This window comes from Shewanella sp. 2_MG-2023 (assembly GCF_030548905.1).
GTDB classification, from domain to species: Bacteria; Pseudomonadota; Gammaproteobacteria; order Enterobacterales; family Shewanellaceae; genus Shewanella; species Shewanella electrodiphila.
The window spans coordinates 1-57671 of sequence record NZ_JAUOSO010000005.1 but is presented as its reverse complement, the minus strand read 5'-3'; the positions used below and the strand labels follow the sequence as shown (position 1 = coordinate 57671).

The window sequence follows — 57671 nt, the reverse complement described above, 5'->3', positions numbered from 1 at the left end:
TCTTCTTCGTTTGAAATTGCAAAGTAGTAGTCATTACCTTTAATCGTTTCAATACGAATGACGGTACCAATGTCGTCATGGCCCATCACGTTAACTGACTTAACTTCGCCACGCGCATTCAATGATGCTTCAGTTGACTCGTTAAAGTAACCGTGGGTTTCAAGTACCGAGGCAAACACATGGTTTTTGCCTGATTGACGCATAATTAACGCAGGCTCGCTACGCATATTAAAGTCAGGATCATTGGCACCTGTGCGCGCAAAAATCACTTCACTGTGCTCAACTGCGCTAGTAACTAAACTGTAGTAGCTGCTGTCATGTAACCAGGTCACTAATGCGCTTGCTTCAACTTTACCTGAACCGACATTCCACAAGTGCTCATAACCATTGTCTTTGCCTAATGGACGTAGTTTGCTTTCCACGTCGTAGTCAAAGTCAGTTCTAATGATTTGACCACTATAATGAACCGGCAAATCGTATTGGTGCTCAGCATCAGCTTCAATCAAGTAAACATCAATGACTAATGGTTTTTCAAACTCTTCGAGCTCAGCCAATATCACACTACGTTGCATGGTAATGCCGTCGTAATAATCGCTGATAACGCCACTCATGCCTTGCAATGCTGGGTTATCCGCAACAAAGAAGTGCTTTTGGCCAAACTTAGATTCAGCTGTGGCAGTATCAAAGTTGTTTTGGGTTTTCTGGTCAACTGTCACTGTGTTGTGCGCAACGGTCTGCTTACAATATGATTTGTTCTCTGGGATATAACGGCCGCCAAATTTTGGCTCAACGTTAACCCAACGGCCAAAGCCGTAGTCGTTTAACACTTCATGACCGCGATTAAATACACTTAAATGTAAACCGTCATAATGGCCATGATCCAGCGCCGAGTGATATTGATGATCACTGCCGTGCTGGCCAAACCAAATCAGTGCCATAGTGTCATCATCTTTCGCATCACGATGACGTAAAATACTCACGCCACCTTTTTCGCCTTCTGGGCCATCAGTAACGAATAAACTGCCCCAGTTAAACGGCTTGATATCGTCAGCGTTAGCCACTGCCGTAGACAAGGTTTGTCCTGAAGAGTGAACCCACACATCTTGCTGATGATTCGCCATACCGAGTAAGGTTTCAGTTTGCTCGTAACGATGGAAACATACAGATGTTGCCATGATCACGCCTTCATCGTTAATCGAAATCGTTTTCGATGAATCGTTTAATGCAGGTAAAGAACCGTCTGGGAATGCGGTTTTAAATACTGCATAAGACGTGGTTTTAATCACTGAGTCATTGAACTGGTAAATGCCAATATCAGGCTGACGACGTTCAATCGCTTCTGCAAACAAGTAAATTGGACGCAGTGAGAAGCGGTGATAATAAGGCCCTTCCATGTAATAGCCATCAGGCGAGAACAATTGGTCTAATTGCGCTAAGAAACCACCGCTAACTTTATCAAGCTTTAAGCCATATAACGCTTTATCCACTGATTCTTGGTCATTAATGGCATAACCACAAATACCTACAGCAGCCACAGCCCATAGGCCATGATTATGAACGATGTCGAAGTCATGAGCGTAAGTCACCACAAACATTTCGATCATTTGCTTCAAAAGATCATCTTCAATTAAGCGTTTTTGATCGTCAGTTAATGTGTGGTAAATACAGCTATACGCGCAAGATGCGTAAAGCATCCACATATTTTCGTTTAACGTCTGGTGGAACAGCTTACCCGGTGGGTTAGAATCTTTACTGACGTTGCTTTCAAGTGTTGGGTACACGGTCGCGTATGCTGTGAGCATATCAACAATGTAATCACGGTATTTAGTGTCTTCAGTGATTAAGAACAAACGGCCAGCAAGATCCATATGGATATAGTTTTGCTTATGACGGTTATGCTCATAACCACCACCTTCACCATGGCCTGGCACTTCAATGCCCACTTCGGCCATATAGCTGTCTGTTTGTTTAATATCACGGCTCAATGCATTGCCAAGAAGCGTATCTTGACCCAGCTCTTTACGTAGCTCAATTGCTTCATCAAAGCTGATTAATAATGGCTGATAACTCATGTTACTTCTCCTGCACTGTCGCTTGGCTTGATACAGCGTAAAACCCTGTCCAAGTATAAGTTTGACCGTTGATATCTAGATGATGCTCAGTGGTTCTAGTCGCATCAGCTTGGTTGCTGATCATCACTGTAACGACACTGTTAGCGGTTTCAATCTCTACGACTGATCCCACTTCATTGTGGTCAACAACCTTAATATTTTTCACTTGGCCACGAGCACTAACTGATTGCTCAAACTCTTCGTTGAAATAACCGTGAGTTTCTAATACCGAAGCAAATAACGTGTTGCTACCTTTGCTGCGTAGCGTAAACGCTGGCTCGCTGCGTAAATTAAAGCTTGGGTCATTTGCCCCTGTGCGGGTAAAGATGACTTGATCATTGTCGTTAGAGCTTGTGCCTAACCAAGTGTAATAATTATGGTTTTGCAACCAGCTAACCAATGCAGTGTCATTTACTTTGCCATCTGCAACGTGCCATAAATGCTGGTAACCATCTTTATCACCAAGGGTGTCGAGTTCTTGATGAGTGGTGTAATCGAAGTTAGTACGGATAATCTGGCCATCATATTGATGTGAGTAATCATACTGATGTTCACCTTCACCCGTTACGCGATAAAGATCTAATAAAAGCGGGGCTTCAAGTTCTTCAATGTTCAACATAAATACGCTGCGCTGCATGTCGAAACCATCGTAATGGTCATTGGCAAATGCGCTCATGCCTTTAATGTTGTCGCTGTCGATAGCGAAGAAGTGAGGGATACCATGAACCCCATCTGCGCGCTTAACGTCAAAGTAGTTTTGGCAAGTTTCGTCAATCGTGACCAGGTTATGGGCTATCGTTTGGCGAGCATAAGATTTGTTTTCGTCTAAGTAACGGCCACCAAATTTAGGCTCAACGTTAACCCAGCGACCAAAACCGTATTCACGTAATACTTCTTGGCCACGGTTAAAGTAAGTAATACCTAAAGTATCGAAGTTGCCATGACCCATACCGTGTTGGCCGTAATTCATCACCAACTGGAATACATCTTGTTTTTTATCCTGCATACGGATAAAACCTTGTGCGCCACTTTGGCCTTCAGCGCCTTCGTTAAGCTCTACACTCGGCCAGAATGGCATGCCAATTTCACGTTCTTGGGTCGCTTGTTCAAATGCTTGCGATAATGCTAAGCCACATGGGTGCATCCACACAGCATCTTGAATTTTCGCCATGCCTAATAAATTGTCGTCAAGCCCGTAATGTTTGCTATAAACACTGACTGCCACTTGAACGCCCATATCGGTAATCCCCATGGTACGAGAAGCATCATTCAATGCTGGGAATTCACCATTAGGATAAGCCGTTGATAATAACGCCTGCACTGTGTTGCCAATCACGCCGTCTTTGTAGCTGTAAATATCCACTTCTGGCATATGACGATGTAATACTTCAGCAAACACACAAGTTGGGCGAATAGCGTAGCGATGGTAGTAAGGGCCTTCCATATAGTAGCCCGATGGCGCAAACAATTGTGATATTTGCGCTAAGAATCCACCGGTGTCATCACGGTCTAAACCATATACAGCGTGCTCTAGGTATTCACGCTTACCAATGGCTAAGCCACATATCCCCACTGCGGCTACAGCCCATATGCCATGATTATGAATGCGGTCAAAATCATGGGCATATTTTACAGTGAACATATCTAGCATAGGTTCAAAAATGCGTTCTTTGATACGTTCTTGTTGAGCTTGAGTCATTTCAGAAACGACACAAGAATAAGCAATACTGGTGTAGAACAACCAGCAATGCTCGTTAAGAATTTGATGAAATAAACGACCTGTTGGATTGGTATTCTTTTGAACATGAAAATCAAAAGTAAGGTATTTATCTGCGTATTGCTCTAAAACTTCAATAACAAAATCAGCGTACTTTTGCTGTTTAGTGATCAAAAATAAACGACCGGCCAAATTCATGTAAGTGTAGTTCTGCTTATGACGGTTGTGCTCATAGCCACCTGCTTCACCATGCCCAGGAATATCTATAGGCAGTTGCATAAATGCATCGACGTCTTTCTGGTTAGCCGCGATGGTCTTTCCCATCAAGCTTGAACGACCTACTTCTTTACTTAACAGCGAAATCTCGGCTTCAGTAAGCAATATTGGTTGCGTTGCCATAGGTTTTGTCACCTTTTTACAGTCATGAAATTTAAGAGCTGCACATAAAGTAATACAATATGCGTCATAGATATATCTAATCCTATCAGAAAAATGAACTTGATCACATTCGCAATCAAATGGCCATATTCAAGCTATACAGCGTTTTACGGATAAATATCTTATAATTCGCCCAATAAAGAATAGTTGATTTAGCTCACACAAATAAAAACATATTGTATTACAAATCAAAAGTAAGCATTATGATAACTAAATATTGATGATTAGCAATATTTAAAACGCTTCGGAGAAACACAATGAATATATTTTTTAAAGCAGATGAGCATCCATGGGAAGAAGTCGGTGAAGGGATTAAGCGTAAAATTGTAGGCTTCACGGATGATTTAATGGTGGTTCACCTTTGCTTTGGAAAAGGTGCTATTGGTACCCCGCACACTCACGAAATTCATGATCAAATTGGTTATGTAGTGAAAGGTAGCTTTGAAGCTCAAATTAATGGTGAGAAAAAAATTCTTAATGCGGGTGATGCATTTATTGCGCGTAAACATTTTGAGCACGGCGTAGTAGCACTAGAAGAAGACAGTATTCTGGTCGATGTTTTCTCGCCTTCAAGAGAAGACTTCCTTAAGTAACTTAACCTCTAAATAGGCACTGGAATATGAAAAATCAAAAAATTGCGATTATTGGCGAATGCATGGTTGAGCTAAGGCCATCAGGCGAATTGCTGGCGCAAAACTTTGGTGGAGACACGTTAAATACCGCTTTGTATTTAGCGCGCCTTACCCAAGGTGCCAATTTAGCGACCCATTATGTTACTGCGTTAGGTCATGACCCTTTTAGTACTTCCATGAAAGACACTTGGCAGGCTGAAGGCATCAATACTGATTATGTATTGCATGTTGAAAACAAGCAGCCAGGTCTTTATTACATTGAAACTGATGATTGCGGCGAACGCTCTTTTTATTACTGGCGTAATGATGCCGCTGCGAAGTACTTATTTGAGCAAGCTGACAGCAAAAAGCTGGCAGCGTCTTTGATCGATTTTGATTATCTGTATTTAAGTGGTATTTCACTGGCTATTTTAACCAGTGAAAGCCGTAAAACTTTATTCAGTGTGCTTGAGCAATTTAAAGAAGCAGGCGGCAAGGTTATTTTTGACAATAATTACCGTCCACAGCTTTGGCAAGATAAAGCTCAAGCTATAGCAAGTTACAAAACAATGTTGTCATTCACTGACATTGCTTGTTTAACCTTTGAAGATGAACAAGCGCTATATGGTGACACTGATGTTGAACAATGTATTGAGCGCACCTCAAACCTTGGCGTATCTGAAATCGTTGTCAAACTGGGCAGTGAGCCTTGCTTGGTGATCACCCCAGATTCAAGGATCAGTGTTGCGGCGACGTTTGTAGAAAACGTAGTTGATACTACTGCAGCTGGCGACTCTTTTAGCGCAGGATACCTTGCGAAAAGATTAACCGGTGGCACGACAGAACAAGCAGCCAAAGCAGGTCACTTACTTGCTGGCACTGTCATCCAACATGCAGGTGCGATTATACATCCAGATGCTATGCCTAGTTTGGGCTAAATTTGAGCCTGATTTAAGCCTATTAAATAATGAGTAAGAAGTGAGAAATACTGTGCCGACATTAAACGAACAACTATCACAATTAAAAGTTATCCCTGTTATCGCAATTGAAAATGCTGATGACGCTGTACCACTCGGAAAAGCGCTGGTCGAAAACGGCATGAACTGTGCCGAAGTGACTTACAGAACTGCTTGTGCATCACAAGCTATCCGTAATATGCGTGAAGCTTTTCCAGATATGTTGATTGGTGCTGGAACTATCTTAACCCCTGAGCAAGTTGATGATGCTATCGATTCAGGTGTGGACTTCATCGTTAGTCCTGGTTTTAATCCAAAAGTCGTGCAGTACTGCTTAGATAAAAACATTCCCATCATTCCTGGTGTGAATAGCCCAAGTTTGGTTGAACAAGCGATGGAAATGGGCCTTAAGACTGTTAAGTTCTTCCCAGCAGAACCATCTGGCGGGATCCCAATGCTTAAAGCATTAACGGCTGTTTACCCAGTGTCATTCATGCCTACTGGTGGCGTAAGTTTATCGAATGTCGATCAATATTTAGCGATTCCAGCGGTACTAGCTTGTGGTGGTACTTGGATGTTACCGCCGAAAATGATTGCTGCAGGTCAATGGGAAGAAATTGGTCGTTTAGTTAAAGAAGCAGTGGCTCACGTAGCCTAATATGAGTAAAAATTAACAATAAAAACAATGCTGTTCCCTCAGCGCTAGCCTGATTCATCAGCAGACAACTCAACACTGATTGTTCTATTTGCATGCTAGGGTCTGTTGACCTTTGCCGGTTAATTTTTGTTCGAAATAAAAGCGCTTTAATCGAGGCGGATGAGTTGATGCCTAGTCATCTAAGCAAAATTCATCCAACAAAGAGTAAAACGCTTTTAGTCGACCCCCTTGGGCAGCGTTTGTTGGCCATTTTTACTGCGTTATCGACTTTTTATGTAGAATAACTACACTACAAAGTCTCTGCCTTGTATAAATGGCCAACAACTCGCTGCAAAAACAACCTTGAAAGGTCAACAGACCCTAGATCATCAGTGTTTTTTTATGCCTGTAAATTAGCTCACAAGTCAGTTGATACTAATCAATTGGCTCTGATCAATTGATGCTAATCGAATGTTCAAAAAAGCCATCGATGAAAACCGATGGCTTAATGATTTGTGAGTTGATACCTTTATCATCAATTCACACTTACTACTAGCTACTAGCTACTAGCTATAAATGCTCCTCAGCAAATTCAGCCAAGCGTGAGCGCACCACGCCATTTAGGTAAATATTGGCACTACCATCAAAGTCTTTAAAGCGTTCCACAATGTAGGTCAGCCCTGAAGTCACCGCAGTCAAATAGGTTGAGTCAATTTGCGATAAATTACCACAGCACACTAACTTAGTGCCCTCGCCCATTCGGGTGATCATGGTTTTAATTTGTGATGCCGTCAGATTTTGACATTCATCTAAAATGACCACTGAGTCCTGAATCGAGCGGCCCCGCATAAAGTTAATCGACTTAAACTGCACGTTGGCCTTTTCCATAATGTAGTTCATGCTGCCAGTCGGGTTAACATCATTTTTGTGTAGTACTTCGAGGGTATCGGTAATCGCTGCCAGCCACGGCGCCATTTTCTCTTCTTCTGTGCCAGGTAAAAAACCAATAGACTCGGCAATTTCAGGCGTGTTACGAGTGACAATAACCTTCTCGTATTGTTTTTTCTCAACCACTAACTCAAGTGCTGCAGCCATGGCAATTAAGGTTTTACCGCAACCAGCGGGCCCTGTAAGAATAACTAAATCAATTTCAGGATCGAGTAAGGCATTAAGCGCCATACCTTGATAAATATTCTTTGGTTTAATCCCCCACGCCTGCAAATGCTCAAGTCGGTCACGACCATAATCAATAATATTAAGGTGGGTTTCGGTGCGACTTGCGACCTTGCCGCAAAATTCAGTGGCTTCATCAATTAAATATTGGTTTTTATAAAATGGCTCGTTACCCACTTCTGAAATATTCACTTGGTGAACGGTTTTTCCGGCGACGCGATCTGTAGAAACCTTGTCAACATTGCCCCAGAAATCACCTTCAAATTGATAAAACCCTTTGGCAAGAAAGCGAATGTCGTCAATTAATTGATCGGTTCGATAATCTTCAACCCTTTCAATGCCCGCACCCTTGGCTTTTAGGCGCATGTTGATGTCTTTGGTGACTAACACGACTTGACGGGGTGAGTGAGTTTTTTGCAGATGCAGAGCGGTGTTAATGATGCGGTTATCGTTGTTATCACCGGGCAGATCGCCTGCTGTAAAATCGATTTGATGGTCTGGGAAAATGGATAAACTGCCTGAAACGTCTAAATGACCTTCGCGAGCAGGGAGTGATACACCGTTAAGGATTTGTTCTGGTGAGGTCTTTCCTCCGAGGATATCCTCTAATGCCCTAATGGCGACTCGCGCATCACGACTGATGTCGTGCTTTCTGTCCTTAATATTGTCTAACTCTTCTAACACTGTCATTGGGATGATTACATCATGTTCCTTAAACGAATATATCGCTAAAGGTTCATGCAGTAACACATTGGTATCCAGTACAAACAACTTTCTGTCGTTATGTTCCATGGCGCCTCCAGAGTGCTCAATGCAAAGGGGTAACTAAGGGATTAATCCAATTTAAACTCCTGATATTAAAAATATAATAAACTTACAGCGATAGATAATCTCTATCAGTGCACAATTAAACTATGCCAGCAAATCTATTAACTCTCAATAGTTAATCGGATGTTTACTAGGTCAGTTTAGGGGAATAAAGATGTCATTTAGATGACAATAATGTGGCAAATTCAGACTTAGCTAAATAAAATTGTCGATCATGAATATTTAAATCGCTGCTAGAATTTAAATCTAGCAGCGTTTGTTATAACATACGCGCCCTTTGTTTTAATCAGCCCCGAATGAGAGTAAAAAATGCCGTTTGCTTTAGGTCAACGCTGGATTAGTGATACCGAGTCAGAACTTGGTTTAGGTACTGTTGTCGCCGTCGAAGGACGCATGGTCACTGTACTGTTTGCTGCCGCCGATGAAAACCGTCTGTTTTCACGCGATGAAGCCCCATTAACTCGTGTAATTTTTAATCCAGGTGACTCAATTGAAAGCCATGAAGGCTGGAAACTTACCGTCAATGAAGTCGAAGAAAAAGATGGTTTAGTGACCTACATCGGCATTCACAGTGAAACGAATGAAAGTGTTCGTTTACGTGAAACTCTGCTGAACCACAATATTCGTTTTAACAAACCTCAAGATCGTTTATTTGCAGGTCAAATTGACCGTTTAGAGCGTTTTGGTATTCGTTACCAAAGTCAGCTATTGCGTCATAAATTGGCTACCTCTGACTTACTTGGCCAGCAAGGTCCACGTGTAGGTTTAATTCCACACCAACAGTGGATTGCCCATGAAGTGGGTCGTCGTTATGCGCCTCGCGTATTACTGGCTGATGAAGTCGGTTTAGGTAAAACCATTGAAGCAGGTTTAATCATTCATCAACAGCTGCTCACTGGCCGTGCTGAACGTATCTTGGTTATCGTACCTGATACTTTACGTCATCAGTGGTTAGTCGAAATGCTGCGTCGCTTTAATTTGAAGTTCTCAATTTTCGACGAAGACCGTTGTGTAGAGGCTTATGCTGATAACGACAATCCATTTTATACTGAACAATTAGTCATTTGTTCGCTTGAGCTGTTGCGTAAAAAACGCCGCTTAGAACAAGCTATTGATGCTGATTGGGATTTAATGGTCGTTGATGAAGCGCATCACCTTGAGTGGAGCGAAACAGCGCCGAGCCGTGCATATCAAATTGTTGAAGCATTAAGTGAAGAAGTCCCAGGTGTGTTACTTCTTACTGCAACTCCTGATCAACTTGGTCATCAAAGCCATTTTGCACGTCTACGTTTACTAGACCCTGATCGTTTCTACGATTATGAAGCCTTTCTTGAAGAAGAAAAAAGCTACCAAAGTGTGGCAGAGGCCGCCGAAGCTCTCACTGCCAACACCAAGCTTGCAGACAGCGCCATTAACAGCTTAACTGAGCTGCTGAGCGAAAAAGACATTATGCCTAGCATTAATGTTATTCAGGCTGAAGATGTGGCTGATGACGTTAAACAAGCTGCTCGTGATGAGTTATTGCAAGAGCTACTTGATCGCCATGGTACTGGCCGAATTCTTTATCGAAATAGCCGCGCATCAGTCAGTGGTTTCCCTAAACGATTCTTTAATCCACATCCATTAGCCATGCCGCAAGAATATGTTACTGCTGAGCGTGTGAATGCGATGATGGGTTCTAAAAAATCACCGCAAGATCAAGCCAAGCAGTCCCTAAGCCCAGAAAAGCTTTACCAAGCTTTTGAAAGTGAAAGTGCCAGTTGGTGGAAATTTGATCCCCGCGTGGATTGGTTAATCGACTTTTTAAAAGAGCACCGCAGTAAAAAAGTATTGATTATTGCGAGCCAAGCAGAAACCGCTTTAAGCCTTGAAGAAGCATTACGTACCCGCGAAGGTATTCAAGCAACGGTATTCCATGAAGGTATGTCGATCATCGAGCGCGATAAAGCTGGCGCCTACTTTGCTCAAGAAGAAGGCGGTGCGCAGGCACTGATTTGTTCTGAAATTGGCTCAGAAGGACGTAACTTCCAGTTCGCAAGTCACCTTGTGTTGTTTGACTTGCCGCTAAACCCTGACTTACTTGAACAGCGTATTGGTCGATTAGATCGTATTGGTCAACAAAACGATATTCAAATTCACTTGCCGTACCTACAAGATACCGCGCAAGAGCGCTTAATGAATTGGTACCATCAAGGGCTTAACTCGTTCGAGTTAACCTGCCCTAGTGGCCACATTCTTTACTCTGAATTCGCTGACGAATTAACAGCGGTGCTGAACGATGCCGACCCAGAGTTAATGACTCAATTACTGAATCACACACAAACTCGTTACCAAGAGCTTAAGCAAGCGATGGAACAAGGCCGTGATAAGTTATTAGAAATTAACTCTCATGGTGGTGAGCAGTCAAAGAAACTCGTTGAACGTTTAGCTGAACGCGACTCTGATACTCATTTAATCGGCTCTGTGATCCGTTTATGGGACATTATCGGTGTCGATCAAGAAGATCGCGGCGAGAACTCTATCGTACTGCGCCCAAGTGAACACATGCTGTTCCCATCTTACCCAGGCTTACCTGAAGATGGTGTGTCTGTCACGTTTGACCGTGAAACAGCATTGTCTCGTGATGATATTGCGTTTATCTCGCAAGAGCATCCGCTAGTACAAACGGCATTAGATTTAATCACAGACTCTGAAACCGGTACCACCAGTGTGGCAGTGCTTAAAAACAAAGCCTTACCTGCTGGCACCTTGTTCTTAGAATTGATTTACATGGCTGATGTCAGTGCCCCTAAATCATCGCAGTTATACCGTTATATGCCGCCAACACCAATCCGCGTGTTGCTGGATAAAAATGGTCTTAACCTGTCTGATAAAGTGGATTATGCAAGCTTTGATAAGCAGCTTAGTGCAGTTAATCGTCATATTGCCAGTAAACTTGTCAATGCATCTCAACCAATTTTGCATCCATTACTGGCCAAAGGTGAAGAGCAAGCTCAAGCGGCTTTAGCTGAATTAGTTGAACAAGCTCGTGACAAGATGACGCTGCAATTAAACGGTGAATTAACACGTTTAGAAGCACTTAAAGCGGTTAACCCTAACATTCGTGATTCTGAGTTAGACTATATCCGTAATCAAATGGCTGAGCTCAATAGCTACATTGATGACAGTCAATTCCAGCTAGATGCTATTAGAATGGTATTAGTTAGCCACGTATAATACACTGCTAACATAACGCTAAAAGCCCTGAACTTCTTATTAGTACGGGGCTTTTTTGTATATGCCTTTCAAAAAACTGTATAAGTAATCGTAATGAAATTAATCCGACGCGCTCACTACCGCACAATATTTTTCTCAAGTTTACTCGCGCTAACGAGCTTGTTTTCATTAAATGCGCTCAGTAACGACCTTTTTAATAGCACACTGTTAAGTGCGAGTTTGTTATCTGACAGCGTATTCATACCGATTAGTGACGCCGAAAAGCAACAGATTACCGTTCAAGATCAAACAATCGAAGTATTGGTTAAGCCATGGCAAGGTAAGAAACAGCACGGTGCTGTTTTTCTTGTGGGGCCAACCGACACTCACGCCAGCGGACGTGGCATTATTCGTTATTTACGCCAACAAATTCCATCAAAAGGCTGGGCAAGTATCAGTATTAAACCCACTGAAGGCCTGTATCGCCCTAATTTTGCCACTTCAGCTGACCAAGTCACCAAAGCGGGTGAGAAACAGCTTGAACTTAATGCCTATCAAATAACACCAAAGTACAGCTCCAGCCAATTATTAGAACTTAGAAATTTCCAACAGAATGTTATCAATGAATGTTTGGCTCAACTTGAGGCAATTGGAGAACAATTTCCAGGAAAGCGAATTATCATTGCCGCTGATGACAGTGCAGGGATGGTGATTAATTTGCTCCATCAAGACAAACTGCAGCAACCAGACTTATTGGTTGTGATTAATCCTTACCGAGAATTTGAACAATTAATCGATGAGCAAAGCCGTGATTTATCTATACCATTACAATTAGCTGAACTGGATTTCCCAATTCTTGATTTACAATCAGAGAATGGCAACATCGAGTCTATCGCTGAAACACAAGCACGCAAACAGTCCAATCAAATGAAAACAAGTCATCGATATCGTCAGTACTTATTACAGCTTGATCTCAACAATCAAGGTGGGTGGGATGAAGCGTTAGAACATATTGAAGGGTTTGCTCGAAAAATGGTTGGTCGGTAAACCTACCAACCCATTTTACGATAATGAGTTAGCTCGCTTACCAACCGGATTGACGGTCCTGATAAGGTTTTGCTGATTTTTTAATTTCTCGATGACCTGCAATACTGCGGTTTTTGCCGACCAATAAACGGATTTGGCTTAAAGACTCTCGGCTTAGCAAACTACGTAATGTACCAGACCAGTTTTTGTTAATACTCAATTTGACTGCAGCATTCGTATCTGGCGAGCGTTGCATTAACTTGTCAGCGAACAATTGCGCTTGTTGATGTGGGTCGTCATACACTTCAGTGACTAATCCGTACTCGAGTGCTTTATCTGCAGTGATAATGTCAGCGGTATACGTCAGTTGTAGCGCTTTATCTTTTGGCATAATTTGTCTTAAGCCTGCAAGACCTGCCATATCAGGCAATAATCCCCATTTAGACTCCATTATCGACAGTTGCGCATCTTTACTCGCAAACCTAAAATCAGCGCCTAACGCTATCTGCACGCCACCGCCATAACAAAAACCTTCAATAACAGCGATAACAGGAATGGGTAACTGTTGCCAGCCAAGAGAGACTCTCTGTGCCAAATTAGCATTACCAGGTAGCCACTTGAATAATAATTTCAGCGCAGGCATCACAGATTTCGACACACTTTTCACGTCCAAGCCAGAACTAAAGTTTCCTTCTGCACCCGATAAAATAACCACTCTAACCGCTTTATTTTTGTGTAATTTTTTTATGGTTTTATCAATAGCTTGAAATAGCTCGATGTTGAGTGCGTTGTATTTATCAGGCCTATTGAGTGTGACATGGGCAACGCCATTTTCTACCCTTAACTCAACGAGTTTATTATCCATGGTTCATCCTTTACTGGTCAGTCCAGATTGCAAGTTAACATAAATCCTCCACTTGTCGAGTAGTTAACCAAATAGACACACAGGCAGTAACAGAAATACCCCACAAAAAACACCAAATGAATACGCAAGCATCAAATCCAACATAAAAAAGCGTCATATAAGATACAATTTTGCGATAAGTGCCAAAAAACTGTCGAATTTTAATGCTAATCATCAGCAATAAGTTGTAAAATAATGTTTAATAAATGTAGGGTGTAACGTTTTAGACTTTTCAGCAGCTAACTTACTGTTGCTTAATGCAATTAACCAAAACGTTAAATCATCAACTACACTCAATAATAATAAAACCCGTTAAAGGATCATCTGTCTCTATGACTATTCCTATTTTGATATGCGATGACTCAGGATTAGCCAGAAAGCAAATGGCGCGAACCTTGCCCAAGGAATGGGACGTTGATATCAGTTATGCCACTAATGGTGCTGAAGGACTCGAGGTTATCCGTGCAGGCAAAGGTGAGATCGTATTTCTCGATCTCAATATGCCTGTAATGGATGGATATGAAGTATTAGAAGCCATTCAAAAAGAAGATTTGCCTGCATTGGTCATCGTGGTGTCAGGTGATATCCAAATCAAAGCTCATGAAAGAGTCAAAGCACTAGGCGCATTAGATTTTATTCAAAAGCCTGTCAGCGCCGAATCCATCAGTAATATCCTCGAAGAGTACGGCATTCTGACCTTAGCATTAAAAGATGCAGGTAATGACACGCCGATGTTTGAAGTGGATTTACGCGATGCTTGCCAAGAAATAGCCAACGTTGCTATGGGGCGCGCAGCAGACTTATTGGCAACCCTATTAGATGTGTTTGTCATGTTGCCTATCCCCAACGTAAATGTCCTTGAAGTCAGTGAACTGACCATGGCACTAAAAGCCACTGAAGAAAGTTCAAAAGTATCAGCATTGTGCCAAGGCTTTATTGGCGCAGGCGTGGCTGGTGAAGCTCTGCTGTTATTTCATGATTCAAGCTTTGAAGACATGGCCAAGTTAATGGGTCATAAAAACCCACAAGATACTGCAAATGAGATCGAAGTGTTAATCGACACTGGTAATGTGCTTATTGGTGCATTTCTTAACGGTATCTCTGAGCAATTAGATATGAAGTTTAGCCAAGGACATCCTGTTGTATTAGGACGTCACTGCACGGTGAATGAGCTAATCCACGACAATTCAGAAAAGTGGCAACGCACCTTAGCAATGGAAATCAATTACCAAATTGAAGATCACAATGTCCAGTGCGATTTATTACTGCTATTTACCGAAGACTCCATCCCAACGCTTAACTTTAAGCTGGGTTATTTGCTCGATTAATCAACCTATTTAGCGAATAACACATTCGCAAATAATTAAAATAATAAAGAAAGTTGGATGTTAACTCATGTCTACTGATCAAAATGCAATGAACGAACTTCACTGGCTTATTGATATGGTGCAAACCATAGAGGTTGGCTTGGTCGTATTAGATCGTAATTACAACATCCAGTTGTGGAATGGGTTTATGGAAAACCATAGTGGCGTATCGCCTAATGCCATTAAAGGCAAAAACCTATTTGAAACTTTTCCAGATTTGCCTAATGAATGGCTAACTCAAAAAATGGAATCGGTTTTTTTACTTAAAAACCGCTCGTTTATTAGCTGGGAACAACGCCCATACGTCTTTGAGTTTAAAAACTATCGCCCAATCACAGGTCGTGCTGATCATATGTATCAGAATATCACCCTGCTGCCCTTGGCTTCGCTCACCGGCAACATAACCCATATCAGTATCATTGTTTATGACGTGACTGATGTGGCGATTAATAAACTACAACTCAAAGCGGCCAATGAGCAATTAGAAAAACTCAGCCAGACTGACAGCTTAACCCAACTATTTAACCGTCGTCACTGGCAAGAGTGTTTTGAAAAAGAATATGAACGCTTTGCGCGTTATGGTGAAAACGGCAGCATGATTATGATTGATATCGATAATTTCAAACAAATTAACGATAAGTATGGTCACCCTGCTGGTGATAAAGTCATTCAGAATATAGCCCATATCTTAAAACAATCTTTACGTGAAACTGACTTTGCAGGACGTTATGGTGGTGAAGAGTTTGCAGTGGTGCTAACGAATACCAGTGCTGACGAGTCGAAATACTTCACTGAACGCTTGCGTAAAAAAGTCGAATCATCACAAGTGGTTTATAAGAACCAAATCATCAAAGTCACCATCAGTATTGGGGTCAATTCCTTGTCAGAAGACACCAAAAATAGTGCTAGTTGGTTATCAGGAGCAGACAAGGCCTTATACCTTTCAAAGGAAAATGGCCGTAACCAAACTTCGGTTTATAAAACCAAGTAGAAGCGAATATCTCCATAGTTATCAATAAAAAGCCCACTCATTTGAGTGGGCTTTTTATGATTTTTCAGAAACAAGTTAATTAAAACTCATCTTCTTCATCTTGTTCTTCATCAAGCTCATCTTCGTCACCGACAAAGAAGGTTCCCCAACCGTCATAATCCACTTTTTGCTTTTGCGCTAAAAGCATCAGTTGCTCACAAGCTTTATCTAGCAAGTCAGCTTCAAGTGCGTGATTAGCAATTGCATCAAAACAGAAAATGATTGAGCCATCTTCTAGCTCCATCTCTTCAGCATCATTCACTTCAAAACCAAGTTTAAATGCATCAACCGCCGCTTTTTCTAAACGGTCAAAATTAGTCGATGAAAAGTGATGCTCAATCGTGTATTCGGCATCGGCTTGCGAACCATCAGCAAGCAAAGCTTGGATAATTTCACGGTTCTCAGCAAACTGCTCTTTTAAAAGACCTTCAATAGACATGGAGTAACTCCGTTAACAAAATAATGCGGCTAATCGCTAATTATACGTGATAAATCTACTGAGGTTTAGCCATTAATGCCGATGCTTCTTGATTTAATTCAGCTAAACGCTTTGACATTGCCTCATGCACCTTAGCACAAAGCTTTTTAACATCACTTTTATCCACATTTGCAGTCGACATCGGTGCCATCATTTCCACAATCACCACACCGTTATTCCAACGGTTCAATTTAATGTGGTTTTGACATGACGCCAGTACTGGGACTATTGATGCTTTAGCTGCGATAGCGGTGTGGAATGCACCTACTTTAAATGGCAATAAACCACGGCCACGAGAACGGGTTCCTTCAGGGAAAATCCAAACTGATAATAGTTTGTTTTTCATTTTCTCGACTGTTTTAGCCATGGTATCAAAGGCACTATGACGATTTTTACGGTCAATCAGAATATTACCTGACAACCAGTAAATTTGCCCAAATAGCGGCATCCACGCCAAACTTTTCTTACCTAAACTCACTGTCGCTTTTGGAACAGCTGAAGTATGAGTAAATAAATCAAAGTTATTCTGATGATTCGCTAAATAGATTTTAGGTTCTTTCGGGTTTTCTTCTGTTGCATGACGAGTAATAACTTTAATGCCAAGGATTGGGGCAACGGATGAAAAAATGCGAGCGATAACATGGACATTATCACGATGCATTGGTCTGACAATACAAAGGATGATTGCGAAAAAAAACGCCAGTGTTAATAACACTGCAAGAATAATTGAACGAGCAATTAACAGCACAAGCAGGCTCCTGCGAAGAAAGTGGCGACAGTATAGCCAGCACGGATGCTGGACTCAATGATTTGTTTGATTTCAGTTTACAATTGTAAGCTTAAATGATTATACACCAGCCAAGATGAATTAATGATGCGTTAAACATTAACGCATCATTAATTATACAGTTTGACTCGGATTTTATTGAGTGTGTTGCTGATTTGAGTATTTAATTGCTTAGGGATGAAGCCGTTTTTGACGCCTTCATCGACAGGAATACTCGCATTAGAATCGCACTCATAGCTAACGCAGCTACAATCGCGGCGCCACTCGGTAAATCATAAGTGGCCGAAAGTATAAGCCCTGCAATGTATCCAACAAATCCAACCACATAGGCAAGTGCCAATAATCCTTTTCCTTGGTACTTATTCAGTGCCAAGGCAGGAAGGATTAAGGTACTAAAGACCAAGTAGACGCCAATCAATTCAACCGAAAGTGTTATGACAATGGCAAACAGGAAGTAAAAACCTGCACCGTCTAACACTTGTGGCTTCATCACGATTAACGCCAATATAGCGGCAGAAACAATGGCTGGCAGGACGAGCTGAGACCAGTTAACCCATAATATTTGCCCCGACATTAGCTGTTTTAATAGCTCAGCACCATGAGGATCATTCGATAGCAGCAACATGGCTGCCACCGCACTCAGCACATAAAAACAACCAATAATCGCTTCAAGTTCATCAGCAAATCTTTTAGATAACCAAGCAATAAAACCTGCACCCACCAATGCAAATAACGCAGGCATCCACACATGAGAAAAAGGGAGTTCCTCAATACTGTGGTCCATATGCGATACGATTGCACCTAAAGCAGCCACTTGAGCAATGGCCAAATCAATAAAGATAATCCCACGTTTTAATACTTGGCGACCTAATACAACATGAGTAGACAGTACTAGTAAGCCAGCAACAAATGCAGGAATTAAAATAGGTAGCAAATCGAGATCTAGCATAAGTTTATTGAACCTCTGTAAGCATTGTTATAACGCTATCATAAAGGCTAAACAAATCTGTGCTATCACTGTTGCCACCCACTGACATAGGCAGAATTAGCACAGGTAAGTCCGTGCGTTCACCCAGCCAATTAGCACCGCGTTCATCTTGATAAGATGTCACTAATATCGCCATCACATCGCCTTCTTGGCTACGATTAACCAATTTTGCTAAATGGCTACTACTAGGTGGAATGCCAGGTTTAGGTTCTAAGTCTGCCACTTGTTCGATGCCTAGCCAGTTAAACAGGTAACGAAAGCTTGAATGGTACGCAATCACCTTTTTACCTTTCAAACCCGCCGCTTGCTCTTCCCATTTAGGGATAGCTTGTTGCCATCGATCGGTGAAATCGGTAAGTTTTGCCTGATAACCTGCAGCACCTTCAGGGTCTAATGCCGTCATTTTTTCTGACAATGCATTAGCCACCTGTAACATTCTACGAGGATCAAAGTGCAGATGTGGATTACCCTTTGCGTGAACATCACCCATAGAACGATCAACATATTCAAGTTTATCTAAGGTATCAATATGCTCAGCTGCGTAGAATAAACCGTTATCGGTTGAACGCACTTTATTATTCGATGCTTTCATTTGCAGCATAGGTAACCAACCAATTTCAAGGTCAGCTCCCGCACATACAACAAGATCCGCTTGACGCATCTTAGCGATCAAACTAGGTCTTGCCTGAACCAAATGCGGATCTTGCATTGCACTTGTCGCTGAATAAATTTTAGCTTCTGGCGCAATCTCTTGCGCTAAGGCAGCATATTCAGGCTCACAAGCAAACACATTTAACTGGGCATTCGCCGCGCTTGTCAAAAAGGCACTACAAAGCGCCCCCATCACAATGAGTTTTTTAGAATTGATGCGCACCGTGAGCTCCTAATGTCATAACATACTGAAGTGAGACAATGTTGTCGTCTTCAAAACCATCAAAGTTTGTACCTTTTTGATTAGTATATTGTAGACGGACAGTAGAGAAATGACTGTGATGCCAAGCTAAACTTAATTCAGTTTCTTTCAGTTTTTGCGGATCTAAATGGTCGCCATGAAGTTCATAGGTATCAACTTCACCGTAACGAACACCTGCAGACCAATGAGGAGAGAACTGATAAACACCACTTAAGTACCAACCTTCAAAATAATCATCGCCATGAGACTCTTCATGATCATGATCTTCCTCTTCATGGCCATGGTCGCCTTCTTCAAACGAAAAAGTATCCGTCACTCGGAAGTATTCACCACTCACTGTTAAATGTTGGTATTTGTAGTTACCGTTTGGCGCCCATTTATAAACAAAATCTGCGATGTAAGTATTTTCACCCGTGTAAGATGCGCTATGAGTGTGGCCTTCATGATCATGTTCTTCATCAGCATGACCTTCTTCCTCTTCACCCTCTACGACCATTACCTTACCATTGGCATTATATAAGTAGCTTAAGCCAACCTGCCAAGAGCTTGAATTACCAATGTCACCACCGAATTTAGTAAAAGCAGAATACACACCTACAGTGTCATACTCTCGTGGTCCATGCTCTTCATGTTCTTCCTCGTCATGCCCTTCTTCTTCATGCTCTTCATACATATCAGCAGCGCGCATTTTGTCGCCTTTAAAGACTTCAACACCCATAGTCCAATATAGATCAGTCGGAGCAACATAAGTTAGACGCACACCATCATCAAAATAATGATTACCCATGAACGCACGATAAGCACCTGGACGGTCAACAAATGAATCAGTATGTAAATGCTGATTATTTAAGTAACCAACATCAGATAGGAAGCGACCAGCACGAATACCTAAACCAGCAGGAAGCCCCATAGTTTGAATAAAAGCTTCTTCTAATTCAATTTCAGTTTCACCGTCGTGCGACTCTAAAATCGCGGTCACTTTTCCGTAAAACATGTCATCAATGTTTGCACTAATCGCCAGCTCTGTTTCGCCCAAACCGAAGCCTTCTTCACGCCCACCGAAACCACGATCTCCAGTCTGATAAAAACCATCAAGAACCGCACTAATGTTAGGGTTTGTTAAGCTAGAATCTTCAGCAAAAGCATGAGTTGAAGCGAATGCGCAGGCAACTGCAACTAAAGAAAGGCGTTTGTTTAAATAAGACATTTTATCTCCAAAATACAACAAGTCTTCGTCCATCATCTGTGATAGTCGAATAAAAAATTATGGTTAACGTTGTTAAATTAAGAGAAAAAAGGGGGCGCGCGGCTATGGTAAAGCGATTGGTGAACACTGCTATAAGTTCGACAGTTGTATGTGACAGTCTCGAAGTGCTGACGAACAATGGCGATGCTTAATTCAGTTGAGGGAAGTGCAGCATTAAACTGATGCTGATGGACACATAAAGTACAACTAGTACTTAATGAATCATGGTCATGGATCACGTTATGTGCAGAAGCCGCAAACGACAGTAGTACTAGCATGGCTGAAAGCCATACCACAACACTGCGCTTTATTGGTCTAAATCTATGCACCAAACTCATCCTTGGATTAAAAAATCAGTGCTATCTTAAAAAGATTACAAAAAAAAGCAACCAATAGAGTGTTACAAATCACTTTAAATAAAAAAACGTGACGCACCATAGCAACTTATGCCATTCATCGTTATGCTATTTTAAGATTAGCTTAAGCTGAAAACGCTAAAATATTAGCCATATATAGCAGCTTAGTCAGCCAAGACAGGGGATTTAACTATGATGAATTTACTCAAAGACAACATCGGTATTATTATAACAATGGTCATCATTGGCGTTGTTGTGCTTGGTGGTATTTATTATGTTGAAGCAGCACTAGAAAACCAAGTTCAAGTTGTAGACTAATTATTTGATTTCATCTGTTGGTTTACCGTCTTCTTCAGGCGCTTCAATAACCAGCAGGTGGTCCATCAAATGCGTTACCCCCGTCAGTATTAGCGATAGCATAATAACGGGGGTGATAATATTTGCTAATCCTTCGACAAAATACCCCGTCACACCAGCGATTACTGCAGTATAAAAACCAATCACTTTTAGTATCGTTAGAATTCCATGACGTCCTAACCACGCCTGACAATGATAACATTGTATTTGCGCCGAAAACCCTTTGCCGCGTGTTCCAGTAACTTTACTGACCGAAATAGGTTTGTGGCAATGTGCACACTGTAAGGCAGCCATAGATAGCCTATCTAAAAATAAAAAGTGCGTAAGTTTAGCAAATTATCGTCAAACTTCATCCAATAACTTATCATTAGCGTTCTACCATTCTACAGGACGTTAATCATGCCAAGAATTCTGTTTGTTATTTGCTGTCTCATCAGCTTAATTAGCTTTTCTGGTAATAGCTTTGCTGCTGAAGTTGAACCAGCAACAAGCAAAAAAATTCAACAATTACAAAACACCATTGATACTGATGTCGCTTGGCTTAAAACAGCTAAAGGTGAGCTTAAAGATGTCAGTGAATATCGCATTCGTCATAAAACCAATTTATTACGCCAAGAGCTCGCTACGCTAGTTAATCAGCCAGAACCCGATTTAGCTTACTTAGTTCCGCAAGTGAATAAGCAATTAATCTTTCTTGATAAAGTCGGCCAATACATCGATGAAAGAACCACTGAACTCCAATTGGAGCTTGGTGGAGATAATGACGCAGTCATTATGCAACAAATTATCAAACGTGAAGAAGACCGAGATCATTATCTACAAGCTGAACTCGAAACTATCGCTTGGGGCAAACTACTGAATATCAGTGTTGATAATGCTGAAGCAGCTTTAACAGCAGAAGTGTTGCTGAGAGCAGATTACTTTGAAAGCTTAGTCACTTACACCCAAGCACAGCTAAAAAAAGCGGTAGCCGATGCATCTAATGCTGGAGCAGATGTCAGTGCTGAACAGAAAAGTAAGGTTTCATTACTCAAAGATCGCTTAGCAATGCACACCTCAAGCTTGAATGTTGCGGTCGAAATGCTCGAAGCTCTTGGTCAAGACACGACTCAAATCAAGCAAACATTATTCAGTGTATCTGGTGATATTACTCAAGACGTTCTTAACTTTGATGTTGCCTCAAGTCTTATCGAAGAATGGATGACCATTGCTAAAAATCAAGCTTTGGAAAATGGTGCAGGGATGACGTTTAAAATCGTCATCTTCTTGATCATTATTTTCCTTACCAGCTTGGTTGCCAAACTCGTGAGAAAGGTGGTTCGTAAAGCCGTCAACTCATCTAAGTTGCAATTTAGCATTTTGCTGCAAGACTTCTTTACTTCGATTTCAGGCAATGTGATTTATGCTTTAGGTCTATTGATTGCCTTATCTCAGCTTGGGTTTGAATTAGCACCATTGCTCGCAGGTTTTGGTATCGCGGGTGTGATTATTGGTTTTGCATTGCAAGATACATTATCAAACTTTGCTTCGGGCATGATGATTCTAATTTATCGTCCCTATGATGTCGGTGACCTAATTAACGCAGCAGGTGTAACGGGTCGCGTCAGCCATATGAGCCTTGTATCGACCACGGTGAAAACCTTAGATAACCAAAGACTGATCATTCCAAATAATAAAATTTGGGGCGACACCATTAATAACATCACTGTAGAGCAAGAGCGCCGTGTTGATATGACATTTGGTATCGGTTATGGGGATGACATCCCTAAAGCAGAAAAGATATTAACAGATATCGTGATGGCTCATCCTAAGGTTAAACAGTTCCCTGAGCCTATGATTAAGCTACATACACTTGGCGAGTCATCAGTGGATTTCATTGTTCGCCCATGGGCTGCCCCCCTCGATTACTGGGATGTATATTGGGACATTACTCGCGAAGTGAAAATGCAATTTGATGCACAAGGAGTCAGTATTCCTTTCCCACAACGCGATGTGCATATTTACCACGAAAAATCTGCAGATTAAGCCTGCAGCTTATCTAACAATACAAAAAGCCCGAGCTATCTGCTCGGGCTTTTTAATGATTAACTGCAAGCGTAAACTTACTCATCTAAACAAGTTACTCAAACTATTTATCTAAGTAGGTCATCGTGCCTAATAAGTGTGGACGGCGACCTTTAATATCTCGCATTTCAAAACGCTTACCGTTTTCCATACTTTCAAATGCAAATGTCACTTCAGATGGCATAAACACGGGTAACTTAAATTCCACATCGACTTTAAATGGACGCTCGCCAATAAACTGCATTAACGCCGCTAAAGAACGCGCTTTAGACCACATTCCGTGTGCCAGCACTCTTTCAAAACCAAATCGTTTGGACACAATGGGGTGCAAATGAATCAGATTATAATCCCCTGATGCTTTGGCATACTGTCGGCCTAAGTCTTCTGGTAATTTCCAAGTGAGTACATCTTCCCAAACCATATCTGAACCACGTGGTGGTCTTGCTCTGCGCCCTTTTGACTCAATACGATAAAGATAAGTTGATAATGCTTCCCACACTAACTCTTCGCCCACATAAATTTTAGAGGCTAATTCAAACTCTAGCCCTGTGTCAGTGGTTTTGCTTGAGGTGAGCTCACACTGAACATCAAAGGTTTCATCTGCATTAATTGGACGATACAAGCTAATGCTATTTTTTAAGTGGATCATCCCTAAAAGCGGGAAGGTAATCGCTTTATGAGTAAAAACAGTTGCATGCAATCTAAAGGCAAGTACGTACAAGAACGTTGGCGGTAATACCTTGCCATCAAAATCGAACTCACAGACATCTGCATATTGACGGACTTTTTTGTCAGCAACATTAATACCTTTAGCTTGAACATAAACATTCGGCAAAGGTTGCTGATCCCAACCCGGTTTACGCGTGAGTAATATCTTTCGATATAGTGACAACAACGATGGCATCGAAGCTAGTTCTATAGAGTAATCGTGACTCAAAGAGCACCCTTTCTGTATTAAGTGAAACGCAGTATTTAGACTGACTAAATACTGCGTCACAATTGTTTCAATATCGATATTATACATCGACTTGTAATACATCAGTAAAAAAAATACGTTTTAGGCTGTTATTCCAACATATAAAATATTTTTTATTTACACTCTAGTCACACTGTTTATCCCAGCAATCGATAACGGTTGCACCCGCTTGTTGCAGTAATTGTGGAACGGTTTGCTGACCAACAACATGACCTGCGCCCACCACCACGAATAAGGTTTGGTAATCGGATTCAGCGAGAATGTCGAAAATACGTTTACTCATAGTGTGGTTTCTTTGCCACAGTAACTTATCGAGCAATTCATCCGAGTCTTCCGCTTGATCCTCCATTATGTCGGCTATCGCTTTATGATCGCCACTGCGCCATGCATTAATCAACGCCAACATATCCTCGTCAGTCGCATTAATCGCTTCATCGAGTAACTGTTGTTGGGTCTTATCAGAAAATGATGAAATCAAATCAAATTGAAACTGTACACTTTCAAGCTCAAGTAGCGGTTTACTCAGATCTCTCGCAACAAACGTGACATCAACACCAGCTTCCGGGCTAAAACCCAATGATGCAAACCGAGCGACTCCAATTTGGTTTGCTTGAAGCCAGGTAGCCAAAGGCTTAAGACCATCACACATGGTTTGGTTTTTGGCACAAAACATAGGATAACGTTGGTTTAAATCACTTTGTTTATTCGCAGTAGCAAAACCATATTGCTGTAATAATTGCTGCACATTGGCTTTAGTCACATCCGCTTCAATAACCAACGCCTCTGAATCGACGAATGCTTGTTCAATTTGCAGCGGTAAAGGATAAAAGTCAGCCTTGCCAATGTGGATAGAGCCTAATACGTATACTGTTTTATCTTGATATGTAGCCTTAAAAAATGGCGGTTTATCTGACTCAGCTGCAAAAGCTGCTGCAGCGATAACCAAACTTGATAGGCAAAGGAAAACCAGCATCATAATGCCGCTAAGCCTTTTATTTTCTCCAAAGCGTTGCATCATTGGCACTTTTCCCTTCGTTTGACTTGTTAGTAACATGCCAGCCCCTTATAATTTAGCTTAATATTATGATGTTGAATGAGGCTATCATGCCGTATACCCAAGTTATCCAGCAATTAAAAGAAAGTCTGCAAACAGGATACCGTCAAGCCATTGATGCCGATAAAAGACTCGACGAATTACGTCAAGCTGGCCATGGTAAGTTTGTGGCAATCTTTACTGAAGAACAAGGTTTTACGCAAAAAAGTAATCGTTTTTTGCCGTATGTTCAGGAACTTGCAAATGAGTTAGAAGAGCTACAAGGCCTTAGTCATATTCCACCAGAAGCACTTGAAGCTCACGTACAAAAAATTGCAGCGTTATTGAAAACGCTGCATTTATTTAAACAAAACACTAAATAAGTGTTGTTTAAGCCCCAAATAAAAAAGCAGCCATTAGGCTGCTTTTTTATTTGTTCTACATGCCCCTTCCTCAACCTACCAATGCAAAAGTAGCGATATATGACATAACTTTTAATACTTTGGTTTTAAACTCTATTTCACTGTTAACGACATATTTCTGTCATTTTCCTGCCATAGACTGATGAATTAATTTGCTATGGAATTGATTAGATGAGCGTTATAGATTTAGAAAAAGAACTGAATAAGATAATTGCTAAACAATCTATCAATGCCATTTTTCAGCCAATTTTTAATATCACTAACCAGAAAGTGCATGGCTTTGAAGCATTGAGCCGCGGCCCTGAACATAGTCCGCTTTTTTCTCCTGTGCCTTTATTCAAAACTGCTGAGCATATGGATAAACTCAGCGAGTTAGAAACCTTATGTCGCAGCATCTCAATTAATGCATTTAAAACCTGCGAGTTGAAAGGCAAGTTATTCATCAATATCTCACCTAAAGCCCTTCTCGACCCTGATCATCCCAAAGGCTTAACCTTACAACTCATTAAACAAATGGGACTGCGCCCTGAAGATGTTGTTATTGAACTGTCAGAGCAGTATCCCGCTGATGATATCGATTTACTCAAAGACTGCTTGAACCACTATCGTAACCAAGGTTTCTTAACCGCAATTGATGATTTGGGCGCTGGATATTCTGGATTACGTTTATGGTCAGAATTAGCCCCTGACTACGTCAAAATTGACCGTCATTTTATTCATCAGATAGATAGCACACCAGTTAAGCAAGAATTCGTTCGCTCCATTGTGGAACTATGCCAAAACCTAACCTGTAAAGTGATTGCTGAAGGCATAGAAACACCTGCTGAGCTCACCATGCTGAAACAACTGGGAGTCACATATTGTCAGGGGTATTTGTTAGGGCGCCCTAATATCAAACCCAATACATACATGAGTTCGGAATTAGTATCAGCACCATTAGCGCCGCAAAATCGCTATTGCGAAACAGCTGAAAGCCTATGTGCACCTGCTAATATCGCGACTCCAGAGACTAAGCTCAAACAACTCAGCGAGCAATTCATCAACCAGCCTGCACTTCAAGCGATTGTTATCGCAGATAATGGACAAGCCAAAGGTATTGTTAGCCGTAATCATATTTTAGAGTTGTTTAGCACACCCTATGGCAGAGCTTTACATGAAAATCACCCTGCAAGTGCGGTAATGGATAAGCAAGTCTTTCAAATCGATGCCAGCGAGCCACTGTCAACGGTCAGCCAATTACTCACTTCTGAGCACTCCACCACAGTAGCGCAGCAATTTATCATTCTTCGACAGGGTAAACTTATCGGTATTGGCCACACTAAAGATTTATTGCAACGCATAACAGAATACCGAATAAAAGTCGCAAGACACGCTAATCCCTTGAGCAATTTGCCGGGAAATGTACCCATACAAGAAGAGTTGAAACGATTACGTTCCCAAAAGAAAGCCTTCTACTTGGCCTATTTCGACTTATGTCACTTTAAACCTTATAACGATATCTACGGGTTTTCACGTGGCGATGAAGTCATTATGGAAGTTGCTAATCTGCTCACTCATTACCAGAACGAACATAGCTTTGTCGGCCATATTGGCGGCGATGATTTTGTGATGATCAGCACTTGCTCTGAGGCTATTACTCATTTTCAAATGATCGTTGCGCAATTTGAAAAAAGTAAACGGACCTATTACTCAACTGAACACTGGCAAGCCCAAACCGTATACGCCAATGATCGTCAGGATAAAAAAGTACTTCATCCGTTGATCTCATTATGCGTAGGGGTGTTATCACCGAATTTGACGATACAAACCAGTGATCATGAATTATCTATGCTCAGTGCAGAAGCTAAAAAGCAGGCTAAATTTGCCAAGAATGGCTTTTATTTCTCAAATCATAACCAACAAAAAACAGCTTAATTCAATTAAGCTGTTTTTTGTGTGTTTGCATACTTGGCTATGGGTCAAATGTCAGCCCTAAAGCTTTGGTGCAACCGTTTTATTAAGCCAGTCTTTTAGCATGGTGGATTCATACTGAAACGGCTTTTGATTGCGAGTTGAATGAGTGCCATACATAAAGTTCATATCAATAAGTTTCTCGTCACCTGCCATAATCACTTTATCACCTTCAGTGATGCTGTAAGTAAAAGTCATTCTTGGCGGATATAAATCCTTCACGATACGAAGCTCATTGGCAGTTGTTGCGCCAAATGTAGGACGTAAATCCCCCGCTAAATCCACATCTGAAACTTGCATTTCAAGCTTTTGATTTGGTTTAAGCACTTTCTCAGCTTCTTTGTTCAAATTTTCGGTAATCGTATCGAAAAAGCGTTGTTGAAAACGGGATTTGACTTCAGTAGCCGTTTTTAAGTCGCGATATTTCTTAGGCTCTTGCCATTCGACTTTTACAACCCCTTCTTCTGTCATTGGGTTCGCAATCACTTCTTCATCTGCAATAGCAACATTACACATTAATGCGCCTGCAATAAGTAGATGTTTAACTTTCATTTGTCGTCTCCTGGCTATATCTATCTAAAACCTAATCTATGCCACTAGTATAAAAACTTAACCTGTATATCAGCTTAACGTAAAGCAGTTAACTTTGCTGTAGGAAATATGCCTATATAGACACAAGATAATCAACTAAACGCTCAAAAATACATCAAACACTGTTCAGTTTGCATTCAGCAAGACTTCGCTAATATACATCCCAAGCAAACGCACAGTACCAATACAAGGTAGCTGTTAAACAAAACTCTGTTAGCGTCACTGCAATTATCGCTCAAGGAATTAGCGCCAATACAAACCTACGTGTATGACTGGAGTAATAATATGAACAACATCTCAACTCAAACGACTTTCTCAACGACTGGTATGACTAAAAAACTATCTTTAGCCGCAACTTTCTTTATTGCTTTAGTCGTTTCATCTTCTAGTTTCGCTTATCAATTTGATGTTGATGCTCAAGGAGAGCAAGCGATTAAAGAACATCGTCAATTAATGGTTCAACATATGGCTTCTGCAGAGCAAGAGTACTCTGCCGAGCTAAATCAAGACTTCGACAAGCAAATGAAGACCGCTGAAAGTAAGTTTTTAGACCAAAAGTGCGAACAACGTGGTTTAGATTTCGATACACGCTCAGAAGTATGTGATGGATAATTAGCCAACTACCGTATACAACTAAAAATGCAGTCACTGATTAAGCAGTGACTGCATTTTTTCTTCAAGAATTTGAAAAGAGTCCAGCTTTATAATACAGGTAAGTTTAAAACGGAAAACGTGCACTCAACTTAGGATAATTCTTTCTTAAGTCTTTCTTCTTGGTGCTGAACTTTTTACCTTGTGGTGTATGTTGACCTGAAGGAATAAAGGGTAACTCATCACCCGTTCTATCTTCATACAGTTGACCAGCAATTAAATCATAATCTTCAATAAACGGGTAAGCCGAATCGTCTTTTGTGGGCCACAACTCAATATCACCTAGGCAGTCAGGGTCAGCAATCACCTTGTTATACCACTGCTCACCTAATGACAAAATAAAGCCTCTAAATTCAGCAAAGGCATAATCTGAATCACATCCAGTGATGATGTAAGCTGCGCCCCATATATCCCAGTTATAACTGCGTCGCATTTGTTGACCGAATATTTTATCGAATGCAGCTAATGATCCATCATCTAGTGGCGTCAGTTTATCTTTTAATGCGTCATGGCATTGCTGCTCAGATTGCTGCGGCTCAGTTCGGGTTACCAGTGACCAAAAGTCAGCTTCTGTCATTTCACTTTTCCTAAATTCTTTTGCAAACAACTCACAAAATTGATTCTACTCGCGGTATTCTACACCACATAAAATCTAAAACCTTACAGCCTATATCTAATCGCTATGAATAAACTCAGTCCTATCAGCACCAAACCACCACGCAGACTCATTATTCTGATGACATTTTATGTTTTGTTATCCATTCTTGCATTATTGCGTTCATACTCCATCCAAGGGATAGACTTGTTTACTATTGGCGTGATCCCGGTACTTTTCGGCCTTATAAAGCGAACCCATTGGGCTAGCATGGTATTTAAAATTTACTTAGGTATTCAAACATTAGCCGCGTTAGCACTGACCACGACCGCCATCATTGCCTATCAAATCACCCCTGAAGATGTAAAAGTAGAGTTTCAAGGTACTGAGCTTCCCATTCCAGCAATCGCCTTAACCGTACTGCTCATTCTCAGCTTTCAATATTGGGTCGCATTCAGTCAAAAAACCAAAGAGTACTTGCAGCGAACTTGTTAACCATTCGGGTGTTATAAGTATATTCAAAGCCAACCTTAGGTTAAAATGCACAGCATAAGACTCAATTACAAAAAAAAGAAGAAGTAGCATGAGCCATTTATCACCCAGTGAACTGTCGATTTTGCTGTTGGAGCCTTCAGAGGTTCAACGAAAAATCATCATTGCTAAATTGCACCAAGAAGGTGTTGATAGCATTCAAACAGCATCCAATCTTACTGAAGCTAAAGACATCATTGCCCGCCATACACCTGATTTAATTGTTAGTGCATTACATTTTGAAGATGGTGAGGCCACAGAACTCTTAAGTTTTATTAAACAAAAATCAGCCTATCAAGATATTCAATTCATGCTGGTTTCTAGCGAATGTCGTCGTGAGCAATTAGAAATATTCAGACAATCTGGTGTCGTGGCAATTTTACCTAAACCATTTGATGCCGATCATTTGGCTACAGCGCTAAATTCAACTATCGACCTCATTAGTAATGATGAATTAGATTTGAGTCATTTCGATGTCCAAGATATCCGAACTTTAGTTGTCGATGATAGCCGAATGGCACGTAACGTCATTAAACGCACTATAGGTAATTTAGGGATAAGAATTATCAGTGAAGCCGAAGATGGCGCTAAAGCCATTGAGCTTATGCAACAACAAATGTTTGATTTGGTCATCACTGATTACAATATGCCTAGTGTTGATGGATTAGCATTAACTCAATACATTCGTAACCAAAGCCAGCAATCACATATTCCGATTTTAATGGTCTCCTCTGAAGCAAACGACACTCATTTAAGTAACGTTTCCAGTGCCGGTGTTAACGCCTTATGTGACAAACCTTTCGAACCAAAACTCGTCAAACAACTGCTTTACCAACTATTAGAAGAATAGCCTGCTCAAAAAGTAATGACTTTTGGCTCTTCGTCACTAGTCATTTTCACTGATGAAATAGCCCAATTGGCTATTTTACGCCTTAAATGTCGCCAAAATGCCTTATCGCTACACATTAATCAGATAAAAGGCTTTTAAACCCCCATGGCTTATGGCATGTTAATCTAGTTTTAAATAAACACATCTATGGAAAGCAGAGAATACAACATGAACAAAAGTGAATTAATTGCAAAAATTGCAGAAAATGCTGAGCTGACTAAAGCTGAAGCTGGTCGCGCACTAAAGTCTTTTGAAGAAGCTGTTACTGAAGCCATGAAAAGTGGTGACAAGATTTCTATCGTAGGTTTTGGTTCTTTTGAAACCTCAGTTCGTGCAGCACGTACTGGCCGTAACCCACAAACCGGCAAAGAAATCCAAATTGCTGAAGCGACTGTACCAAAATTCAAAGCTGGTAAAACACTGAAAGATAGCGTTAATTAAATTAACAGCTTGAATTATAAAACCTCCCTATGGGAGGTTTTTTTATGCCTTTTTTCTACAGAACTAGGTTTAAAGTACAGGAATAGCGCACAAATCTTGCACACTAAAAGTGCAACCCTGCTTCATATCTATGCAACATTTTTGCTACAAGTCGGTGCAGAAACAGCTAAACATCTGAAAATGTAGCAATTTCAAACATGGCACACCATTAGCAATACCTCATACAGATAAAATCAACATTGAACATTGCTGCCCGATTACTAAGCAACAAGTTCAGTGATAAGAAAAACTTGAGGGAATGAAAATGAAAACATCGATATATAAAGCTATTGCGCTATCAACAGGTTTATTACTCAGTGGTTCTGCTTTAGCAGAAGTAACAGGTAACATCGGAGCGACATCAAATTACCTTTGGCGCGGTGTAAGCCAAACTGATAACGGCGCAGCTGTGCAAGGTGGCATTGATTACGCTGCTGATTCTGGCTTTTATGTTGGCGGTTGGGCTTCAAATGTCGATTTTGGTGATGGCACAAGTTACGAGCTAGATATCTATGCGGGTTACGGTGGTAACATTACTGAAGACTTAAGCTATGACATCAACTACCTGTACTACGCTTACCCAGATTCACCAGGAAGTGTTGATTTTGGTGAAGTGACAGTAGGTCTAGCATGGAAATGGTTAGATGTTTCATACTCTCACACTGTCAATGGTGGTGACGATATTGCTGCTGAGCCATTAGACTCTGCGGACATGATGTATGCACAAGCTAACTTAACGTTCCCATTGACTGAAAAATTGTCTCTGGGCGTTCATTACGGCTACTCTGATGGTGATGTCATCATGAGCTGGTTCGATACTGATAGCTACTCTGAATATAATGTGTCACTGAGCGCTGATACAGATTACGGTACAGTGTCATTCACTGCATCTGATACTGACTTAGATGAAGATGACGCTAAAATTGTTTTAGGTTACTCATATAGCTTCGGTTTATAAGGCTTAAACATTACTTTCTCAATTGAGGAAGTATGATTACAGCATGTTAAGCACTAAAAGCGCCACTCATTCAGAGTGGCGTTTTTAATGGCAATAATAAAATTTTCGATTCTACAATTAAGCAAAAATTTAAATACCTGCTACATTCAAAATATATGACTGATGAGGTGTTAGCGCAGACATTCTTCCGTCCTATTTTCAGTTCCATTCAACATTGACGTTACCGGCACAAACTAACCTGTGAACAATCAGGGCAGGTTTACCTTTACATTTAGCACTGGTGTTACGACTCACGCTAAACCGTTAGTCAAGAATGATATAGAGGGTAGAACGATGGCCAATATTACAGAAACCATTCCCAATGACACAGAAATTGAAGCAATGGTCACGCCTAGAAATAAGCGTTCAGCTGAGATTATTGAACGGAAAAGACAAGTGAAACGTCGTTTAGATGATTATTTAGAACAAGCAGAATTACGTAAAAACCTAGATGATGAATTATTCTAGCCTGAGCAAACTATTGCAGCGCTAACTCTTTTCAGGCTTCAGCTCCAACCTAATATTAAGACTTTAAAAAGTATGCAAGACCACTGCACTCTAGATAAATAGAGCAAGCCGGATAAATCACTTTGCCACATTCAGTAATGATGAGCGCATTTCCGCCTCTTTCTCTTGTTTGTACTTTTAATTCTTTGTGCAGTGTATTGATACTAGGAGCACCAAATTCGATTGCCTCTTGAGTATTAGCGCAAAAAGTCGTCATCACTTCACCAAGAGGTTCATTATCATGATTATACAGCTCACTAGGTTGATAAATATCCACAGTAGATGCAACGCCTTGATAAGTAATATATTCATCAGCATTGGTTCTAAAAGATAACCCATTGCAGCCTGCAATAACCAATGAAACTAAAGTAAATAGACTTAATAGCAGTATTCTGTTTAAAAGGTTCATGTGAATATTTCCCTATAAAAAAGGCATACACTCCCTGTGTATGCCTTGTTGAATAATTCTAATCGCTCATTAGCTTTCTAAGGCTTTAGCCTTTTGTTTCGCGAAGTACTCTCGGGTTAATGCAAATACCACTGGACTTAATAGAGCCAGTGCAATCAAGTTTGGAATTGCCATCATTGCATTTAATGTATCAGCAAGTAGCCAGATAAACTCAAGTGAACTGACGGCACCGATTGGTACAACCAAAGTCCAAACTAATCTAAATGGCTTAACCACTTTGTCACCAAATAAATACTGCATGCATTTTTCACTGTAAAAACTCCAACCTAAAATGGTGGTAAATGCGAATACCGCAAGTGCAACAGCGACAATATAGTTGCCCATTGGCAGCGCATGTGAAAAAGCAAATGATGTTAGTGCAGCGCCCGTTTCACCTGACGTCCAAGCGCCAGAGACAATAATTGCTAATCCAGTAATAGAACACACAATGATGGTATCAATGAATGTACCTAACATCGCCACTAAGCCTTGTTTTACAGGCTCATTAGTTTGCGCAGCCGCATGGGCTATCGGCGCACTACCTAAACCCGCTTCATTTGAAAACACACCACGCGCCACACCAAAACGAATGGCAGCCCATACTGCAGCACCTGCAAAGCCACCTTGCGCAGCAACAGGGTTAAATGCACTGTGGATAATTAATTGAAATGCTGCAGGAACTTGGTCAGCATAAACCACCAATACCGCTAAACCCGCAGTGATATAAAATAAGGTCATTAACGGCACCAGCTTGCCAGCAACATCAGCAATACGCTTAATACCGCCCATCAATACAGCACCTACTAATACCATTAATACTACGCCAGTAACCCAATTAGGAACGCCAAAGTTACTGCTCATAGCATCAGCAACAGAGTTGGTCTGCACTGTATTACCAATACCAAAACCTGCTAGAGAACCTAATACTGCGAATGCTGTGCCTAACCAAGCCCACTTACTGCCTAGACCATTTTTAATGTAATACATCGGGCCACCGACATGATTACCATTACCGTCTTTTTCGCGAAACTTAACCGCTAATACAGCTTCAGCAAACTTAGTTGCCATCCCAACTAAAGCAGTACACCACATCCAGAACAGTGCCCCTGGGCCACCTAGGAAAATAGCGGTCGCAACACCCGCAATATTACCAGTACCAATTGTGGCAGAAAGAGAGGTCATTAACGCATTAAAAGGGCTGATCTCACCTTTATGTTTATCATCAGAAGAATCACGTCCTGACCATAATAATTTAAAGCCTGTGCCTAATTTTAGGATTGGCATTAATTTCAATCCAATGGATAAAAATAATCCCACTCCTAAAATCATCACCAGCATGGGAACGCCCCATACTATGCCGTTTATCGTATTTACAATCGCTGTCACTTGTTCCATCGAAAACCTCATAATGAGTTAAGTATTTATTGTTATTTTCATTATTTTTAGTTGTTGTCATCACATAAGCGTTTATCAGCAACTATTGCTTCTATTGGCATGACACAAATAGAAGAGGATTCAGATTACCTTCATTACACATAAATTGGAAACACCAACACGATAATCATCTAAAAATATGCCGTTAACTGTATAAAATCAGCATATTGATTAGATTAAAATACTAAAAAAGACACTACTAATATTGTAGTGCCTTCATAATTTTATAAATACCTCGTGACATGTAACGAGGTATTTATAAAGGATTTTTATGCGTACATGGGTATGTAACACGTTTCTGGACAGAAACGCTTTAAGAGCAACAATTTTATACCTCATATAAATTGGGCTAGTTACTCAAGACCATTACTTTAATCTAATCCATTGCCTGCCGCAGGGATGTTCAGGATGAACTGAATGTCGCGATCACATGGATGTGAAAGAGCGACCTTTTGTGCAGATGCATCCAAGACACGCCGTAAACACATCCCTGTGGGCTCTGCGAAAACAAATAACATCCATGTTAAACGGCCAGTTCGGCATCCATGCCTCTCGCTCAAAGCGTTTCACACGGTGAAACTTCGCCATGTTTTCGAAGGTCTTGAACGCATCTACACTGGGTTTATTGTCTCTTCGATTTGACTATATTGGTGATAATTTAAAGAGCTAAAGCTAGTAGATCTTGCATTTAAAAGACTCCATTTGAATTGAGAACGCAGAGAAAATAGCGTGAGCCTGACAGGACGTCAGGCTAGCTTTCGCGGTGCAGGGATGCACCATCGGAAGCGTTAGCATTTTCGAATAAGACCGAAGCTATCAACAAACGAAGTTTAAAGCTGGATCAATCCCCCCGTTGGAAATCTTTCGCTTTTCAGAAAATTTCGCCGGGGCTGCAGGGGAGATGCAAGAGGGGTGAGCAGTTTCACCCTTCTTGCTCTGGTGTGGGCGAAGCGCCACGACGTTGATTTAGACTTTGATTTAGATGTTTATTCAAACCTAGAAATCATTAGCTGACTAAAGCTGCTAACAAATCTTGGGGCAGAAATGAGTTTACCAATATCGCCCCTACCCGATCTTAATCAGCAAAGAAAAGACAGTTCCTATAAGAACTATGCTTTCATTCAGTTCACCCACATATTCATAGATATTTACCATTATAATGAGTGTTACACCTTTAGGGGGTCATAACATAATTTCCCTTCTCATGTTCTTTGAGGGAAGTAGAATATCTAACTAGTTTTCGAGTATGACTTTCAGATTATCCAAACCTTGTTGTAAGTCATTACCAATCACAGTTTCAAAATCCATAAATAGCATCATTAAATTCATTGGGTAATTCATATGTCCACTAAACCCCCAATTAACTTGAGTTTGATTACTATCAATGGGTTTAAAGCTAATGTATGCAGGCGATGTGGCTTCGAAAGGACTTAAAAATCGCAGCTCATAATCGATACGTTGATTGGGAATTATCTTAATAATTTCTTGCTCGCCAACACCCACGTCTGGGTTTTTGCTGGCCCACGCTGACACAAATCCTACACTGCCATCATTACCCTTGTAGGTTTTTTCCATATTAGGGTCCATCTGTGCCCACTTACTAAAATCATTCTGATTTTTTAGGTATTTAACGTAGTCATATACGGTTTCATTAGCTTGATTAATCACTATACTGCGCTCGACAAAGTAGTCTTGTTTCACGAAAAGTGCGGTAATGAAGGGAATAGCAATAATGACAGCAAGAACTAGGAGTATTTTTTTTATCATGATGTTGATCCTAATGTGATGATAATTAAGTATATCAACCACTTTCAACATCACCATGCGAATTTAACAATAAATCAACAATCATTATTAACGCAGCGTAAAGCTCGCACTCAACAATGCTAATTCGCCTCACAACTTAAATAAGATCTCATTTAGTTATTGGGTTAATTTTTGATAACAGCTTTGGCAGATACAGGCTTTACCAGATAGTCCCGCTAATAACTCAGGATCTATTTTTGCTTTGCCAGATTGAGTTAAGCACCAACAACTTTCTATTGATAAACCCGCTGTCACAGCACACTTATTTTCTTTAAGGCATATTGGGCACGTTAATGGCTCAGCCACTTGTTGTTTTTTGTCAGACTCAAGATGGCGATATACCTGCACAACTTCTTTCTTTGTCATCTCTTATAAATACCTTGTTACCCTAACTTCACGTGAATATGACTTCAGTTAATTTTTCACGGGTTAAGTTTAAAAGCTAACTGTTTCATTTTCTGCCAGTAGCTGCACAGTATAAAACAAAAAATCGGTGCCGAAGCACCGTAGATGATTGAAGTTTTAAAGGATGTTTCCTTACTCAGGCTTTATTATATGTTTCCCTACTCATGTTTCATTACCCATGTTTCTTATTTAGACGCTGGAAAGATAGGATAAGATTTAGAACCTAATATCACTGAGGGATCTACTGCACTGGGTTTTCCATAAAAACCTTCATGCTGATGATATTTTGCCTGAGTCTCAGCGACATTACCTTTATATCTCGGATCTTGAGGACGCTCATGGGCATTAACAAATGCAGCTACATCCCAAGCTTGTTGAACCGTTAGCTGAATACTTTTACCTAATGGCATATTTTCATAAATGAAATTAGCTGCGGTATTGACTCGATGCATGCCTGCCCCCCAATTATAGCTCTGAGGCCCCCATAACGGTGGTAACGCACTCACGTTTGCCATTTTGTAACCTTGACCATCATCAGCATGACAAGTCTGACAATGAGCTTGGTAAACCGCTTCGCCCCTTTCAACAGAATAAGCTAACTCTGGCTTAGCTAACTTAGGAAAACCTCGTCCTGGTAGCATAGTCAGCTCCTTTTGATCGAGCTTTGAAGTGACAGTTTCAGGTAAAGGGAAATCTTCTCTATTACCGCCCTTAAGCAACTCAACATCAGTCATTTCTGGCACAGGTCCAGTAATGCCAAATTGATTCATCAATCCACTCATCACTAACCAATATGAATAAGCTGAAATCGCCACCAAGGGCTCACTCCCAGATTCAGGCGCTTTACCGTTCATTGAATAGGTAAAACAGCCCTGAATTCGTTCTTCAAAGCTATTCACTTTATCGTTTTTCTTACGATAAGCTGGATACGCCATATAAGCGCCCCACAATGGTGATGCATTGGCTTTATTCCCCGCATTCATGTGGCAATTCACGCAGTTTAGTTCGTTACCAACGTAGGTATCTCGCATTTGCTGACTATTAACAAATAACTGATAGCCTTTTCTGACTTTATCGCCGAACTCGCCTTTAGGGATACTGGATAATGGACTTGGCATAAGGTATTGCGCATTTGCCTCTTTCGCCACTGAGGGAAGTTGTGCTTGTCTATCAGGTAACTCTGCTGCCGATATGCTCATGCTAAATAACACACCCGCCGCTGAAAAATAATATCGCTTCATCGTATGTCCTTATTTCTGAGCCGAAAAATATTGAGTTAACGCATCAATTTCTGCAGCGGTGAGCTTTTTAGCTATGCTGCCCATCATATTGTCAACATCACCTTTACGGGTTCCTGACTGCCATGCCAATAATTGATTCTTAAGGTAAGTAGGTTCTTGTCCGGCAAGACGAGGAAACTGACCCGCGCCAATACCAGACGGACCATGACAACTGGTACAAGCTGGAATATCCCGTTGCCAATCCCCTTGATATGCCAGTTTCTCGCCAATGTCGTCGATGACCACTTTATCACCACGATACTGAAGCTTGATCTCAGCCACTGGTTTAGCAGCAAAAAAGTCCGATACCACTTTGATGTTATCGCCTTGGACTGTCATCGCCATAGCCATCATTGTTGGATTTTGACGAGAACCAGTCTGAAAATGACTCACTTGTGCGGCAATATACTCGCTGGACAACCCCGCTAAACGAGGCCCTACAACACCGAGCCCTTCACCATTTACGCCGTGACAGCTTAGACAAACTTGAGCTGCTGCTGGCACTGTTTGCAATAACTCCTTTGGTGATTCGTCAGGAATATTAGCCATCACACTAAAACTCATAACACTGCATAAAAAGATACTGCTCAACACGGCAGAATTTACACTCGTCAAACAGTCATCTTTTAAACGATTTTTTGTATCCATTTATCAGCCTCTTGTTGAAGTCCATCTCCGACTTAATACCACTATAAACAAAAATGGCACACTTAAATAGAATGTTTTTCGTACAAATCAATTGAATGCTAATTAATAGACTAACCCTAATATTTAGCTAGAAAAAAAGGCTTATCCCATTTAGGAATAAGCCTTTAATAAGTAATGTAAAACTAAACTACAGCACGGTTTACTCTTGCAGTAGGTCCTTACAGATCTGTACTAAGTCAGACTGCACTGCTGCCGCAGTGACCTCTCTACCCGCGCCTGGACCTCGAATAATCAATGGGTTGCCTTGATAAAATGCACTGCGAATAACAAACACATTGTCGCCTGGGGTTAAGTTGGCATAAGGATGATTTGAATCAACCCATTGAATGCCCACTTCAGCGTGCATCTTGCCATCGACTTTATCGAGTGATGCCACATAGCGAAGTACTTTGTTTTGCTCTGATGCCGCTGTAAATTGTTGCAACATGCTTTGGTCTAACTCACCGATGCGTGCTAAGAAATCATCCAAAGATAAATCCGCTAGCGTTTCTGGCACTAAAGAGTTTAGAACAATATCTTCAAGTTCAATTTCAAAACCAATTTCACGTGCCAGAATTAACAACTTGCGCTGCATATCTCGACCTGAAAGATCATCGCGAGGATCGGGCTCTGTTATCCCTAATCCACGTGCTTCAATCACTAATTCAGAAAATGATTTTTGCCCATCATAGTGTTCAAACAGCCAACATAATGTACCCGAGAATATACCGCCAACCGCTTCAATCGCGTCACCACTATTACGCAAGTCATTTAATGCATGTTGAATCGGTAATCCTGCGCCACAACTGGCGTTATAACGCCAAAATAAGCGGCGATTACTGAGCTGTTGTTTCAGTTCACGGTAAAACGGCAATGGTCCAGAACCGGCGAGTTTGTTTGCACTCACCATATGAATGCCGCGTGCAAATAACTCTGGGTATTGCAGTGTTAAACTCGCGCTAGCACTAATATCTAATGCAACTAACTCATCGCAATCAAGCTGTTCTAACTGTTCGAATAAACTTGGGTAATCCCACTTTTTAGCTGTGGTATCAAAGTCATCTTGCCAGTTATTGATATCAATACCTTGAGGACAAATTAATGCCTCTTTCGAGCTCAACAAACCAACTAGTTGCACTGTCGCTTCTAGTTCACGGTTTAATGATGCTGATGAGCGTTGAAATAGATCGATCCATGCTTCACCAATATTACCGACACCTAACAGTAAAACACCAATTCGCATGCGCGGGCCTGCGCAGCGACGGTGGACCTTTTGGGTCAATAAATTCACTTGTGGTTTAGGCACTAAAGTGACAAGACTTAATCCATCTTGATATAAAGGTTTAGCATCACGACTTAATAAACGCGCAAAACTACGTCGGTAATGTTCGGCATCGGCGCTTACTAGAGCAACTAGGCCTAAATCGTTATTCACACAGATATCAGTGATCGCCAGCGTTTCGGCATGTAACTCAATTAAACTATGTACTTGCTTTTGATTCTCAAGCGTAAAAGCTAACTCGACCTTATGATGCGCCGATGTCCAGTAGGCTAGAGGAGCAATCCCCTCCTGGGCGAGTAAATCAATTAGGTCTTGTGTTGGTGACTGCTGCTTAATCCGAAACAGCACCACTTCGTTTAGATTAGTCACCACTGGCGCACTTGCCGATGAGCTTTGTGGCGCGATTAAGGTAAAGTCGGTATGTGATGCATAGCTTGAGCGCACTGCTAAGCTAACATTGGTATCAAACAGTGGTTGTAGTGTGCGACTGTGAAGCACAGGGGAGCCTAAATGCGCAAGGCGGTCAGCTTCAGCAAGCGACATGCTATTAAGTAACTTTGCATCACTGATTTTATTAGGGTCGGCATTAAACACCCCTTCTACATCAGTCCAAATTGTCACGCGTTCAATGTCCGCTAAGCTGGCAATTAACGTCGCACTGTAGTCAGAGCCATTACGGCCCAGTAATAAGGTTTCGTTATGTTGATTCGCGCAAATAAACCCTGTGATCACTAGACGCTCATCAGGGTGTGCTTCAAGAAGTTTTTGCACTCTTTGACGTGACTCTTCAATGCGAATATTTGGCACTACGCCTTCATCTGCCACAAGAATAGAACACGCATCAACATTAATTGCCGCCACGCCAGATTCACGTAACAAAGCAGCCATGAGTCTAGCTGACCAACGTTCACCAAAACTCAGGACATGATTAAGTTGGAACTCATTTCGCTGCTCAAGGGATAGTAAGCTGATAAGTTGAGACTTATCAGTAGATAATCGTTCACGTAAATCACGAGCTTGTTCATTTGAAAGAAGTTGTTCAATGAGGTTTTGTTGATAACTCACAAGTACTTGCAGCTCTTCTTGCCACAATTCACCTGTTTCACGAAGCGATAATAACTTATACAAAAAGTTAGTACTTTTACCCGCAGCAGACACAACGACTAAATCATCACAGTTTCCATGAGTAAGCAATATATGGGCGACGCGGCGATAGCAATCAGCATCCGCTAAACTTGAACCACCAAACTTATGTAAATGACTGCGGGTCATTTGTAACTCCTTAAACCACTTTTTGCGCTGCCATATTGACTGAATATGGCAACAATAAAATCTTACTGACTTAACTTATGACAATCTAATTTATTAGCTTAAAGCTCAGCAACTGCAGCTAAACCAGCTTGGATATCAGTAATCAAATCTTCAGCATCTTCAATACCGACTGATAATCTCAGCAATGTATCTTTAATACCAGCCTCATAACGGGCTTCTGGTACCATTGCTCTGTGTGTCATTGTCGCAGGTACGGCAACTAAGCTTTCCACTCCGCCTAAGCTTTCAGCAACACTGAATATTGATAAGGCTTCTAAGAAAGCGACTACTTCAGCTTCGCCACCTTTAAGTTCAAAACTTAACATAGCGCCAAAGCCTTTTTGCTGTTTAGCGGCAATATCGTGACCTGGGTGGTCTTTTAACCCTGGGTAATATACTTTTTCGACAACATCACTGGCTTGAAGGACTTCAATCACTCGTTGTGCATTGGTTTGATGCTCACGAATACGTACAGCCAATGTACGAATGCCGCGCAAAGTTAGATAGCTATCAAAGGCTGAACCTGTCAGACCTAAAGTGTTTGACCACCAATGTAATAGCTCACCAAGTTCAGCATCTTTAGCCACAACAGCGCCGCCAACCACATCACTATGACCATTGATGTATTTAGTGGTCGAGTGCATCACAATATCAGCGCCCAGCTCTAGCGGTTGTTGCAAGATAGGCGAAAGAAAGGTGTTATCAACAACAACTAAAGCATCCACTTTATGGCTCGCAGCCACAATCGCTTTGATATCAACAACACGTAATAACGGATTAGACGGAGTTTCTAACCAAACCATTTTAGGCTTTTGCGCAATCGCATTTGCCAGTGCTTTATCATCAGTTTGATCAACTACGATTAATTTAAATTGACCTTTGTTGGCAAGATTAGTGAACAGTCGATAACTGCCGCCATAACAATCATGTGGTACAACTAATAAATCTTCAGGACCAAGCAAGCTAGTCACTAAAGTAATCGCTGCCATACCGGTACATGTCACAACACCTGTAGCACCATTTTCAAGTTTGGCTATTGCCTCTCCTAAAACGCAACGGGTTGGGTTACCAGAGCGGCTGTAGTCGAATTCTCTTGGGTTTGTGTGTCCATCAAACGAGTAGTTAGTCGAAAGATAAATCGGCGGGACTACTGCACCATATTGAGTATCGGATTCGATACCTTGGCGAACGGCAAGTGTAGCAGCGCGATGTTTGGTCATAATAATCTCCTGAAGATTGACACACTCATGAATAATACACCACAGAGATGTCTAGATGGCTAAATGTACCTAAGCTAAATCAGATCGTCAACACAAATTAGACGTTTAGACGTCTAAACATAAAGAAATCTATTTGTATTCGTTATAGAATAACAGCAATAATTTGACTGTAATAAATAAGCAGTTAAAATCTGCCACGAATCTATCGTATAAAGGTGAGTTAATGACTGAATGGAATGGCGACTATATCAGCCCATATGCCGAACATGGCAAAAAAAATGAACAAGTTAAAAAAATCACGGTATCGATTCCTTTAAAAGTACTAAAAGTGCTAACCGATGAACGTACTCGCCGTCAGGTAAATAACTTGCGTCATGCAACCAACAGTGAACTTTTGTGTGAAGCCTTTTTACATGCGTACACTGGTCAACCTCTACCAAATGATGATGACTTATCTAAAGAAGGCCCTGATAGCATCCCAAGTGAAGCAAAAGCACTAATGGATCAAATGGGTATTGAGTGGGAAGACTTAGACGACTAAGTCTATTGTCAGTATGCTTTCAAGCTGACTGGCAAGTGTGATAATAAATCAATTTTGTGCTTACATTACGGTGTAAGCCTTCATTGATAAGCTCCCCCTCCTCTTCGCAATATGACAATACTTGAGTCAAATTTGCACTCAAAGAGAACACTATGGCATTTATCGATCCGCAAACCTTGATGCTGGCATCGGCTATTATATTTCTCGGTGCACTCACTCAAGGGCTTATTGGTTTTGGCTTAGCTGTTGTTGCTAGCCCATTGCTATATATTATTGATCCCCAACTTGTACCTGCCCCTGTTATTGCTTGCGGTTTTTCAATCGCTTTACTTACTTTATTACGTGAGCGCACATCCCTGCAATTCAACGGACTTCAATATGCACTCATTGGCCGTGTACCTGGCGGCTTTCTTGGCGCAGCATTACTGGTCTTTGCGCCGCAATCCATATTAGGTCTGGCTATTGCCTTTATTGTTGCCAGTGCTGTCATTCTAAGTTTTTATAAAATCACCGCACCAGTCAATCGCTTCACGCTATTTATCGCTGGGATTCTTTCTGGGGTTTTCGGTAATATTGCCGCTATTGGTGGCCCGCCTTTGGCTATTTTATTAGCCGGAAAAGATGCACCGCAATTTCGCGCGGCATTATCGATTTTCTTTGTATTCAGCTCTATGATTGCAATGATCATTTTATTCATCGTTGGCTTAGTTGAAATGAAGCATGTTTGGTTGTCTTTAATGCTCTTACCATCAGTATTTTTAGGCAGTTTTGTCGCGGGCAAACTCAGCAACAAAGTAGATAAACAAAAAACGCGCACAGCCACATTGGTATTGTGCGGCTTAAGTGCCTTAGTGTTGACGATAAAGTCATTAATTGAATTGTCGGCAGGATAAAAGTGGCTAAGAGGTAACTCACTAGACATGCACTAGGTATGCACTAGGTATGCACTAGGTATGCACTAGAAATAGGATAGATTGCTTCGAAGCGAGTCTACACCAAGCCAGCCTAAAAGTGATAAGAGGTTTGTAGTACTGCCCCAATGGCGTCATCTTCACCATAGCTACCACTCATATCAAGCTTGAATGCTTGACCAATGGCAAAGCCAGTACCAAATGAGTAGATATCGACACTGTTATCTTTCAAATCATGACGGTAGCCCATACGAAGCGACAACCAGTCTGTTGCTTTAAACTCCCCTCCCATGCGCCAATACTGAACGGCATCAAACTCTTTAAATCGGCTCTGTTCAACGAGGTCAATATCTGTGGTTAAGGTTATCGATGTCCAATCATATGCAGCGCCAGCAGTAATTAATGGCTCCACTTGATAATGAAATTCACGGCCTTGCGCTTCCACCGTTTTGATAGTTTTACTGAATAAATTACGTGCTGATAAACCGATAGTAAGGGCATCTAATGGCTCAAAAGCGACCCCGATATCAAGGTTAAATACGTTCTCATTATTGCGGTACTTATCATCATCAAAATCATCGGCATCGAAATTATTGGCGTTCACTGAATAATGATAAGTGTCGATACGTTGAAACTTAGGTGAAATCCCCACTCTTACTGGCATGTTCACAATCGATAACGGAAAACTTAACGCCACACCAAAATCTGTCACCCCACCAGCAAGTACAACACCTTGAGAATCTAAATCAGTAATATCAGCTGGAGGGTTGAGAGGATCTAATGTATTTAAGGTATCGATATCCGACTGTGCTATATCAGCAATACCAACAGCATCGAGATAACTCTTATAAAACACGGCCATTGGCATACGTTCATTAGGAATAACAATCGCAGCGCCGATCCCAGCTGATAACTCGGCCCGATTGCCTTTTAATGATTCCAAGTCAATAACTAAGTCATCTCGATAACCTTCAACATCACTGCTATCACCCGAATTAATTGCCGCCTCCAGTCCATCATAAGAGTCCTGCAAAGAGTCGAATTTATCAATCATGTTATCGCTATCGGCGCCTTCAGCCCCCACAACAGGAAGCAGCAAAGAGAACTGTTGTGCTTTTTTTATCTCAGCAGCACTATAACTTGAATGGGGAGTGAGAATGGAAAGTAAAGCAGGATTAATAAAGCTTGCGCCAATACGATTTGATGCAGCTACACCAGTGCCGCCCATACTGTCACTTCGCGCTTCAAAATAAAGCCCGCTGGCTTGCACATTGCTGGCAAACACAAGTAAACAGAAAGCTAGCGCTAGTCTTTTTTGCATCCATCATTCCCAATTATTATTGTTTAATAAACATAGTAGAAATCGGCAGATAAATGTTTAAACAATCAAAAACAATGTAAAAATGTTAATCTATTTTGGCATGCTATTCTTAAGTTTTTTCTATAAATCAGGTAGATAACTTTTAAAGTTATCTAAGGTGAATTGAATAAATTTTTTCAATCGCTCAGGTTGAAATTTGTCTTTATGATAGAGCACATAAAACGGTGTATCGGGAATATGCCAATCTTGAAATACTTCGACTAATTGGTGCTGACTTATTTCTTCAGCGCAATACAAATAAGGTAGCCTCACTATGCCATTGCCAGCTAATGCACTGAGTTTCATTGCTCTACCATTTTTACACCTGAAACTTCCTTTTATCGCCACTTCTACACTTTCGTGAGTATTGGTTTTATGGGCGAAACGCCAATGGTTTATTGATCCCACAATACAAGTATGTCGATTAAGCAAGGTAGGATGCGCAGGTATCGCATGCTGAGCTAAATAATTTGGAGATGCTAACGTGCAGTTTTTAATATCCATTAACTTACGTGCAATAAGCCCAGAGTCTGCCAACTCCCCCATTCTAAACACCACGTCAAAATGATCTTCAATCAGATCGACTCGCTGACTGCTGAAATCTAAATCTATGGTGATATCAGGATATAATTGAATAAAGTCATTCACTAATGCAACAACGATTTCTTCGCCTAAAAAGCCCCCAACACAGTTAATATAAATATTCCCCTTGAGACGTTCAGCACTATCCACCGTCATACTGACAGCTTGCTCTATTTGATGTAACGCTTGCTGACATTGCAGTAAAAAACTCTCACCTTGGTCAGTTAAACGTTGAGTGCGTGTCGTTCTGACAATTAAGGTCACCCCTAAAAACGTCTCCAAACTAAGTAATTGCTTAGATATATGGGATCGAGAACAGCCCAAGGCTTCAGCAGCTTGAGTAAAGTTACCCAACTCAGCAATAACAACAAACGCGCGGATATCGACTAAATTTATATCACTATTCAACTTACCCTCCATTAGAGGTCATATGTAAACAATTATGTTCTTTATTGATTATATATCACCAATAAGTCTTTCTCTATAATTCTCACAACTTACAAACAGAGGTCAAAATCATGAAACAACTTATCGTAATTACTGGTGCATCTTCAGGTATTGGCGCAGCGATGGCTAAAGCATTTAGCGCTAAAGGCCACCCACTTTTATTACTTGCTCGTCGTGTAGAAAAAATGGAAGCGCTTAAACTTGAAAATAGCTTAAGCATCAGTGTCGATGTGACCGATGCGACAGCAATGAAGGCTGCTATTGCTAGTGCAGAAGCACAATATGGCCCTGTAGGTTGCTTGATTAATAACGCTGGCGTGATGTTATTAGGTCAAGCAGATGTGCAAAATCCAGCAGAGTGGAGCCAAATGCTCAACGTTAACGTGATGGGTGTTTTAAATGGTATCCACTGCGTCCTTGCAGATATGAAGGCACGCAAAACAGGCACTATCATTAACGTTAGCTCAGTTGCGGGTCGTAAAACTTTCCCTAATCACGCAGCTTATTGTGCGACTAAATTCGCTGTTCATGCCCTCACTGAAAACATCCGTGAAGAAGTGGCAATGGACGATGTGCGTATGGTGACGATTGCACCAGGCGCAGTTGAAACTGAATTGCTTAGCCATACCACTAGCCAAGACATTAAAGATGGCTACGCAGATTGGAAAGAAGTGATGGGCGGTGTATTAGCTGCTGAACATATTGCAGAAACAGCCGTCTTTGCTTATGAAATGCCACAAAATGTTTGTGTGCGAGAAATTGTGTTAGCACCAACTCGTCAACAGCCATAATAGGCGATTAGCTCATCTACGTTATTTAGATTTAGGCGATACTTCATCATCGCACTCAATATGCACTGTATTTACTGCAGTGCATATTAAACACACCCTAACAATTTCCCCCTATGCAACCTTCATCTATCACTTTAGATATAGTCAAATATCAAAAGTGTGATCTCAATCTTGTTTCAAAATCACTAAAAAACAACCTTACATAATGACTATCAGTCAAAAATAATATTAATTACCATAAATATCAGCAACTAAAGAAAAACCTCATACATTCATTAGATTTTTTTCAATTATATTTTATTCAATTAGATTTTTATAATTTACTTGATCCTCCTCAACAATATCCTTTATCACAAGTGTTAAATTAAGTAACAAGAAACACCCATTTAGACAAAAACCATTAACAATAAAAATTATTTAAAGTAAGGGACTGATGATGAAAACCATGAATAAGATATTTATATGCGTATCTCTCGCACTCTGTTTAGGAGCTCAGGTTCAAGCTGCTGATGGCGGTAATCCTAAAAAAGGTAAACACCTGTATAAAAAAGAATGCAAAGCCTGTCATAGCATGGGAGATGAAGGCGGTGAAATTACCCCAATGAGTAAAACCATGAGCCAGTGGGATAGATTTTTTAGACGTAATAAGCACAAAGCGAAAGCTGAAGTCTTTGAAGCTTTAAGTGAACAAGACTTATTAGATATTCAGCAATTCTTATATGACCATGCAGCCGATTCAGATCAACCACAAACTTGCGGTTAACTAACCTGGCTCGACTGTAAAACACATTTAAACCACCTAATTAATAAAAATATGGGGAATGCCTCAGGGATTAATGCTACCAAAATTCAGCACCCCCCTAGGATTCCCAACATCAATCGAAGGCAGAAATATAAATTAACCTGCTGATTCGAAAGGAGAGATGTTATGCGTACTCTTATTTCACTGCTTGTTGCAAACGCGTTGATATTATCAGCGAGTGTTTATGCAAACGATGCAGATATTCAACGAGATAGTCTGAGTAAAACTGATGCTCAAAAAATTGCAGACCTTAAACAACAGCTAGCCGACATTAATGATGAAATTGATGACATCAATGATCGAGTTGATAAAAATGAACGTCATACTGCACTTGATAGAATAGAAATCACTGGCGACTTTAGAACCAAAGTCCATTCACTTCATTATCAGGATGTCACTTGGAATCCTGCCATTAATGTCGATTTTAATGATTTTGGCGCTAAAGCGATGGGCGGCGAATTTGGTATGCCTGACGATGCAAGTTCACCACTAGCCCAAATGATGGCCGCTAACCCTAATCTAGCATCTGCATTTCAAAGCGGTCAGTTACAAGGGGTAATGCCTTATGTATTAGCCCCTAAAACTGCTCAAGATATTGATAATGACCTTTACTACACCACACGTTTAAGACTCAACCTCAAAGCAAAAGTGTGGGATAACGTCAGCTTTGCAGGCCGCCTGAGTATGTTTAAAAACTGGGGCGATTCAACTGGCGTGCAAGTATTTGATTCTTGGCGTTCATTTACCATGGATGGCACCAATAGCGGTAATCCAAGTGGCGACTGGTTACGAGTCGAACGCGCTTATTTTGACTGGAAAAATATTAACGGTTCACCACTTTACTTATCTATTGGACGACGTCCATCAACTTACGGCCCACCAACCCAATACCGTGAAAATGAAAAACGTGGCGGCACTCCTTCTGGCCATTTAGTTAACTTTAACTTTGATGGCGCAACTATGGGTTATCACCTCAGTGATATTACTGGTGTCGAAGGCCAAGTTGTTCGCTTCTGTTACGGACAAGGCTTTGAATCACAGTGGGGTAACGGCGAAATGTTTGGTGATATCGTCACCAAAGATACTCACCTTGGCGGCTTTAATATCGACGCGATAAACGATGGTAAAAACTTCCTTCAATTTACCTTATTCGGCGCTAAAGATGTCAATGATGGCTTTAAAGGCACCATGGCTTTTCCAACTCAGCTTGCAGGTATATTTGCACCAACTATGTATCAAGACATGCAAAAGTTTGAAAACTTCAACTTTGTCACTCGCGTTCAGCCAAGTGATGTGATTGGCGATATGTTCTTAGGTGGTATTGGTTTTGCCCGCGAAGAAGATAACGACGTTAAATGGTTCTTATCAGGAGGCTGGACCCGAGCAGATGGTAATGGCAACGCAGGTATGTTTGGCGGCATGCTATCTGATGCTGTTTTTGAAGCGCAGCTTAACGCTGATGCCAGTGAAATTATCATGTTGCCTTCAGCTGCTGAAGACAGTGGCGCTAAAGATGGTTACGGAATTTATGTGGGCGTTCAAATCCCAGCGCCTTACGGAAAAGTCGGCCTCGAATATAACTATGGCTCTGAATACTGGACACCTTTCACCCAAGCTCAGGATGATCCGATTGGCAGCAAACTCGCTACTAGAGGCCATGTCGCTGAAGCCTATTATATGTTTGATATTAATCCAAAAATGTTCATTAAACTCGCAGGACTTTATTACGACTTTGAATACACAGGCAGTGGAACACCGGTTGGTAAACCACAAAAAGTCGATGATGTTGTCGCAGGTACAGCTTATTCAATGCTCCCTGTAGTTGATACCGCTTATGACATCAATGCATCGCTTACTGTTAATTTCTAACCTTAATAACTTCCCTCGGTTTTTACCGAGGGCAGGAGTCTTATTATGAAAATACTCATCGCCAGCTTAATGACCGGTGGATTATGTTGCTTTAGTTTATTTGCCAACGCGGCGAATCCACACAAAGAGTTTATTGAAGGCCCTTTTACTCAAGGCAGTGAGGTCACTACTCAGTGTATTGAATGTCATGAAGATCACGCTAAAGATGTCATGAAATCATCTCATTGGACATGGGAGCTTGAACAAGAGTTACCTGAGCGCACCGTGACCCGCGGAAAGAAAAACGCTATTAACAATTTTTGTATCGCAGTATCAGGTAACGAGCCACGATGCACCAGCTGCCATGCTGGTTATGGTTGGAAGGACGACAGTTTTGACTTTACTGATATGACCAAGGTCGACTGTTTAATTTGTCATGACACCACAGGCACTTACGTAAAAGATCCCGCAGGAGCAGGAGAAGTTCTCGCTAAGGTAAATCTAGAACGAGTGGCACAAAATGTAGGGGCGCCAGTGCGAGATAATTGCGGCAGTTGCCATTTCTATGGTGGCGGTGGTGATGGTGTAAAACACGGCGATTTAGACTCTTCAATGTCTTATCCAGACAAAGTCACTGACGTACATATGGACACCGACGGTAATGATTTCCAATGCCAAACCTGCCATACAACCGAGAGTCACCAGATAGCAGGCAATGCCATGGGCGTTTCACCTGGTGGCATGAGTGATATTGGCTGTGAAAACTGCCATGAAGCTGCACCACATACCAATAAACGTCTTAATACCCACAGCAGCAGTATTGCCTGTCAAACCTGTCATATTCCTGAGTTTGCTAAAAATGAACCCACCAAAATGAGCTGGGATTGGTCAACCGCAGGACAAGACATTGAGCAAACTAAAGATCAATATGGCAAACATACTTACATGAAAAAGAAAGGCAGTTTTGTGTGGGCAAAAAATGTGAAACCTCAATATGCTTGGTATAACGGCAAAGCCGATGCTTATATGGCTGGTGATAAGATGGATCCTAACGCCATCACCAAGCTGACTTATCCTTTAGGTGATATTAATGATGTAGCGGCAAAAATATATCCATTCAAGGTTCATACTGGTAAGCAAATTTACGACAGTAAACAAAACATCTTCATTACCGCTAAAGTCTTTGGTAAAGGTGGTTACTGGAAAACATTTGACTGGGATAAAGCCGCTAAACTGGGTATGGAAGCTAATCAAACCATGCTAGATAAAGGCATTAAATACAGTGGTGAATATGGCTTTGCAGAAACAGAAATGTGGTGGCGCATCAATCATATGGTGGCGCCAACCGAGCAAGCTTTAAACTGTAATGATTGCCATAATAAAGGCACAAGAATGGATTGGAAAGCACTTGGTTACCAAGGCGACCCAATGAAAAATAAAGCAATAAAAAAACATGCGACAACCCAAGAATAATCAATAGTGTTACTTCATAAAAACTGCCCTATAGAAAACGGGCAGTTTTTATGCTCATCGTCAAAGTTCCACGTAAGTTTAAAACCCTCGTTAGCTTCTCTAGTAATAAATACCCTTACTAATAAAAGTTCTTCTTTTTACTTCATTAAAATAATGCTATCCCAACCAACCTGACTACCTTTCAATTGGAATACCAAGTCATCTGAACAGAAAATAAACTGTTGAAATTAAGAGCGTTCATCCTTAAGTTAACCATAGACATACTAAAATATAGTCTACGCTTTAATCTGAGCTTTTTATTATGTCCTTGACTAGCCATGTTAACGAATAGGATGACTGTAGCATGCGAGAGAACTTTCGATTATTTTCAAGAAATAAAGCATTTCCAGAGTTACTGTTGTCATCGACTTTTATCAATTTATTGTCGTTAGCGCTTCCTTTCACCATGCTACAGATTTACGACCGAATTTTGCCAAATCAAGGTTATGGCACCGCCACTATCTTAGTGTCTGGGGTTGCTATCGCCATATTGCTTGAACTGGTTTTAAGGTATGGCCGAAGTTGGCTGTTAGCCGCTTCTGCTGCAAATTTTGAATTAGAAACCACCACGGATGTGGTCAGCAAGTTAATGAAAGCTGACTACAATCATGTTGAGGCCATGGGTACAGGCCGGATAGCAAATGGGCTTGCTAGTATCGCTAGTATGCGAGAACTGTATTCAGGCCAAGCCATTGTCGCATTGATGGATTTTCCTTTTGTACTGATTTTTTTAGCATTAGTTGCCTATATTGGCGGCCCGTTAGTCTTCATACCGATTGCTGTCTGGCTTGTTGTTGGTGCACTGGTTTTCTATATTGGAAAAAAGTTAGCAACTGCGACTCACGCGTTAGCTTTATCTGATGCAGAACGAACTAGAATGTTGATTTTAGTCCTTTCAGGCTTAACGACTGCTAAAGCACTATCTTTAGAAGATCGTTTATCTGGCATTTATAACAACATCAATCACCAACGGCTTGAGAGTCAACAGCAAGTCGATTGGCTTTCGGCCAAGCTTCAAGAAGTCATTCAAGGTGCTGCACAAGGGACCACGCTGATATTAGTGATGTTAGGTTGTCTTGAAGTGCTCAACGGCTCATTGACAACTGGTGGATTAGCCGCCTGCTCTATATTAGCGGGTCGAGCGGTTGCGCCTTTAAGTGCGATTATTAGCTTACGGTCACGCTTGGTGAGTGCACAAACGGCAATGTCCCATGTTAATGACTTAACCCAACTTCCGGAGGAGTCTTTTCAAGGAACTAAAATCTATCAACAAAAATTGCCTTTAGGTCCTATCCACTTCGACAATATCAGCAGTAAAAACCTTGGCACAGCTATCACTCATTTCAGCCATCACATTCAAGCGAATAGTTTGGTCACGTTGCAATCAAATCCATTAAGTCATGCAAGCCATCTGTTAAGTATTATCGCAGGATTTCAACAAGTATCAGCTGGTCAAGTGACGATTGATAATATTGCCATCCACCAACATGATTCTAAAGAGTTCAGACAGTCAATCACTTATGTAGCACCTTGGCCAACACTGTTTGCTGGCAGTTTATTAGAAAACATGACGATGTTTCGAGCCGAATTTGAACCTCAAGCTATGGCTATTGCAGACAGTTTAGGGCTCACAAGTAAAATAGCTGAACTACCCAATGGTTATCAAACAATGGTCGGTGATAGTGACAGCCAAATGTTGAATAAGGGCGCAATTAAGCTGATTGCGATTGTGCGAGCAATTGTGCAAAAACCTTCAATTATATTACTAGATGAACCAATGATATCGCTTGATGCTGATGCACAAGGCCGTTTACTCGCCTTACTGCAACAATTAAAACAGCAAATGACAATAGTTGCTGCCTCTCATTTTACCGAGCTTGCAAGTTTAAGTGATGAATGTATTGAAATAAATGGCGTTGCGCACCGCGAGATGGACAAATCTACAACAACGAAAGCGGCACAGGAGGTAAGCTCATGAGCACGACTGAATTGGAGCTAAAACCACTTGTAGTTGACTTGTTCCAGCAACTTGGACTGTATACACAAGCCAGTAATATTGCTAACGATCATAATAACACTGATCTGAATACACTCGGGTTATCACGGTTATTGAAAAAGCATCAAATAGGCTTTTCAGTGACAAATAATACGGCAAAAAATCTGCATTTATCGATACACCCTTTCCTTGTTATTCCGCAAAATGAACCAGGGTTTATTGTCAGAAGGCAGGGCCATGTTTTTGAAACATTAACAGGAAACCAATGGCAATCAATAGACTTAACTCAACTCAATGATACGGCTTATATTTTCTTAATCGAGTCGTTACCAACCACCAGAAAAAATGTTAATGCGTTTGCCGCTCATATGAGTAAAAGAACCAAATGGTACAGACCGGTTTTTTGGCTAAGTTTACTCTCAAGTATCACCGGACTTGCAGTGCCATTTTTTACCATGGCTGTATACGATCGCGTAATAGGAGGCCAAAGCCCTGCTATTTTGCCTAGCATTGCATTGGGTGGTTTATTAGCAGTCGGAATATTGATTAGCACTCGACTTGCTCGCGCACAAATCTTATCAACAACCAGTAATCGTTTTGCTAGAGATCTCTCTGAAATCACTTTTTATCGCTTATTACATATGCCTTTAATGGTGTTATCTAGGGTAGGAATCTCAAATCATATCGCTCGAATGCGCAATGCGGAAAAAGTTCGCATGTTATTATCTGGCCCTGGCGGTGGGGGGCTTGTTGATTTGCCTTTTACCCTCATAGCCTTGTTCGCCATCATGTTTTTAAGCGGTTGGTTAGTCCTCGTGCCAATTGGTATGTTGATGCTTTATTACCTCGTGATGCAAGTACTCAATAAATATGTCCAAGCTGCTTCACCCACAATCAGCGGTGAATATCAAAATGCGATGAGTGAGTTATCAAAAAACTTACTTCAATTAAAAGCTGCTGGTGATACCGAAGCTTGGCAAACCAAGTTTATTCGTCAAAGCCGTGAAAACAGTCGCCAAAATTTTCTCTATGCAAAGCGTAATGGTCTTAACGCTGCTGTTGCACATTCCCTCAGTTTATTTACTGCACTCATTACTGTTTTTACCGGTATCTTTTTAGTCTTAGATCAAACGATATCGCCAGGAGCACTCATTGCTTGTGTGATGATGATATGGCGAATTACAGGCCCAGCTCAGTTAGCTTTCTCATCGAAACAAAAATTCACCATGATGGATATTGCGGTCAAACAATTTGATCGTTTCATGCAAGCTAGCACCGAACAATCAGAATTAAGGCTAGACACGCCAGATAATACCAAAGCGCCATCATTAGCTTTCCAACACCTTACATTACGCTACAAAGCTGAGGGAGAGGCTGCATTGTCTGGCGTGACATTTGATGTAGAACCTGGCGAATTAGTGGCAATTATCGGTCCAAATGCTTGTGGTAAATCGACACTTTTACTGAGCGCATTAGGCGTATTAGAAGCTCAAGCTGGCTTTGTCACATTGAATGGTAAAAACCTTAAGCAGTATGACACTGAAATCTTTCGTCATTGGGCTGCATATAGTCCATCGCAGCCGGATATTTTCCCCGGTACATTAGCTGAAAATATCAGAATAGCAAAACCCAAAGCCAGCGATAAAGAAATTATTGATGCACTGATAAAAGCGGGAGGTGAGAGCTTCTTTAACAGCATTAATAATGACCTTAGCGTTGACTTACTAGGTGAGAATAATGCCATGCTATCAGCAATAGAGGGCAGCTATATCAACTTAGCACGCGCCATAATAAAGCAATCACCATTAATGTTATTAGATGAACCACTGCCCCACCGAAACCCACTTTCAAAAGCAACGTTGATAGAGACATTATTAAACCTTAAAGGTAAATCCACCGTACTGTTTACGAGTCACGATCAAGATTTGATCCAACACGCTGACAAGGTCATTGTTCTAGATAAAGGTGCTGTGGTTTATGCAGGCCCAATACCAGACAAGGTTACTGAAGCATCAAAAAAATCAGATACAACTGAATCCCCTTCGACCGTCGCCATGCAGGAGTCTCCAACCAATGGATAATCGTCAACTAGCTAACCGAGTATGGCCAGAACACGAATTTGCTGAAGCAATAGAAGCGCCCGCAGAGCGTAAAATCATTCGTAATATTATTTTAATTATTACAGGTTCAATATTAATCATGCTGATATGGTCAATTTTTACCAGCGTGGAAGAAATTTCTAAATCGAAAGGTCAAGTGGTGCCTCTGGGCCACCGCCAAGTTATTCAAAGTCGTTCAGGAGGAACGATTGCATCCGTTGTTGTTGAGGAAGGTGACGTTGTTAAAAAGGGAGATATTCTAGCGAGTTTTGTGTCTATCGATAGTCTATCCGCTGAAGAAGAACTCACCAGCAAACGAGCTAACCTCATTATGAGAATAGAACGCTACGATGCCTTTACCGAACAAAGAGAAGCTAACTTTAGCGAATTTGCAGTTGAGTACCCTCAACTCCTCAGGCTGCATAAATCATCATTGCAACGTATGAATGAAGAACGCTTTGCAATGGAGCAACTGTCTGAATCTGATATTGATAAAACTCAAGCTGAACTTGAAGGTCTAAAAGCTGAGATACCTCCGTTAAGCGATCAGATACAAACCGCAGAACAAACCCTAAATATGATGTTATCTGTCACAGCAGAGCAAGCGGTATCTAAACTTCGCATTTTAGAGTCGCAACAGAAACTGGATTCTTATATCCGTGAACTGAAATCGATGGAAAGTAAGCAACAGGTTCTATCAAAAAACTTAGTTAATTTAGAGCGACAACTTAAGCAAAAACAAGCCTCGTTATTTAAAGAGGTTGGTGAAAAGCGTACCGATACTCAAGCTGAATTGTTAGGTGTTATTGCTAGGCTTAAATCTTCTGATTCTTTGGTGTCTCAAAACACAGTAACAGCGCCTGTTGACGGAATTATTCAATCCATCCCGACTAGTTCTACTGGCAGTGTAATTCAACCTGGTGGGACTGTCGCCGTCATTGTTCCAATGACTAAGACAGGCCTAATGGAAATTAAACTCTCACCTCGTGACATTGGCTTTGTTCATGTTGGTCAAAACGCTCGAATAAAAATTGATGCCTTTGATTACAGCCGCTATGGCGCGTTAGATGGCATTGTAAAACGTATTTCACCAAGCACAGATAAAGATGAAAAAGGCGGCGTATTTTATAAAGTGCAGCTTGCCATTGATAAGCCCTACTTTTTGGATAATCCCGATAGTTTTGCATTAATTCCAGGAATGACTGGCGAAGCAGATATTGTGACAGGTGAAAAAAGTGTCTTCCAGTACTTATGGAAACCAGTGTTCACCAACATTAACGAAGCATTTGGCGAAAGGTAGGAGTCCAACATGACAAAGGATAATAAGGGTCATCAATCTTCGGGCTCCGACCAAATACATTCTGATAATGAAATTCAAAAAGAGAATGATAAAACCGTTGACGTGAATGCTGCAGAGCAGAAAAAACGGGATAACAAAGCGAAACAAGCAGTAAAAAAAATTGATACGCAAGCGCAGAAACTTAAAGCCAAAGAACTGAGAGATACGGCACCGGTTAAAGGAGCTTTGAATCAAGATTTAGTGGCAGACAAAACGTCGCATAGTTTATCCGCCCATCAAACTCAACCTTCAACAAGCGAAAAGGTAGCCTCAAAAGCTGATAATACTACTCTCACAGCACCAAGTGAACGCATTAGCAATGTTGAGCAACAGGTCAAATTAAATGCAGTATCTGAAACAGCTGAAAATATTCCTGACTCAACGGCGAAAACCCAACAAGCGCTAGTTAAAGAGACCGGTTCAACTGAAACAACAGGCATAGACCACTCAGGTCAGTTTCGAGGTGGACATACCGCGATACAGGATATAAGTCAGTTTAAAACTGCGAAAATTTCACTTGCTGAACATTCGGAAAATCAGCATTTTAGCATCGACTTAAGCAGTCAACGTATTCACAACCCAGCCTTTGTCCCTCCCCAAGAGCCAAAACCACTCACTCCAGATGAATTAACTGGCACTGGCACTGGCACTGGCACTGGCACTGGCACTGGCACTGGCACTGGCACTGGCACTGGCACTGGCACTGGCACTGGCACAGAGACTGCCACTGGCACTGGGTCGGGGGCTGGGCTGGGGCGGGGGCAGG

The 57671-nt window shown here is 41.2% G+C and carries 52 protein-coding genes (1 of these 52 running past the window's edge); 27 read left to right on the top strand and 25 right to left on the bottom strand.

Features of this window, described 5'->3' with window-relative positions:
• Window positions 1-2072 carry the 5' portion of a heparinase II/III family protein gene (locus Q4600_RS06860; RefSeq protein ID WP_303514786.1) on the bottom strand. The gene continues 103 nt to the left of window position 1, outside the view, so only the first 2072 of its 2175 coding nucleotides appear in the window; it begins with the start codon at window positions 2070-2072; its stop codon lies beyond the left edge, outside the window.
• A gap of 1 nt (window position 2073) precedes the next feature.
• Window positions 2074-4227 carry a heparinase II/III family protein gene (locus Q4600_RS06855; protein ID WP_303514788.1) on the bottom strand — a complete coding sequence of 718 codons (2154 nt, stop codon included), beginning with the start codon at window positions 4225-4227 and terminating at the stop codon, window positions 2074-2076.
• Between the two features lie 296 nt (window positions 4228-4523).
• On the opposite strand from Q4600_RS06855, the gene Q4600_RS06850 reads away from it, so the two are divergent.
• Genes Q4600_RS06850 through Q4600_RS06840 form a run of 3 tightly spaced genes read left to right on the top strand, consistent with a single transcriptional unit; the run spans window position 4524 to window position 6491 of the window.
• A complete protein-coding gene (locus tag Q4600_RS06850) occupies window positions 4524-4859 on the top strand; it encodes a cupin domain-containing protein (protein ID WP_102526625.1) in 336 nt (111 codons plus the stop codon).
• A gap of 26 nt (window positions 4860-4885) precedes the next feature.
• Window positions 4886-5815, top strand: a complete 930-nt coding sequence (locus tag Q4600_RS06845; protein WP_303514792.1) for a sugar kinase — start codon at window positions 4886-4888, stop codon at window positions 5813-5815.
• Between the two features lie 40 nt (window positions 5816-5855).
• On the top strand, window positions 5856-6491 hold the full coding sequence (locus Q4600_RS06840) for a bifunctional 4-hydroxy-2-oxoglutarate aldolase/2-dehydro-3-deoxy-phosphogluconate aldolase (protein WP_229368469.1): 636 nt from the start codon (window positions 5856-5858) through the stop codon (window positions 6489-6491).
• Window positions 6492-7040: 549 nt separating this feature from the next.
• Here Q4600_RS06840 and Q4600_RS06830 read toward each other — a convergent pair.
• On the bottom strand, window positions 7041-8435 hold the full coding sequence (locus Q4600_RS06830) for a PhoH family protein (protein ID WP_102526627.1): 1395 nt from the start codon (window positions 8433-8435) through the stop codon (window positions 7041-7043).
• Between the two features lie 345 nt (window positions 8436-8780).
• Between Q4600_RS06830 and rapA the strand changes: the two genes are divergently transcribed.
• The gene (gene rapA / locus Q4600_RS06825) at window positions 8781-11687 is read left to right on the top strand and encodes an RNA polymerase-associated protein RapA (protein WP_102526628.1); all 2907 of its coding nucleotides are present in this window, start codon (window positions 8781-8783) and stop codon (window positions 11685-11687) included.
• A 93-nt stretch (window positions 11688-11780) separates the two neighbouring features.
• Complete coding sequence (locus Q4600_RS06820; protein WP_303514798.1) at window positions 11781-12713, top strand: DUF3530 family protein; 933 nt, start codon at window positions 11781-11783, stop codon at window positions 12711-12713.
• A gap of 37 nt (window positions 12714-12750) precedes the next feature.
• Here Q4600_RS06820 and Q4600_RS06815 read toward each other — a convergent pair whose 3' ends face one another.
• Entirely contained in the window at window positions 12751-13557 is an 807-nt protein-coding gene (locus Q4600_RS06815; protein ID WP_102526630.1) for a crotonase/enoyl-CoA hydratase family protein, read from the bottom strand.
• A 371-nt stretch (window positions 13558-13928) separates the two neighbouring features.
• Here Q4600_RS06815 and Q4600_RS06810 point away from each other — a divergent pair, with 371 nt between their 5' ends.
• Entirely contained in the window at window positions 13929-14924 is a 996-nt protein-coding gene (locus tag Q4600_RS06810; protein ID WP_102526631.1) for a response regulator, read from the top strand.
• Between the two features lie 67 nt (window positions 14925-14991).
• Entirely contained in the window at window positions 14992-15954 is a 963-nt protein-coding gene (locus Q4600_RS06805) for a sensor domain-containing diguanylate cyclase (RefSeq protein ID WP_102526632.1), read from the top strand.
• Between the two features lie 79 nt (window positions 15955-16033).
• Here the strand turns inward: Q4600_RS06805 and rraB are convergent, their stop codons facing one another.
• The 6 genes from rraB to Q4600_RS06775 all read right to left on the bottom strand — a co-directional run bounded on the left by rraB (window position 16034) and on the right by Q4600_RS06775 (window position 20734).
• Window positions 16034-16432 (bottom strand): ribonuclease E inhibitor RraB, encoded by a 399-nt coding sequence (rraB, locus tag Q4600_RS06800; RefSeq protein ID WP_102526633.1) that lies wholly within the window; start codon window positions 16430-16432, stop codon window positions 16034-16036.
• A gap of 55 nt (window positions 16433-16487) precedes the next feature.
• Complete coding sequence (locus tag Q4600_RS06795; RefSeq protein ID WP_229371297.1) at window positions 16488-17219, bottom strand: 1-acylglycerol-3-phosphate O-acyltransferase; 732 nt, start codon at window positions 17217-17219, stop codon at window positions 16488-16490.
• Window positions 17220-17421: 202 nt separating this feature from the next.
• On the bottom strand, window positions 17422-18207 hold the full coding sequence (locus tag Q4600_RS06790) for a metal ABC transporter permease (RefSeq protein ID WP_102526635.1): 786 nt from the start codon (window positions 18205-18207) through the stop codon (window positions 17422-17424).
• Window positions 18208-18211: 4 nt separating this feature from the next.
• Window positions 18212-19090, bottom strand: coding sequence for a metal ABC transporter solute-binding protein, Zn/Mn family (locus Q4600_RS06785; protein WP_303514880.1), 879 nt, complete (start codon window positions 19088-19090; stop codon window positions 18212-18214).
• Between the two features lie 13 nt (window positions 19091-19103).
• Window positions 19104-20366, bottom strand: coding sequence for a hypothetical protein (locus Q4600_RS06780; RefSeq protein ID WP_303514806.1), 1263 nt, complete (start codon window positions 20364-20366; stop codon window positions 19104-19106).
• A 77-nt stretch (window positions 20367-20443) separates the two neighbouring features.
• The gene (locus Q4600_RS06775) at window positions 20444-20734 is read right to left on the bottom strand and encodes an ABC-type zinc uptake system zinc chaperone (protein WP_229371293.1); all 291 of its coding nucleotides are present in this window, start codon (window positions 20732-20734) and stop codon (window positions 20444-20446) included.
• Window positions 20735-20953: 219 nt separating this feature from the next.
• Between Q4600_RS06775 and Q4600_RS06770 the strand changes: the two genes are divergently transcribed.
• A complete protein-coding gene (locus Q4600_RS06770; RefSeq protein WP_303514808.1) occupies window positions 20954-21079 on the top strand; it encodes a hypothetical protein in 126 nt (41 codons plus the stop codon).
• Here the strand turns inward: Q4600_RS06770 and Q4600_RS06765 are convergent, their stop codons facing one another.
• Complete coding sequence (locus tag Q4600_RS06765) at window positions 21080-21412, bottom strand: hypothetical protein (RefSeq protein WP_229371291.1); 333 nt, start codon at window positions 21410-21412, stop codon at window positions 21080-21082.
• A gap of 105 nt (window positions 21413-21517) precedes the next feature.
• Between Q4600_RS06765 and Q4600_RS06760 the strand changes: the two genes are divergently transcribed.
• Complete coding sequence (locus tag Q4600_RS06760; RefSeq protein WP_303514810.1) at window positions 21518-23143, top strand: mechanosensitive ion channel family protein; 1626 nt, start codon at window positions 21518-21520, stop codon at window positions 23141-23143.
• 103 nt (window positions 23144-23246) lie between these two features.
• On the opposite strand, the gene Q4600_RS06755 is transcribed toward Q4600_RS06760, so the two are convergent.
• Entirely contained in the window at window positions 23247-24119 is an 873-nt protein-coding gene (locus Q4600_RS06755) for a MaoC/PaaZ C-terminal domain-containing protein (protein ID WP_303514812.1), read from the bottom strand.
• Between the two features lie 163 nt (window positions 24120-24282).
• Window positions 24283-25212 (bottom strand): TraB/GumN family protein, encoded by a 930-nt coding sequence (locus Q4600_RS06750; protein ID WP_303514813.1) that lies wholly within the window; start codon window positions 25210-25212, stop codon window positions 24283-24285.
• 50 nt (window positions 25213-25262) lie between these two features.
• On the opposite strand from Q4600_RS06750, the gene Q4600_RS06745 reads away from it, so the two are divergent.
• Window positions 25263-25574 (top strand): prephenate dehydrogenase, encoded by a 312-nt coding sequence (locus tag Q4600_RS06745; protein WP_229371285.1) that lies wholly within the window; start codon window positions 25263-25265, stop codon window positions 25572-25574.
• Between the two features lie 210 nt (window positions 25575-25784).
• Window positions 25785-27527 carry a GGDEF domain-containing protein gene (locus Q4600_RS06740; protein WP_303514816.1) on the top strand — a complete coding sequence of 581 codons (1743 nt, stop codon included), beginning with the start codon at window positions 25785-25787 and terminating at the stop codon, window positions 27525-27527.
• Between the two features lie 57 nt (window positions 27528-27584).
• Here Q4600_RS06740 and Q4600_RS06735 read toward each other — a convergent pair whose 3' ends face one another.
• Window positions 27585-28115, bottom strand: a complete 531-nt coding sequence (locus tag Q4600_RS06735) for a DUF3016 domain-containing protein (RefSeq protein WP_102526643.1) — start codon at window positions 28113-28115, stop codon at window positions 27585-27587.
• Window positions 28116-28439: 324 nt separating this feature from the next.
• Here Q4600_RS06735 and Q4600_RS06730 point away from each other — a divergent pair, with 324 nt between their 5' ends.
• Window positions 28440-28766, top strand: a complete 327-nt coding sequence (locus tag Q4600_RS06730) for a hypothetical protein (RefSeq protein WP_102526644.1) — start codon at window positions 28440-28442, stop codon at window positions 28764-28766.
• Between the two features lie 106 nt (window positions 28767-28872).
• Here the strand turns inward: Q4600_RS06730 and Q4600_RS06725 are convergent, their stop codons facing one another.
• Window positions 28873-29382 (bottom strand): DUF4240 domain-containing protein, encoded by a 510-nt coding sequence (locus tag Q4600_RS06725; RefSeq protein WP_229371277.1) that lies wholly within the window; start codon window positions 29380-29382, stop codon window positions 28873-28875.
• A 159-nt stretch (window positions 29383-29541) separates the two neighbouring features.
• Here Q4600_RS06725 and Q4600_RS06720 point away from each other — a divergent pair, with 159 nt between their 5' ends.
• From Q4600_RS06720 to Q4600_RS06700, 5 genes are all read left to right on the top strand, one after another.
• A complete protein-coding gene (locus tag Q4600_RS06720) occupies window positions 29542-29895 on the top strand; it encodes a hypothetical protein (protein ID WP_241906346.1) in 354 nt (117 codons plus the stop codon).
• A gap of 88 nt (window positions 29896-29983) precedes the next feature.
• Window positions 29984-30781 (top strand): response regulator, encoded by a 798-nt coding sequence (locus Q4600_RS06715; RefSeq protein WP_102526647.1) that lies wholly within the window; start codon window positions 29984-29986, stop codon window positions 30779-30781.
• A gap of 207 nt (window positions 30782-30988) precedes the next feature.
• Window positions 30989-31261 carry an HU family DNA-binding protein gene (locus Q4600_RS06710; RefSeq protein ID WP_102526648.1) on the top strand — a complete coding sequence of 91 codons (273 nt, stop codon included), beginning with the start codon at window positions 30989-30991 and terminating at the stop codon, window positions 31259-31261.
• A gap of 304 nt (window positions 31262-31565) precedes the next feature.
• Window positions 31566-32258, top strand: a complete 693-nt coding sequence (locus tag Q4600_RS06705) for a TorF family putative porin (RefSeq protein ID WP_102526649.1) — start codon at window positions 31566-31568, stop codon at window positions 32256-32258.
• 333 nt (window positions 32259-32591) lie between these two features.
• Window positions 32592-32765 (top strand): hypothetical protein, encoded by a 174-nt coding sequence (locus Q4600_RS06700; protein WP_198589520.1) that lies wholly within the window; start codon window positions 32592-32594, stop codon window positions 32763-32765.
• Between the two features lie 55 nt (window positions 32766-32820).
• Here the strand turns inward: Q4600_RS06700 and Q4600_RS06695 are convergent, their stop codons facing one another.
• From Q4600_RS06695 to metB, 8 genes are all read right to left on the bottom strand, one after another.
• On the bottom strand, window positions 32821-33213 hold the full coding sequence (locus tag Q4600_RS06695) for a hypothetical protein (protein ID WP_303514830.1): 393 nt from the start codon (window positions 33211-33213) through the stop codon (window positions 32821-32823).
• Between the two features lie 69 nt (window positions 33214-33282).
• Window positions 33283-34647, bottom strand: coding sequence for a sodium:alanine symporter family protein (locus Q4600_RS06690; protein ID WP_102526651.1), 1365 nt, complete (start codon window positions 34645-34647; stop codon window positions 33283-33285).
• A gap of 1272 nt (window positions 34648-35919) precedes the next feature.
• Window positions 35920-36453, bottom strand: coding sequence for an SRPBCC family protein (locus Q4600_RS06685; RefSeq protein ID WP_102526652.1), 534 nt, complete (start codon window positions 36451-36453; stop codon window positions 35920-35922).
• Window positions 36454-36609: 156 nt separating this feature from the next.
• The gene (locus Q4600_RS06680) at window positions 36610-36858 is read right to left on the bottom strand and encodes a cysteine-rich CWC family protein (RefSeq protein WP_102526653.1); all 249 of its coding nucleotides are present in this window, start codon (window positions 36856-36858) and stop codon (window positions 36610-36612) included.
• Between the two features lie 224 nt (window positions 36859-37082).
• Window positions 37083-38138, bottom strand: coding sequence for a c-type cytochrome (locus Q4600_RS06675; RefSeq protein ID WP_303514836.1), 1056 nt, complete (start codon window positions 38136-38138; stop codon window positions 37083-37085).
• Window positions 38139-38147: 9 nt separating this feature from the next.
• On the bottom strand, window positions 38148-38741 hold the full coding sequence (locus Q4600_RS06670; protein ID WP_229371312.1) for a c-type cytochrome: 594 nt from the start codon (window positions 38739-38741) through the stop codon (window positions 38148-38150).
• 283 nt (window positions 38742-39024) lie between these two features.
• On the bottom strand, window positions 39025-41418 hold the full coding sequence (locus Q4600_RS06665; protein ID WP_102526655.1) for a bifunctional aspartate kinase/homoserine dehydrogenase II: 2394 nt from the start codon (window positions 41416-41418) through the stop codon (window positions 39025-39027).
• Between the two features lie 98 nt (window positions 41419-41516).
• Window positions 41517-42677, bottom strand: a complete 1161-nt coding sequence (gene metB / locus Q4600_RS06660) for a cystathionine gamma-synthase (protein ID WP_303514839.1) — start codon at window positions 42675-42677, stop codon at window positions 41517-41519.
• A gap of 223 nt (window positions 42678-42900) precedes the next feature.
• Between metB and metJ the strand changes: the two genes are divergently transcribed.
• Both metJ and Q4600_RS06650 read left to right on the top strand, forming a co-directional pair.
• Entirely contained in the window at window positions 42901-43218 is a 318-nt protein-coding gene (gene metJ, locus Q4600_RS06655; protein WP_102526657.1) for a met regulon transcriptional regulator MetJ, read from the top strand.
• A gap of 152 nt (window positions 43219-43370) precedes the next feature.
• Window positions 43371-44111: a sulfite exporter TauE/SafE family protein gene (locus tag Q4600_RS06650; protein WP_102526658.1), complete on the top strand. Its 741-nt coding sequence runs from the start codon at window positions 43371-43373 to the stop codon at window positions 44109-44111.
• Between the two features lie 112 nt (window positions 44112-44223).
• Here Q4600_RS06650 and Q4600_RS06645 read toward each other — a convergent pair whose 3' ends face one another.
• Window positions 44224-45450 (bottom strand): conjugal transfer protein TraF, encoded by a 1227-nt coding sequence (locus Q4600_RS06645; RefSeq protein ID WP_303514842.1) that lies wholly within the window; start codon window positions 45448-45450, stop codon window positions 44224-44226.
• Between the two features lie 120 nt (window positions 45451-45570).
• The gene (locus Q4600_RS06640) at window positions 45571-46479 is read right to left on the bottom strand and encodes a LysR family transcriptional regulator (RefSeq protein WP_102526660.1); all 909 of its coding nucleotides are present in this window, start codon (window positions 46477-46479) and stop codon (window positions 45571-45573) included.
• Window positions 46480-46589: 110 nt separating this feature from the next.
• Here Q4600_RS06640 and Q4600_RS06635 point away from each other — a divergent pair, with 110 nt between their 5' ends.
• The 8 genes from Q4600_RS06635 to Q4600_RS06600 form a co-directional block, all read left to right on the top strand.
• Entirely contained in the window at window positions 46590-47309 is a 720-nt protein-coding gene (locus Q4600_RS06635; RefSeq protein WP_102526661.1) for an SDR family oxidoreductase, read from the top strand.
• A 433-nt stretch (window positions 47310-47742) separates the two neighbouring features.
• Window positions 47743-48072 (top strand): c-type cytochrome, encoded by a 330-nt coding sequence (locus Q4600_RS06630; protein ID WP_102528766.1) that lies wholly within the window; start codon window positions 47743-47745, stop codon window positions 48070-48072.
• 165 nt (window positions 48073-48237) lie between these two features.
• Window positions 48238-49980 carry a DUF3373 domain-containing protein gene (locus Q4600_RS06625; protein ID WP_248956305.1) on the top strand — a complete coding sequence of 581 codons (1743 nt, stop codon included), beginning with the start codon at window positions 48238-48240 and terminating at the stop codon, window positions 49978-49980.
• 69 nt (window positions 49981-50049) lie between these two features.
• Window positions 50050-51432 carry a tetrathionate reductase family octaheme c-type cytochrome gene (locus Q4600_RS06620; RefSeq protein WP_303514884.1) on the top strand — a complete coding sequence of 461 codons (1383 nt, stop codon included), beginning with the start codon at window positions 50050-50052 and terminating at the stop codon, window positions 51430-51432.
• A 343-nt stretch (window positions 51433-51775) separates the two neighbouring features.
• The gene (locus Q4600_RS06615) at window positions 51776-53449 is read left to right on the top strand and encodes an ABC transporter transmembrane domain-containing protein (protein ID WP_303514856.1); all 1674 of its coding nucleotides are present in this window, start codon (window positions 51776-51778) and stop codon (window positions 53447-53449) included.
• The gene (locus tag Q4600_RS06610; protein WP_303514858.1) at window positions 53446-55548 is read left to right on the top strand and encodes a peptidase domain-containing ABC transporter; all 2103 of its coding nucleotides are present in this window, start codon (window positions 53446-53448) and stop codon (window positions 55546-55548) included. Before Q4600_RS06615 ends, Q4600_RS06610 begins: the two co-directional genes overlap by 4 nt.
• Complete coding sequence (locus Q4600_RS06605) at window positions 55541-56866, top strand: HlyD family type I secretion periplasmic adaptor subunit (protein ID WP_102528762.1); 1326 nt, start codon at window positions 55541-55543, stop codon at window positions 56864-56866. Before Q4600_RS06610 ends, Q4600_RS06605 begins: the two co-directional genes overlap by 8 nt.
• A gap of 9 nt (window positions 56867-56875) precedes the next feature.
• On the top strand, window positions 56876-57671 hold a 796-nt coding region (locus Q4600_RS06600), incomplete at its 3' end, for a hypothetical protein (protein ID WP_303524372.1).

Coding starts and splice junctions, on each gene's coding strand:
- Q4600_RS06770 (WP_303514808.1), top strand. CDS start 20,954: ATGATGAATTTACTCAAAGACAACATCGGTATTATTATAACAATGGTC.
- Q4600_RS06760 (WP_303514810.1), top strand. CDS start 21,518: ATGCCAAGAATTCTGTTTGTTATTTGCTGTCTCATCAGCTTAATTAGC.
- Q4600_RS06705 (WP_102526649.1), top strand. CDS start 31,566: ATGAAAACATCGATATATAAAGCTATTGCGCTATCAACAGGTTTATTA.
- Q4600_RS06780 (WP_303514806.1), bottom strand. CDS start 20,366: ATGTCTTATTTAAACAAACGCCTTTCTTTAGTTGCAGTTGCCTGCGCA.
- Q4600_RS06630 (WP_102528766.1), top strand. CDS start 47,743: ATGATGAAAACCATGAATAAGATATTTATATGCGTATCTCTCGCACTC.
- Q4600_RS06805 (WP_102526632.1), top strand. CDS start 14,992: ATGTCTACTGATCAAAATGCAATGAACGAACTTCACTGGCTTATTGAT.
- Q4600_RS06680 (WP_102526653.1), bottom strand. CDS start 36,858: ATGACAAAGAAAGAAGTTGTGCAGGTATATCGCCATCTTGAGTCTGAC.
- Q4600_RS06850 (WP_102526625.1), top strand. CDS start 4,524: ATGAATATATTTTTTAAAGCAGATGAGCATCCATGGGAAGAAGTCGGT.
- Q4600_RS06690 (WP_102526651.1), bottom strand. CDS start 34,647: ATGGAACAAGTGACAGCGATTGTAAATACGATAAACGGCATAGTATGG.
- Q4600_RS06830 (WP_102526627.1), bottom strand. CDS start 8,435: ATGGAACATAACGACAGAAAGTTGTTTGTACTGGATACCAATGTGTTA.
- Q4600_RS06675 (WP_303514836.1), bottom strand. CDS start 38,138: ATGAAGCGATATTATTTTTCAGCGGCGGGTGTGTTATTTAGCATGAGC.
- Q4600_RS06605 (WP_102528762.1), top strand. CDS start 55,541: ATGGATAATCGTCAACTAGCTAACCGAGTATGGCCAGAACACGAATTT.
- Q4600_RS06670 (WP_229371312.1), bottom strand. CDS start 38,741: ATGAGTTTTAGTGTGATGGCTAATATTCCTGACGAATCACCAAAGGAG.
- Q4600_RS06620 (WP_303514884.1), top strand. CDS start 50,050: ATGACCGGTGGATTATGTTGCTTTAGTTTATTTGCCAACGCGGCGAAT.
- Q4600_RS06610 (WP_303514858.1), top strand. CDS start 53,446: ATGAGCACGACTGAATTGGAGCTAAAACCACTTGTAGTTGACTTGTTC.
- Q4600_RS06725 (WP_229371277.1), bottom strand. CDS start 29,382: ATGACAGAAGCTGACTTTTGGTCACTGGTAACCCGAACTGAGCCGCAG.
- Q4600_RS06820 (WP_303514798.1), top strand. CDS start 11,781: ATGAAATTAATCCGACGCGCTCACTACCGCACAATATTTTTCTCAAGT.
- Q4600_RS06735 (WP_102526643.1), bottom strand. CDS start 28,115: ATGAAAGTTAAACATCTACTTATTGCAGGCGCATTAATGTGTAATGTT.
- Q4600_RS06700 (WP_198589520.1), top strand. CDS start 32,592: ATGGCCAATATTACAGAAACCATTCCCAATGACACAGAAATTGAAGCA.
- Q4600_RS06740 (WP_303514816.1), top strand. CDS start 25,785: ATGAGCGTTATAGATTTAGAAAAAGAACTGAATAAGATAATTGCTAAA.
- Q4600_RS06715 (WP_102526647.1), top strand. CDS start 29,984: ATGAGCCATTTATCACCCAGTGAACTGTCGATTTTGCTGTTGGAGCCT.
- Q4600_RS06845 (WP_303514792.1), top strand. CDS start 4,886: ATGAAAAATCAAAAAATTGCGATTATTGGCGAATGCATGGTTGAGCTA.
- Q4600_RS06730 (WP_102526644.1), top strand. CDS start 28,440: ATGAACAACATCTCAACTCAAACGACTTTCTCAACGACTGGTATGACT.
- metJ (WP_102526657.1), top strand. CDS start 42,901: ATGACTGAATGGAATGGCGACTATATCAGCCCATATGCCGAACATGGC.
- metB (WP_303514839.1), bottom strand. CDS start 42,677: ATGACCAAACATCGCGCTGCTACACTTGCCGTTCGCCAAGGTATCGAA.
- Q4600_RS06765 (WP_229371291.1), bottom strand. CDS start 21,412: ATGGCTGCCTTACAGTGTGCACATTGCCACAAACCTATTTCGGTCAGT.
- Q4600_RS06625 (WP_248956305.1), top strand. CDS start 48,238: ATGCGTACTCTTATTTCACTGCTTGTTGCAAACGCGTTGATATTATCA.
- Q4600_RS06665 (WP_102526655.1), bottom strand. CDS start 41,418: ATGACCCGCAGTCATTTACATAAGTTTGGTGGTTCAAGTTTAGCGGAT.
- Q4600_RS06615 (WP_303514856.1), top strand. CDS start 51,776: ATGCGAGAGAACTTTCGATTATTTTCAAGAAATAAAGCATTTCCAGAG.
- Q4600_RS06785 (WP_303514880.1), bottom strand. CDS start 19,090: ATGGGGGCGCTTTGTAGTGCCTTTTTGACAAGCGCGGCGAATGCCCAG.
- Q4600_RS06710 (WP_102526648.1), top strand. CDS start 30,989: ATGAACAAAAGTGAATTAATTGCAAAAATTGCAGAAAATGCTGAGCTG.
- Q4600_RS06750 (WP_303514813.1), bottom strand. CDS start 25,212: ATGTTACTAACAAGTCAAACGAAGGGAAAAGTGCCAATGATGCAACGC.
- Q4600_RS06685 (WP_102526652.1), bottom strand. CDS start 36,453: ATGATAAAAAAAATACTCCTAGTTCTTGCTGTCATTATTGCTATTCCC.
- Q4600_RS06815 (WP_102526630.1), bottom strand. CDS start 13,557: ATGGATAATAAACTCGTTGAGTTAAGGGTAGAAAATGGCGTTGCCCAT.
- Q4600_RS06745 (WP_229371285.1), top strand. CDS start 25,263: ATGCCGTATACCCAAGTTATCCAGCAATTAAAAGAAAGTCTGCAAACA.
- Q4600_RS06790 (WP_102526635.1), bottom strand. CDS start 18,207: ATGCTAGATCTCGATTTGCTACCTATTTTAATTCCTGCATTTGTTGCT.
- Q4600_RS06650 (WP_102526658.1), top strand. CDS start 43,371: ATGGCATTTATCGATCCGCAAACCTTGATGCTGGCATCGGCTATTATA.
- rraB (WP_102526633.1), bottom strand. CDS start 16,432: ATGTCTATTGAAGGTCTTTTAAAAGAGCAGTTTGCTGAGAACCGTGAA.
- Q4600_RS06855 (WP_303514788.1), bottom strand. CDS start 4,227: ATGGCAACGCAACCAATATTGCTTACTGAAGCCGAGATTTCGCTGTTA.
- Q4600_RS06810 (WP_102526631.1), top strand. CDS start 13,929: ATGACTATTCCTATTTTGATATGCGATGACTCAGGATTAGCCAGAAAG.
- rapA (WP_102526628.1), top strand. CDS start 8,781: ATGCCGTTTGCTTTAGGTCAACGCTGGATTAGTGATACCGAGTCAGAA.
- Q4600_RS06695 (WP_303514830.1), bottom strand. CDS start 33,213: ATGAACCTTTTAAACAGAATACTGCTATTAAGTCTATTTACTTTAGTT.
- Q4600_RS06635 (WP_102526661.1), top strand. CDS start 46,590: ATGAAACAACTTATCGTAATTACTGGTGCATCTTCAGGTATTGGCGCA.
- Q4600_RS06720 (WP_241906346.1), top strand. CDS start 29,542: ATGACATTTTATGTTTTGTTATCCATTCTTGCATTATTGCGTTCATAC.
- Q4600_RS06645 (WP_303514842.1), bottom strand. CDS start 45,450: ATGCAAAAAAGACTAGCGCTAGCTTTCTGTTTACTTGTGTTTGCCAGC.